The 55,829-nt window shown below is 51.2% G+C and carries 60 protein-coding genes (2 of these 60 cut by a window edge); 40 read left to right on the top strand and 20 right to left on the bottom strand.

Annotated elements, in window-relative coordinates; all coding sequences use genetic code 11:
- Both OMQ46_RS14410 and OMQ46_RS14405 read right to left on the bottom strand, forming a co-directional pair.
- A protein-coding gene (locus tag OMQ46_RS14410) for a substrate-binding domain-containing protein (RefSeq protein WP_266238001.1) crosses the window boundary here: on the bottom strand, positions 1-326 show its 5' end (the start). 484 nt of this gene lie to the left of the window's left edge; only the first 326 of its 810 coding nucleotides appear in the window; it begins with the start codon at positions 324-326; its stop codon lies beyond the left edge, outside the window.
- 68 nt (positions 327-394) lie between these two features.
- A complete protein-coding gene (locus tag OMQ46_RS14405) occupies positions 395-1,729 on the bottom strand; it encodes an OprO/OprP family phosphate-selective porin (RefSeq protein WP_266237999.1) in 1,335 nt (444 codons plus the stop codon).
- A gap of 124 nt (positions 1,730-1,853) precedes the next feature.
- Here OMQ46_RS14405 and OMQ46_RS14400 point away from each other — a divergent pair, with 124 nt between their 5' ends.
- Positions 1,854-2,924, top strand: coding sequence for a substrate-binding domain-containing protein (locus OMQ46_RS14400; protein WP_266237997.1), 1,071 nt, complete (start codon positions 1,854-1,856; stop codon positions 2,922-2,924).
- Here OMQ46_RS14400 and moaC read toward each other — a convergent pair.
- The gene (gene moaC / locus OMQ46_RS14395) at positions 2,921-3,397 is read right to left on the bottom strand and encodes a cyclic pyranopterin monophosphate synthase MoaC (RefSeq protein WP_266237994.1); all 477 of its coding nucleotides are present in this window, start codon (positions 3,395-3,397) and stop codon (positions 2,921-2,923) included. The genes OMQ46_RS14400 and moaC overlap by 4 nt on opposite strands.
- A 48-nt stretch (positions 3,398-3,445) precedes the next feature.
- Between moaC and moaD the strand changes: the two genes are divergently transcribed.
- From moaD to OMQ46_RS14380, 3 genes are read left to right on the top strand one after another with little or no spacing between them, the layout of a single operon-like run.
- Positions 3,446-3,673 (top strand): molybdopterin converting factor subunit 1, encoded by a 228-nt coding sequence (moaD, locus tag OMQ46_RS14390; protein ID WP_266237992.1) that lies wholly within the window; start codon positions 3,446-3,448, stop codon positions 3,671-3,673.
- 1 nt (position 3,674) lies between these two features.
- A complete protein-coding gene (locus OMQ46_RS14385) occupies positions 3,675-4,130 on the top strand; it encodes a molybdenum cofactor biosynthesis protein MoaE (protein WP_266237990.1) in 456 nt (151 codons plus the stop codon).
- Positions 4,127-4,519: an MAPEG family protein gene (locus OMQ46_RS14380; protein ID WP_266237989.1), complete on the top strand. Its 393-nt coding sequence runs from the start codon at positions 4,127-4,129 to the stop codon at positions 4,517-4,519. Before OMQ46_RS14385 ends, OMQ46_RS14380 begins: the two co-directional genes overlap by 4 nt.
- Here the strand turns inward: OMQ46_RS14380 and OMQ46_RS14375 are convergent, their stop codons facing one another.
- Both OMQ46_RS14375 and ubiD read right to left on the bottom strand, forming a co-directional pair.
- The gene (locus OMQ46_RS14375) at positions 4,520-5,098 is read right to left on the bottom strand and encodes a MarC family protein (protein WP_266237988.1); all 579 of its coding nucleotides are present in this window, start codon (positions 5,096-5,098) and stop codon (positions 4,520-4,522) included.
- Between the two features lie 185 nt (positions 5,099-5,283).
- Positions 5,284-6,750, bottom strand: a complete 1,467-nt coding sequence (gene ubiD / locus OMQ46_RS14370) for a 4-hydroxy-3-polyprenylbenzoate decarboxylase (RefSeq protein WP_266237987.1) — start codon at positions 6,748-6,750, stop codon at positions 5,284-5,286.
- 159 nt (positions 6,751-6,909) lie between these two features.
- Between ubiD and OMQ46_RS14365 the strand changes: the two genes are divergently transcribed.
- From OMQ46_RS14365 to OMQ46_RS14350, 4 genes are all read left to right on the top strand, one after another.
- A complete protein-coding gene (locus tag OMQ46_RS14365) occupies positions 6,910-7,551 on the top strand; it encodes a hypothetical protein (protein ID WP_266237985.1) in 642 nt (213 codons plus the stop codon).
- A 42-nt stretch (positions 7,552-7,593) separates the two neighbouring features.
- A complete protein-coding gene (locus tag OMQ46_RS14360; RefSeq protein ID WP_266237983.1) occupies positions 7,594-8,145 on the top strand; it encodes a DUF4145 domain-containing protein in 552 nt (183 codons plus the stop codon).
- Between the two features lie 778 nt (positions 8,146-8,923).
- Positions 8,924-9,190: a DksA/TraR family C4-type zinc finger protein gene (locus OMQ46_RS14355; protein WP_266237982.1), complete on the top strand. Its 267-nt coding sequence runs from the start codon at positions 8,924-8,926 to the stop codon at positions 9,188-9,190.
- 201 nt (positions 9,191-9,391) lie between these two features.
- Complete coding sequence (locus tag OMQ46_RS14350; RefSeq protein WP_266237980.1) at positions 9,392-9,808, top strand: hypothetical protein; 417 nt, start codon at positions 9,392-9,394, stop codon at positions 9,806-9,808.
- 50 nt (positions 9,809-9,858) lie between these two features.
- Here the strand turns inward: OMQ46_RS14350 and prlC are convergent, their stop codons facing one another.
- On the bottom strand, positions 9,859-11,898 hold the full coding sequence (prlC, locus tag OMQ46_RS14345) for an oligopeptidase A (protein WP_266237978.1): 2,040 nt from the start codon (positions 11,896-11,898) through the stop codon (positions 9,859-9,861).
- A gap of 141 nt (positions 11,899-12,039) precedes the next feature.
- On the opposite strand from prlC, the gene OMQ46_RS14340 reads away from it, so the two are divergent.
- The 10 genes from OMQ46_RS14340 to OMQ46_RS14295 all read left to right on the top strand — a co-directional run bounded on the left by OMQ46_RS14340 (position 12,040) and on the right by OMQ46_RS14295 (position 22,196).
- Positions 12,040-12,834, top strand: a complete 795-nt coding sequence (locus OMQ46_RS14340; protein WP_266237976.1) for a UDP-2,3-diacylglucosamine diphosphatase — start codon at positions 12,040-12,042, stop codon at positions 12,832-12,834.
- 14 nt (positions 12,835-12,848) lie between these two features.
- Positions 12,849-13,892 carry a glycosyltransferase family 4 protein gene (locus tag OMQ46_RS14335; protein WP_266237973.1) on the top strand — a complete coding sequence of 348 codons (1,044 nt, stop codon included), beginning with the start codon at positions 12,849-12,851 and terminating at the stop codon, positions 13,890-13,892.
- Between the two features lie 129 nt (positions 13,893-14,021).
- Complete coding sequence (locus OMQ46_RS14330) at positions 14,022-14,753, top strand: VacJ family lipoprotein (protein WP_266237971.1); 732 nt, start codon at positions 14,022-14,024, stop codon at positions 14,751-14,753.
- 99 nt (positions 14,754-14,852) lie between these two features.
- Positions 14,853-15,839: a calcium/sodium antiporter gene (locus OMQ46_RS14325; RefSeq protein WP_266237970.1), complete on the top strand. Its 987-nt coding sequence runs from the start codon at positions 14,853-14,855 to the stop codon at positions 15,837-15,839.
- On the top strand, positions 15,839-16,816 hold the full coding sequence (locus tag OMQ46_RS14320) for a KpsF/GutQ family sugar-phosphate isomerase (RefSeq protein WP_266237968.1): 978 nt from the start codon (positions 15,839-15,841) through the stop codon (positions 16,814-16,816). The genes OMQ46_RS14325 and OMQ46_RS14320 overlap by 1 nt, the downstream gene beginning before the upstream one ends.
- A gap of 11 nt (positions 16,817-16,827) precedes the next feature.
- Complete coding sequence (gene kdsC, locus OMQ46_RS14315) at positions 16,828-17,349, top strand: 3-deoxy-manno-octulosonate-8-phosphatase KdsC (protein ID WP_266237967.1); 522 nt, start codon at positions 16,828-16,830, stop codon at positions 17,347-17,349.
- Entirely contained in the window at positions 17,333-17,902 is a 570-nt protein-coding gene (lptC, locus tag OMQ46_RS14310; RefSeq protein WP_266237965.1) for an LPS export ABC transporter periplasmic protein LptC, read from the top strand. Before kdsC ends, lptC begins: the two co-directional genes overlap by 17 nt.
- Entirely contained in the window at positions 17,883-18,710 is an 828-nt protein-coding gene (gene lptA / locus OMQ46_RS14305; protein WP_266237963.1) for a lipopolysaccharide transport periplasmic protein LptA, read from the top strand. The genes lptC and lptA overlap by 20 nt, the downstream gene beginning before the upstream one ends.
- 6 nt (positions 18,711-18,716) lie before the next feature.
- A complete protein-coding gene (gene lptB, locus OMQ46_RS14300) occupies positions 18,717-19,448 on the top strand; it encodes an LPS export ABC transporter ATP-binding protein (RefSeq protein ID WP_416234848.1) in 732 nt (243 codons plus the stop codon).
- A 63-nt stretch (positions 19,449-19,511) separates the two neighbouring features.
- Complete coding sequence (locus OMQ46_RS14295; protein ID WP_266237958.1) at positions 19,512-22,196, top strand: ABC transporter substrate-binding protein; 2,685 nt, start codon at positions 19,512-19,514, stop codon at positions 22,194-22,196.
- Here the strand turns inward: OMQ46_RS14295 and OMQ46_RS14290 are convergent.
- Both OMQ46_RS14290 and xseA read right to left on the bottom strand, forming a co-directional pair.
- Positions 22,193-23,020 (bottom strand): peptidoglycan DD-metalloendopeptidase family protein, encoded by an 828-nt coding sequence (locus OMQ46_RS14290; protein WP_266237956.1) that lies wholly within the window; start codon positions 23,018-23,020, stop codon positions 22,193-22,195. The two genes, OMQ46_RS14295 and OMQ46_RS14290, sit on opposite strands and share 4 nt — an antisense overlap.
- Positions 23,004-24,512 carry an exodeoxyribonuclease VII large subunit gene (gene xseA / locus OMQ46_RS14285; protein WP_266237954.1) on the bottom strand — a complete coding sequence of 503 codons (1,509 nt, stop codon included), beginning with the start codon at positions 24,510-24,512 and terminating at the stop codon, positions 23,004-23,006. Before xseA ends, OMQ46_RS14290 begins: the two co-directional genes overlap by 17 nt.
- A 63-nt stretch (positions 24,513-24,575) precedes the next feature.
- Here xseA and guaB point away from each other — a divergent pair, with 63 nt between their 5' ends.
- The 17 genes from guaB to OMQ46_RS14200 all read left to right on the top strand — a co-directional run bounded on the left by guaB (position 24,576) and on the right by OMQ46_RS14200 (position 36,941).
- Positions 24,576-26,039 carry an IMP dehydrogenase gene (guaB, locus tag OMQ46_RS14280; RefSeq protein WP_266237952.1) on the top strand — a complete coding sequence of 488 codons (1,464 nt, stop codon included), beginning with the start codon at positions 24,576-24,578 and terminating at the stop codon, positions 26,037-26,039.
- A 64-nt stretch (positions 26,040-26,103) separates the two neighbouring features.
- The gene (gene guaA, locus OMQ46_RS14275) at positions 26,104-27,681 is read left to right on the top strand and encodes a glutamine-hydrolyzing GMP synthase (RefSeq protein ID WP_266237949.1); all 1,578 of its coding nucleotides are present in this window, start codon (positions 26,104-26,106) and stop codon (positions 27,679-27,681) included.
- Positions 27,672-27,947: an acylphosphatase gene (locus tag OMQ46_RS14270; RefSeq protein ID WP_266237947.1), complete on the top strand. Its 276-nt coding sequence runs from the start codon at positions 27,672-27,674 to the stop codon at positions 27,945-27,947. The genes guaA and OMQ46_RS14270 overlap by 10 nt, the downstream gene beginning before the upstream one ends.
- Positions 27,948-28,192: 245 nt before the next feature.
- Entirely contained in the window at positions 28,193-28,624 is a 432-nt protein-coding gene (locus OMQ46_RS14265) for a DUF6524 family protein (RefSeq protein WP_266237945.1), read from the top strand.
- Between the two features lie 15 nt (positions 28,625-28,639).
- The gene (locus OMQ46_RS14260; protein ID WP_266237944.1) at positions 28,640-29,962 is read left to right on the top strand and encodes an MFS transporter; all 1,323 of its coding nucleotides are present in this window, start codon (positions 28,640-28,642) and stop codon (positions 29,960-29,962) included.
- A gap of 46 nt (positions 29,963-30,008) precedes the next feature.
- Entirely contained in the window at positions 30,009-30,416 is a 408-nt protein-coding gene (locus tag OMQ46_RS14255) for a DoxX family protein (protein WP_266237941.1), read from the top strand.
- A gap of 69 nt (positions 30,417-30,485) precedes the next feature.
- Positions 30,486-30,818, top strand: coding sequence for a YnfA family protein (locus tag OMQ46_RS14250; RefSeq protein WP_266237939.1), 333 nt, complete (start codon positions 30,486-30,488; stop codon positions 30,816-30,818).
- Between the two features lie 177 nt (positions 30,819-30,995).
- Complete coding sequence (locus tag OMQ46_RS14245; RefSeq protein ID WP_266237937.1) at positions 30,996-31,304, top strand: DUF3144 domain-containing protein; 309 nt, start codon at positions 30,996-30,998, stop codon at positions 31,302-31,304.
- Between the two features lie 59 nt (positions 31,305-31,363).
- Complete coding sequence (locus OMQ46_RS14240; protein WP_266237935.1) at positions 31,364-31,579, top strand: hypothetical protein; 216 nt, start codon at positions 31,364-31,366, stop codon at positions 31,577-31,579.
- A 60-nt stretch (positions 31,580-31,639) separates the two neighbouring features.
- Positions 31,640-31,858, top strand: coding sequence for a hypothetical protein (locus tag OMQ46_RS14235; RefSeq protein WP_266237933.1), 219 nt, complete (start codon positions 31,640-31,642; stop codon positions 31,856-31,858).
- Positions 31,859-31,870: 12 nt separating this feature from the next.
- The gene (locus tag OMQ46_RS14230) at positions 31,871-32,110 is read left to right on the top strand and encodes a DUF6868 family protein (RefSeq protein WP_266237930.1); all 240 of its coding nucleotides are present in this window, start codon (positions 31,871-31,873) and stop codon (positions 32,108-32,110) included.
- 493 nt (positions 32,111-32,603) lie between these two features.
- On the top strand, positions 32,604-32,999 hold the full coding sequence (locus OMQ46_RS14225; protein WP_266237927.1) for a phosphate-starvation-inducible PsiE family protein: 396 nt from the start codon (positions 32,604-32,606) through the stop codon (positions 32,997-32,999).
- A gap of 114 nt (positions 33,000-33,113) precedes the next feature.
- The gene (locus OMQ46_RS14220; protein WP_266237925.1) at positions 33,114-33,455 is read left to right on the top strand and encodes a winged helix-turn-helix domain-containing protein; all 342 of its coding nucleotides are present in this window, start codon (positions 33,114-33,116) and stop codon (positions 33,453-33,455) included.
- Positions 33,456-33,459: 4 nt separating this feature from the next.
- Complete coding sequence (modA, locus tag OMQ46_RS14215; protein ID WP_266237923.1) at positions 33,460-34,203, top strand: molybdate ABC transporter substrate-binding protein; 744 nt, start codon at positions 33,460-33,462, stop codon at positions 34,201-34,203.
- A gap of 2 nt (positions 34,204-34,205) precedes the next feature.
- Positions 34,206-34,880: a molybdate ABC transporter permease subunit gene (modB, locus tag OMQ46_RS14210; RefSeq protein WP_266237921.1), complete on the top strand. Its 675-nt coding sequence runs from the start codon at positions 34,206-34,208 to the stop codon at positions 34,878-34,880.
- A complete protein-coding gene (gene modC / locus OMQ46_RS14205) occupies positions 34,877-35,944 on the top strand; it encodes a molybdenum ABC transporter ATP-binding protein (protein WP_266237919.1) in 1,068 nt (355 codons plus the stop codon). Before modB ends, modC begins: the two co-directional genes overlap by 4 nt.
- Positions 35,945-36,053: 109 nt before the next feature.
- On the top strand, positions 36,054-36,941 hold the full coding sequence (locus OMQ46_RS14200; RefSeq protein WP_266237916.1) for an SdiA-regulated domain-containing protein: 888 nt from the start codon (positions 36,054-36,056) through the stop codon (positions 36,939-36,941).
- A gap of 45 nt (positions 36,942-36,986) precedes the next feature.
- Here OMQ46_RS14200 and gnd read toward each other — a convergent pair whose 3' ends face one another.
- The 10 genes from gnd to OMQ46_RS14150 all read right to left on the bottom strand — a co-directional run bounded on the left by gnd (position 36,987) and on the right by OMQ46_RS14150 (position 48,121).
- Positions 36,987-38,453, bottom strand: coding sequence for a decarboxylating NADP(+)-dependent phosphogluconate dehydrogenase (gnd, locus tag OMQ46_RS14195; protein ID WP_266237913.1), 1,467 nt, complete (start codon positions 38,451-38,453; stop codon positions 36,987-36,989).
- A complete protein-coding gene (locus OMQ46_RS14190) occupies positions 38,450-39,412 on the bottom strand; it encodes a nucleotidyltransferase domain-containing protein (protein ID WP_266237912.1) in 963 nt (320 codons plus the stop codon). Before OMQ46_RS14190 ends, gnd begins: the two co-directional genes overlap by 4 nt.
- Positions 39,413-39,444: 32 nt before the next feature.
- A complete protein-coding gene (locus OMQ46_RS14185) occupies positions 39,445-40,164 on the bottom strand; it encodes a peptidase (RefSeq protein ID WP_266237910.1) in 720 nt (239 codons plus the stop codon).
- A gap of 120 nt (positions 40,165-40,284) precedes the next feature.
- Entirely contained in the window at positions 40,285-42,459 is a 2,175-nt protein-coding gene (locus tag OMQ46_RS14180) for a TonB-dependent receptor family protein (protein ID WP_266237908.1), read from the bottom strand.
- A gap of 114 nt (positions 42,460-42,573) precedes the next feature.
- Positions 42,574-42,789 carry a hypothetical protein gene (locus tag OMQ46_RS14175; RefSeq protein WP_266237906.1) on the bottom strand — a complete coding sequence of 72 codons (216 nt, stop codon included), beginning with the start codon at positions 42,787-42,789 and terminating at the stop codon, positions 42,574-42,576.
- 9 nt (positions 42,790-42,798) lie between these two features.
- Positions 42,799-43,068, bottom strand: a complete 270-nt coding sequence (locus OMQ46_RS14170; RefSeq protein ID WP_266237904.1) for a hypothetical protein — start codon at positions 43,066-43,068, stop codon at positions 42,799-42,801.
- Positions 43,065-43,250 carry a hypothetical protein gene (locus OMQ46_RS14165; RefSeq protein ID WP_266237903.1) on the bottom strand — a complete coding sequence of 62 codons (186 nt, stop codon included), beginning with the start codon at positions 43,248-43,250 and terminating at the stop codon, positions 43,065-43,067. Before OMQ46_RS14165 ends, OMQ46_RS14170 begins: the two co-directional genes overlap by 4 nt.
- A gap of 105 nt (positions 43,251-43,355) precedes the next feature.
- Positions 43,356-43,871: a Slp family lipoprotein gene (locus OMQ46_RS14160; RefSeq protein WP_266237900.1), complete on the bottom strand. Its 516-nt coding sequence runs from the start codon at positions 43,869-43,871 to the stop codon at positions 43,356-43,358.
- Positions 43,872-43,962: 91 nt separating this feature from the next.
- Entirely contained in the window at positions 43,963-44,880 is a 918-nt protein-coding gene (gene ylqF, locus OMQ46_RS14155; RefSeq protein ID WP_266237897.1) for a ribosome biogenesis GTPase YlqF, read from the bottom strand.
- 82 nt (positions 44,881-44,962) lie between these two features.
- The gene (locus OMQ46_RS14150; protein WP_266237894.1) at positions 44,963-48,121 is read right to left on the bottom strand and encodes an HD domain-containing phosphohydrolase; all 3,159 of its coding nucleotides are present in this window, start codon (positions 48,119-48,121) and stop codon (positions 44,963-44,965) included.
- Positions 48,122-48,254: 133 nt separating this feature from the next.
- Between OMQ46_RS14150 and yeiP the strand changes: the two genes are divergently transcribed.
- A complete protein-coding gene (gene yeiP, locus OMQ46_RS14145; RefSeq protein ID WP_266237893.1) occupies positions 48,255-48,821 on the top strand; it encodes an elongation factor P-like protein YeiP in 567 nt (188 codons plus the stop codon).
- Here yeiP and OMQ46_RS14140 read toward each other — a convergent pair.
- Complete coding sequence (locus OMQ46_RS14140) at positions 48,805-51,972, bottom strand: HD domain-containing phosphohydrolase (protein WP_266237892.1); 3,168 nt, start codon at positions 51,970-51,972, stop codon at positions 48,805-48,807. The genes yeiP and OMQ46_RS14140 overlap by 17 nt on opposite strands.
- A 153-nt stretch (positions 51,973-52,125) precedes the next feature.
- Between OMQ46_RS14140 and OMQ46_RS14135 the strand changes: the two genes are divergently transcribed.
- The 4 genes from OMQ46_RS14135 to serA all read left to right on the top strand — a co-directional run bounded on the left by OMQ46_RS14135 (position 52,126) and on the right by serA (position 54,906).
- The gene (locus OMQ46_RS14135; protein WP_266237890.1) at positions 52,126-52,509 is read left to right on the top strand and encodes a YbaN family protein; all 384 of its coding nucleotides are present in this window, start codon (positions 52,126-52,128) and stop codon (positions 52,507-52,509) included.
- Positions 52,509-53,174 carry a nitroreductase gene (locus OMQ46_RS14130; RefSeq protein ID WP_266237889.1) on the top strand — a complete coding sequence of 222 codons (666 nt, stop codon included), beginning with the start codon at positions 52,509-52,511 and terminating at the stop codon, positions 53,172-53,174. The genes OMQ46_RS14135 and OMQ46_RS14130 overlap by 1 nt, the downstream gene beginning before the upstream one ends.
- 16 nt (positions 53,175-53,190) lie before the next feature.
- Positions 53,191-53,535 (top strand): HopJ type III effector protein, encoded by a 345-nt coding sequence (locus OMQ46_RS14125; protein ID WP_266237888.1) that lies wholly within the window; start codon positions 53,191-53,193, stop codon positions 53,533-53,535.
- Positions 53,536-53,676: 141 nt separating this feature from the next.
- On the top strand, positions 53,677-54,906 hold the full coding sequence (gene serA, locus OMQ46_RS14120; RefSeq protein ID WP_266237886.1) for a phosphoglycerate dehydrogenase: 1,230 nt from the start codon (positions 53,677-53,679) through the stop codon (positions 54,904-54,906).
- Between the two features lie 54 nt (positions 54,907-54,960).
- Here serA and dld read toward each other — a convergent pair whose 3' ends face one another.
- On the bottom strand, positions 54,961-55,829 hold the 3' portion of the coding sequence (gene dld / locus OMQ46_RS14115) for a D-lactate dehydrogenase (protein ID WP_266237884.1). Its footprint extends 853 nt past the window's final position; the window shows 869 of its 1,722 coding nt (coding positions 854-1,722); the start codon falls outside the window, past its right edge; its stop codon occupies positions 54,961-54,963.

Genomic DNA, 55,829 nt, shown 5'->3' with positions numbered 1-55,829 from the left:
CCCACGATCACAAAGTCATTATGCATCACCGCCGTGCGATCGATAAAATCACCCGCCTGTACATAGCTGAGCTCGGCCTGTGGCGCATGCACAAAGACGATATCGACATCGCCATTGCTGCCGATTTTAAGGGCTTTACCGGTACCCACGGCAATGACATCCACCTGGGCGTTGTGTTGCTTTTCAAACGCCGGGTTCAACACGGCAAGTAAGCCCGAGTTATCAGTACTGGTCGTGGTCGACATCTTCAGGTGATCTACGGCCATCGCTGAAGTGCTAAGTATTGCCAGTAGTGTGAAGCCTAACCATTGTCTGAGTATCATCATCAACCTCCGTTATGATTTGTCTGTCATTTACTTCTCTTAATTAACTGAAAATCATGACGTAAAAATGACTAAAAGGCCCACTGACTGCGTAACTGGAATACGCTTGGCTCGTCACCATCATTGGCGCCTCCATTCACATCCAGCACATTGACATAGTTGGCGGTAAAGCGCAGGGTCGGCGTTGGATACCAGTTCATACCCAGCGTCATCGAATCCGCTTCACCACCGTCAATATCCGCATCACTCAGATCCACTGTACTGAAGCGCAGCGCGACTTCCCAGGCACCGATACCTCCCTCTCCTACGTTAGCTTTGGGAGTAATGCCACCGAATTTGCCGTTCTTGTAATTACGTGACTCACCGGTCAGGAAGTAACCTGCCTGGGCATACCAGCCGTCAAAATCCAAATCACTGCCACTGCCACGGTTGACAGAAGTGGTGATATATTCGGCCTGCGCTGAGAAAGGCCCCTGCACAGTGGCAATCTCAGCGCCCACTTTGAGGAAATCATCAATCATCGCAATGGTTCCGGTATCAACAATATTGATGCCGGCAACATGTGTTTCAGGCTGCTGACGGAAACGCGCTGAGTTCACACCACCCGTTTCACGATAATTCAGCCCCAGCCCCAGGTGTACCACCTCGGTTTTATTATTAACGGGTGCCCATGTGAACCGGGTTCCAGCACCCCAACCTTCATCATCGGCACCACCCTCGCTATTGACTTTATCCCCGAACAAGCCCCCTGCCAGCGTCCAGTTCTGATGATTCGTTGTTGCCATAACGCCCATGTGACGGCCGGGAGCAAAGGCTGATGGCAACCCCCGCTCGCTAAAAGTGGTGTACTTGGAACTGGTCTGTTCCTGCAAACTGAAAGGGTCTTTGAAATTACCGGCTTTGATTTCCAGATTATCAAAACCGTTATAACTCAGATAAGCATCCTTAATGCCGCTGGCGCCATCGTCAACGAAGTCATACTGCAATTTATAGCCCCAGTCGTAATACATGGTGCCCTGTAAATAAAGTCGAGCACGACGGATCTCGGTGCCATCGCCCAAGTCGGGTTCGCCGCCATAGGCAGCGGCATCAGCCTGAAGACGGCCACCGAGCCTGGTTTCAAATTTGCCGTCGCGGCTTTTGACCTTGAGACCGCCGTTGGTGGTGACTTCCACATCGGATGGCTTGGTCGCCTCGGCCAGTTTTTCTTCGACTTCGGCTTTTTCTTCGGCTGCCTGAACCTGGTTCTGTTTCAGCTCTGCCATCAGTCGCTTATATTGCGCATCACTGACCGTACCATTCTGATGCAGCATCGTGATCAGTGTTTCGATTTCAGAACCGGCATAAGCGGGCATCGCAGTGGTCAGGGTGAGTCCCGCAAGCAGCATTGTGGTTTTCAATTTCATCTTTTTCTCCCTAAGCGTAATAAAACTGTCGTATTAATATGCCTTAATATACATATATAAAGACTGAATACTTGAGTACAATCAAAGTTATCAAGCATTTAAATATGAACTATACAACATAAATATGGATATCAAAATTAACTTTCACTGGCAAATGAGCCGACATGGTGAAAACCATGACCTTGATACGATTCTGTTTCAGTTACTGGAAGCGGTGCAGTCTGAAGGCTCGCTTAAAAAAGCGACCGACCGCCTGGGTGTGTCCTATCGGTTTGCATGGGGACTGGTGAATAAATGGGAATCCCTGCTTGGTCATCCCCTGGTCATTCTGGAGCGGGGTCGCGGCGCCAAACTGGCACCGGCCGGTGAAAAACTGATGCATGGTAACCGTCATCTCTCCGCTTCTTTTTCTCCGGAGCTGGATAACTTCTCCACTCAGTTCAAACGCGAGTTTGAAGCCATTTTGAATCGCAACCATGCTGAAGGGTTTAATATTTTTGCCAGCCATGGTCTTGCAGTCGGGGCCTTGCGGGACCTGATCAATCAACAGTCCGATTTCCAGTTGGATCTGCACTTTCATGGCAGTCTGGAAAGTTTGCGCGCGCTGCGTAACGGTGACTGCCACATCGCCGGCTTTCATATCCCGGTAGGTGAACTGGGGCATCAGGTCAAACAGGATTATCTGGAGATTTTGAACGAAGACGCGCATCAGTTGATTTACGTGGTGAAACGCAATCAGGGCCTGATGGTCGCGGGCGGCAACCCGAAACAGGTCAAGGATATCCATTCCCTGGCTGATGGCAAATTGACTTTCATCAATCGCCAGGCTGACTCCGGAACCCGTCTGTTATTTGATCAACTACTACAGGTCCATGACGTCCCGGCCAGCCGGATTAGAGGTTACCTGCATGAAGAGTTCACCCATATGGCGGTCGCGGCGATGGTGGCCAGTGGCGCCGCCGATGTCGGTTTCGGCATTGCGCCGATGGCCGACAAATTCAACCTCGAATTCATTCCCCTTGTGTGGGAGCACTATTGTCTGGCGGTGCCGAATCATCTGATCGAGGATGAGCGGGTGACTGAAATTATTTCCCTGCTCAAGAGCGAAGCTTTTCATCACAATCTCGCTGGCTATTCCGGCTATGACACATCGCGCTCGGGAGAGCCGGTGAGCTTTAAAGAAATTTTCGTTTAATCACGCTGCCAGTGGCCGCTTTTGCCGCCCGCCTTTTCCAGTAGCCGGATATCGGTCATCACCATACCGCGATCAACGGCTTTACACATATCGTAAATGGTCAACAGGCAGACCTGGACCGCGGTCAGCGCTTCCATTTCCACCCCGGTCTGACCGCTGGTACCCACCATGGTCTGGCAATGTACGGCTGAGTTATCCGGGTCCAGCTCAAACTCGATAGAAACCTTGCTCAGCGCCAGCGGGTGGCATAAAGGCACTAAATCCGAGGTTTTCTTGGCTGCCATAATGCCGGCAATCCTGGCAATGCCCAGTACATCGCCTTTTTTATGGCCGCCCGCTTCAATCAGCCTGAAGGTCTCAGGCAACATCGAAATCGTGCCGGCTGCCACCGCAATGCGGTCAGTGACCTGCTTGCCGCCAACATCAACCATATGGGCTTCACCGGCCTGATTAAAATGGGTTAACTCCGCCATTGCAAGTGTTATCCTACTATTTTGAAATTTGCTGAAACAATCAACCAGATGAGTATCCAAGTCAAATTTTTTGCCAGTTTGCGTGACAAAATCGGCAAGTCCGAAGTTGAGCTGAGTGCCGCCAAAACCACCGGTGAGGCCTGGGACCAGGCCACCGAAAATGCGCCACGTCCTGATAATGTGCTGGTCGCGATTAATCTTGAATATGCCCGCTTCGATGACCCGGTGGAAGACGGCGACGAAGTGGCTTTCTTCCCGCCGGTAACCGGGGGCTGAGATGAGCAGCTGGGTCAGTGAACATGACATCGACCCCTGGCAGCTTATTGCCACACAGGAGACCAACCTGAAGCAGGCGGGTCGCTTCGGCGCTATCGGCAGTTTTGTCGGCACCATGCGTGACTTCAGTGACCGCGAAGGTCTCAGCAAAATGCGGCTGGAGCATTATCCGGCGATGACAGAACAATACCTGCAGAAACTGGAACAACAGGCGCGGGAACAATGGCCTTTGCTGGATTGCCTTATCGTCCATCGCGTCGGCGATATCTACCCCGGCGATGCGATTGTGGTTATCGCCTGCTGGTCGGCGCACCGGCGTGCGGCGCTCGATAGTTGCAATTGGCTGATCGAAGAACTCAAATACCGCGCCCCATTCTGGAAACAGGAATTCAGCCCGGAAGGCGCGCACTGGGTAGAAGAAAATACTGACGGTCACAGCCAAGGGAAAAAAACATGATTACTGCCTTATATGCCAGTCTTTGTGCTTTGTGGATAGTGAGACTCTCACTTCAGGTTATCAAGCTGCGCCGCCAGCACCGCGTACTGCTGGGAGATGACGGCCATCCCGACCTGCAGACCGCCATCCGGGTTCAGGGTAATGCCACTGAATATATCCCCATCACCCTGATTCTGATGATTATCCTGGAGTGGTCCGGTGCGCCCTGGTGGCTGATTCATATCGCTGGTATCGCCCTGCTGACAGGACGCTTTATTCACGCCACTGCCCTGCAGCGTAATGATGGCGAACGCCGGGTCCTGGGTATGAAAATCACCTTTTACCTGATCATGGCGCTGTCGGCGCTCAATATTTTCTATCTGATTGCCGGTTACTTTTTTGCCGACTAACTAGCCAAGAAAGTCACGGACACCAATCAGCATCATATTGACGGCGACCAGATTCAGTAACAGCCCCATCAGCTTTTCCACTGCCCGGATGCCGCGCTCACCCAGCCAGTCACTGAGCCGTCGTCCGAGCAGAAAGATCAGAAACGCCGTCACCAGTACCAGTAACAAAGCCAGTAATAATTCAAACAGACTGGCTTGTTGCTGAGAGCGCAGAATCATTACCGTGGTAATCGCCGACGGCCCCGCCAGACAGGGCACGGCGATCGGAAACAGGAAGGAATCGTGACTGTAATCGCCGGCAAACACATCTTTGGCCGACTGGAAGATCATCTTCAGCGAGATCAGAAACAGAATCACGCCACCGGCCACCATCAATGAAGCCCGCTCAATACTGAGATACCCCAGCAAAGCCTCGCCGACCAGCGCGAATACCACCAGCACCAGTAAAGCCAGCAAGGTCTCACGCAGTATAGTTTTGCGGTAGTGAGACTTTTCAGTACCGCTCAGCACCGCCAGCACAAAAGGCAGATTGCCAAAGGGGTCGATGACCAGAAACAACAGTAAAGCGCTTTCAATCATAAAGACTCCCTTTGATGTTTCCCTCTCACCCCGACCCTCTCCCGCCATGGGGAGAAGGAATAAGACGGTGCCAATCTGGGTTGAGTACGCCGCTCCTTCCCCCTCGACGGGGGAAGGCCGGGATGGGGGTGTGCACTTAACCCAATTCTGGAATCGGTCTTGAAGACTATACGATCAACTTAATTCTACTCCAGCCCCAGCTCATCCCAAATCGCATCAATCTTGGCCACCACTGCCGGATCGCGTTCAATCGGCCGCCCCCATTCACGGTCGGTTTCACCCGGCATTTTATTAGTCGCATCCATGCCCATCTTGGAGCCCAGTCCCGATACCGGCGAGGCAAAATCCAGATAATCAATCGGCGTGTTTTCCACCATGGTGGTATCACGCACCGGGTCCATGCGGGTGGTAATCGCCCATATCACATCCTGCCAGTCACGCACGTTGACATCATCATCGACGACGATCACGAATTTTGTATACATAAACTGCCGTAAAAACGACCACACCCCCATCATCACCCGTTTGGCATGACCGGGATACTGCTTCTTCATACTCACCACCGCCATCCGGTAGGAACAGCCTTCAGGGGGCAGATAGAAATCGACAATCTCCGGAAACTGCTTCTGCAGAATCGGCACAAACACCTCGTTCAGCGCCACGCCGAGAATCGCCGGTTCATCCGGTGGCCGGCCGGTATAGGTGCTGTGATAAATCGGGTTCTGGCGCTGGGTTATCCGTTCAATGGTCAACACCGGGAAGCTGTCGACTTCATTGTAATAACCGGTGTGGTCGCCATAAGGCCCTTCCGGTGCCATATCATCCGGGTAGATAAAACCTTCCAGCACAATCTCGGCATTGGCCGGCACCTGCAAGTCATTGCCGATGCATTTCACCAGCTCCGTCTTGCTGCCACGCAAAAGCCCGGCAAAGGCATATTCCGACAAAGTATCGGGCACCGGTGTCACTGCCCCGAGGATGGTGGCCGGATCACAGCCCAGCACCACACTGACCGGAAACGGTTCGCCCGGATAAGTCTGCTGCCATTCCTTGAAATCCAACGCGCCGCCACGATGCGATAACCAGCGCATAATCACGCGGTTCTTACCAATCACCTGTTGCCGGTAAATGCCCAGATTCTGTCTTTCTTTATGCGGCCCTCTGGTGACCACCAGCCCCCAGGTAATCAGTGGCGCCGCATCTTCCGGCCAGCACAACTGAATCGGGTAATTCGCCAGGTCAATCTCATCGCCTTCAAGCACCTGCTCCTGACAAGCGGCTTTCTTGACGATCTTGGGACCCATATTCATCACCTGCCGGAAGATCGGCAACTTGCTCCAGGCATCCTTCATGCCCTTGGGCGGCTCCGGTTCTTTCAAAAAAGCGAGCAGTTTGCCGACCTCACGCAAAGCTTCGACTGACTCCTCGCCCATCCCCATCGCCACCCGTTTCGGTGTACCAAACAGGTTCAGCAAAGCCGGGACGTTTGAGCCTTTAGGGTTTTCAAACAGCAGTGCCGGACCGCCTGCCCGTAACACCCGGTCGGCGATTTCGGTCATTTCCAGGGATGGATCAACTTCAGTGGTGATGCGTTTGAGTTCGCCTTGTTTTTCCAGGCCGGAGATGAAGTCTCGGAGATCGGTGTATTTCATGGGTGCTGGTTATTTTTATTTGGGTGGGAGTAGCTTAGCAGGTTTGACCTAGATCAATTAATGTTCATAACCCGATGTTTCTCTAAGATAGACTTGAAAAGCATTAAGCCATGAAACATCTACCGCTGTAACCAGTTTGAATTGTCAATGGAGGACTTCATGCCAATCAAATGGAAGAAACGAAGTGGACTCAACCCTCAAGCCATATTAGATAAAATTGAGAGTATTAAATCAGTTAACAAAGAGGGGCGAGTTTCTTACTCTGGATTTGAATACCATGAGGCGTTTGCCTCATTATTCTCAATGCTTGAGATTCCCCAAGCTATATCCAATGAACTCAATATAGACTCTCTCGTGTCAAGAGGTTTGGGGAAAGCGGCATCAGAAGGGATTTTGACTCTTGATAGTGTTGCGAAATCATTGAATGCAGTGGCAAACGCTGAACTATCAACTAAACAGATTGAATACCGTCTACTCACATCCTTGTCATTATCTGCCCCACTACCTTTCAAAAAAATTGATCTTGATGGATCAAAAATCAGGTTTATCGGGGAGCAATACCCTAAGAAATACTCATCAAGGGATATTATTATTCAAAAAAACAGAACTAAAACATACTCTGAACATCCCGGTTACAGAAAGGTTATCGTGTCTGCCAAAGCAAAATCTTTTCAAGCAGCAGCATCAAAAGCTCTGAACGCTCTCGATATCTCAAGGGCTATTCTGTCTATGTTCTCAAACTCAGGGATGGAATTAATGGGCGATCCATACTCGCCAATTAATAAAATAAGGTTAGGTTAAGCCCACACTCTTCATCTTAAATCAGGGAATCACGCTACTGAAATGTTCTGGTACGAACCAAATTTTCAGGAGACGATGCCTTTTCACCATAACAAACCAGATCAACTAGAAAAGAATTTTAAATTTTGTTTAGAAAAGCTATCTAGCTCTCCATACCATCTTGTGATTAAGGATGCACTCCTGAGATATGTTAGAGCTCTAGATGAAAATGACCCAAATACAGCTGCCATTAGAATATGGGGTGCTATGGAAACTTTGGCATCCCCCAATGAAGCGCGGTATGACAGAATTATTAAACGCTGTTCGTTCCTTTTTGATGAAGAAGAGTATCACCGCCAGTTGCTTGAACATTTAAGAGAATTTCGTAATAGAACTGTCCATTCAGGAGACCAAAGTGAAAAAGCCAAAACATTTTGCTTTCAACTACAATTTTATTTCCGACAGTTAATACTCTTTCACCTAGGCAATGCATCCCACTTCGACTCACTTGATGAAGCAAACGACTTCCTAGACTTACCTGCGGACAGCAAGTCTCTCTTATCAAAACAGAAACAAATATTGAAAGCCCTGGAATTCCGAGGCATAAAGCTCTAAAAGCCCATGAACCAGTGGGTAATTCACTTTTCATTGGTTGTGAATTATTCAATTCACAAGTTCATTTTTTGCGTGGCCAAAAAACGAACCAAAAAAGGCCAGACCCATGCTTGCCCTGCGGGTTCCCCCTGCGCTTCTCGATGTGACTGGGTGCTCGCGAACTCGCTGCGCTCAAACATGCGCTCGCACTGATCCAGTCACCTCAGCGATGCTCGGCGGCGCAAAAGGGCGGAATCACCCTCACCCCACCCCTCTCCCTTCGAGGGAGAGGGGGCAACTACTATCCCTGCCTACAGGGTTAGCCCCTTATCCCCCGTTTGTGCTGGCGAGGAATAACATTGATTCAGGTCTGAGGGCGGCTAGTGTCTGAGCGTAGCGAGTTTTAGCCGACCGCCTGAATCAATGTTGTGACGAGTGGAGCCGCAGGCCAGCACATTGGGGCGCCCTTGGGTTGTTAGGGATTTGGGCGCGCAAATCCCTGACTCGCCAACAAGGCGAAACTTTGGCTTGGGGAAAGCCACGGTTTCTTTTAATTCCTAATGAATTTTTGGACAAACAAAATAAATGCCCCCCCCCGCGGCAGCGTACCAGCTTTGACCAAAAACTAAGCTCAGAGAGATTGCCACGGCCTACCGGCCTCGCAATGACAGAAAGTCAGTTGGGCTTCGTACCTCAGCCCAACCTACGAACAATAATTAACCACCTTGAGAAGTTTGATCCCAATCCCCACTATTACAATATAATGAAACTATTATGAATCAGTCATTTGGAGGTTGTTATGGCTGGAGGATGGTCCCGAGACGGGGCAGTACAGGATCAAATTGATGCCAGTGTGGAAGACGCGGTCAGCGCCGTGCGTGGGCGACTGCCCAAGGGCGAAAGCCTGAAGTACTGTGAAGAATGTGAAGAAGCGATTCCGGAAGCGCGCCGTGAGGCGATTCCCGGGGTGCGTCTGTGCGTGCAGTGTCAGGAAGAAGTCGATAAGGAAAACAAAGCCGCGGGCCTGTTTAACCGCCGTGGCAGTAAAGACAGCCAGCTTCGCTGAATCAGTCTGAATTTTGAAAAAGGGCACAACTTGCCCTTTTTTATTATCTGCGTTTTCTGTCAGACTCTGGTTTGAATCTCGGTGTTGGCATCATTCTAATTGATGCATCAATCGTTCACAGTAAATTGATTCCCAACGCCTTATGTTTCAGTAGCAATACCCCGGTGATGTTATCGGGGCTCCAACACGAAAGGATATGCAATGAAAAAACTATTATTACTCCTGCCTTTTGTTTTCACCGCTCAGCAAGCCCTGGCTATGGATGCCCAGGTAGAAGAAAACTACAAAAAGCACTACAGCGAGCAGATGAAACCTTTGGTCGTGAAAAAACTCAGCAGTGACAGACCGGACATGACTGCTAAGGCCATTCGTAGTGAAGCTGATGCCTATGTCACCAAAATGGCTGAATGTCAGATCAAAGGTCTGAGTAACCTGCCTAATGAATATCGTGATCAGGCGATTGTGCCGGTGGCTGAAGGCGGTGATGTCGCCAATACTACCCGTGCTTTGAATCAGAAACTGAAAGAAGATATTGATGCCGGTCTGGTGACTAAAGACGATGTGATGGTGATGATTCAGACCGCACAGGAAAGCGTACAAATCTGCATGAATTCATAATCCCGCTTTCTGCATGCACATAAAAAAAGGGCCTTTCGGCCCTTTTTTGTTTAAGCGGCAATCCCGGAATGCCTGAGTAAGGCATCAATCTCGGGCTCACGGCCACGGAACTCGATGAACAGTTCCATCGGTTCCTTGGAACCGCCCTGTTCCAGAATGGAGGACAGGAATTCCAGACCGGTCTTGCGATCGAAAATGCCGTTTTCCTCAAACTTGGAGAAGGCATCGGCAGACAAGACTTCCGCCCATTTATAGCTGTAGTAACCAGCCGCATAGCCACCGGCAAAAATATGCGCGAAGCTGTGAGCGAAACGGTTGAATTTAGGTGGTTTTACGACCGTAATCTGATCCCGCACTTCAGCCAGGATCTTTTCGACCTGATTAGACTCGTTGGGATCGAATTCCAGGTGCAGACGGAAATCAAACAGCGAGAATTCCAGTTGTCTCAGCATCATCATTGCTGACTGGAAGTTACGCGCCGCGATCATTTTCTGATACAGCGCTTCTGGCAGCGGTTCGTCTGTTTCGTAGTGGCCGGCAATCAGATCCAGTGCCTCACGCTCCCAGCACCAGTTTTCCATAAACTGGCTGGGCAGTTCGACTGCATCCCAGGCGACGCCGTTAATACCGGAGACACCCGAATAATCAATCTTGGTTAGCATATGATGCAGACCATGACCGAACTCATGGAACAGGGTGGTCACTTCATCGTGGGTGAACAGCGCCGGTTTGCCACCGACCGGTTCCGAGAAATTACAGGTCAGGAAAGCGACCGGGGTCTGGATGCCACCGGCGGTTTTACGGCGCACCAGGCATTCATCCATCCAGGCGCCACCACGTTTGTGCTGGCGTGCATAGAGATCCAGATAGAACTGACCCCGCAGTTCACCGCTGGCCTCACGAATTTCAAAGAAACGGACATCGTTATGCCAGATGTCGACGTCTTTACGTTCGGTAATGTCCAGCCCGTAAAGCTTGTTCACCACCGCGAACAGGCCATTAACGACTTTGTCTTCCGGGAAATACGGTTTGAGTTCTTCCTGGGAAATGGCGTAACGCTGCTGACGCAGTTGCTCAGCAAAATACGTGACATCCCAGGCTTCCAGATCGTCCATGCCCGCGGTTTCTTTGGCGTAGGCCTTGAGCGCTTCAAACTCTTTTTCAGCAATCGGCTTGCTGCGGCCAGCCAGATCATTCAGAAACTCCAGCACCTGCTCCGGGCTCTGAGCCATCTTTGTGGCCAGAGAACGTTCAGCATGATTATTAAAGCCCAGTAGTTGGGCCAGTTCATGACGCAGTTTCAGAATCTCAGCCATGACGTCAGTGTTGTCCCACTTACCGGCATTGGGGCCCTGGTCAGAGGCTTTGGTCGCAAACGCGGTATACATTTCTTCGCGCAGTTCCCGGTTGTCTGCATAGGACATCACCGGCATGTAAGAGGGAAAGTCGAGGGTAAAGACCCAGCCTTCGAGACCGTCACGCTTGGCAAACTGCTCTGCCATCGCCACGGTAGAAGGTGGCAGGCCTGAAAGCATGGCTTCATCAGTTATATGCTTTTTCCAGGCGTGGGTCGCATCAAGCAGGTTTTCTTCAAATTTGGCGCTAAGCTCAGTCAGCTTCTGCGTGATCTTTTTATATTGATCGCGTTGTGCCGGTGGCAGTTCGACGCCGGACAGGCGGAAGTCACGAATCGCATTATCAATCACTTTTTTCTGCGCGGTATCAAGCTGTTTGTAGGCGTCGCTTTCTGCCAGTGTCTTATAGGCGCGGTAGAGGTCTTCATTCTGCCCCAGTTCGGTACCGAACTCGCTCAGCATTGGCAGACAGGCATTGTAGGCCTTGCGCAGTTCATCGGAATTGACCACCGAGTTCATATGGCTGACCGGTGACCAGACATGGTCAATGCTGGCTTCGATTTCTTCCATCGGTTCCACCAGCGTTTCCCAGGTCGGCTCGGAAATCTGCGTCAGCAGCGTGTTGACTGCCTCTCTGGCTTTGTCGATAGCCTGCGTCACAGCCGGTTCAACGTGTTCCGGTTTGATTTTGGAAAACGGCGGTAAGGTGTAATCGTCTAGTAATGGATTGCTCATAATTCTCTCTGATCCGGTGTAAGCCCTGAGTATACGACAGCCGCCCTGACGGTCTTACGTCACGATACTGCAATAAAAGGTTAATCAGGCTGAAATATTAATTAGTTAGTGTGCGCTCAAGATAAAAGGTAGGGGCACATTATGCAAAAACAAGTCAGTCAGAAAGAAAAGATAAAAGTTCGCAGCGTCTGGATATCCGATATTCACCTGGGATTCCGTGGTTGCAGCGCCGATTTCCTGCTCGATTTTCTGCATAAAGTGGAATGTGACTATCTTTACCTCGTCGGCGACATTATCGACGTCTGGGAAATGAAAAAGAAAATGTTCTGGCCCCAGGCCCATAACAACGTGATTCGTACCCTGCTGGGTAAAGCCAAGCACAACACCAAGGTCATCTATGTGCCGGGCAATCATGACGAAATGCTGCGTGATTATGACGGGGCCGTGTTTGGCAACGTCGAGATTCAAAATGAAGTCATTCACACCACTGCCGATAACCGTAAATTACTGATCCTGCATGGTGACCAGTTCGATAGCGTGGTGAAAATCTCGCCACTACTTGCCAAAGTTGGAAGCAGACTTTATGAATGGCTGCTACGTGCTAACCGTTATGTGAATCTGGTGCGCCGAAAACTGGGCTTTTCTTACTGGTCACTGGCGGCGTTTCTCAAGCACAAAGTCAAAAATGCCGTGCAATACATCAGCAACTTTGAAGAAGCGGTGGCGCATGAAGCCGCACGCCAGGGCGTTGACGGCGTAGTATGTGGTCACATTCACCGTGCCGAAATTGCCCGTCATCACAATGTTGATTACTACAATTGCGGTGACTGGGTCGAGAGCTGCACCGCACTGGTCGAACACCCTAACGGTGAAATGGAAATTCTTTACTGGACCGATCTGGTGGAACAACCACAAGCGCTGGTGCAGGCAGCATAGGTCAGACAATCTCAATGAAAATAGTGATAGTAACCGACGCCTGGACACCCCAGGTCAACGGGGTAGTGCGGACTTTAAAACAGACCCGCAAATGTCTGGAGCAACTGGGTCATGAAGTCCACTTTATTACTCCTGAATTGTTTAAAACCATTCCCTGCCCGAGCTATCCGAGTATACCGCTTGCTCTGTTTCCCGGTCGTAAAGTGGCTCAGTTACTTAACGAGCATCACGCCAATGCTGTGCATATCGCGACAGAAGGCCCACTGGGCATGGCTGCCAGACGCTGGTGTCTGCGTAACAAATTTCAGTTCACCACCTCTTACCACACCCAGTTTCCTGAATATGTCAGGTTGCGCGCACCGATTCCGCTGAGCTGGACCTATGCCTGGCTACGTCGTTTTCATGGTAAAGCCGTGCACACACTGGTTCCGACCGAGTCACAACGCCAGCGGTTGCTGGAGCGTGGCTTTGACAATGTTGAAGTCTGGGGCCGCGGCGTTGATACCGACATTTTCACACCGAACACCCCACAGCCACTGGACCTACCCAGACCCATCATGCTGAATATGGGCCGTGTCGCGGTGGAAAAGAATATTCAGGCCTTTCTGGATCTGGATTTGCCCGGCAGTAAGGTGGTGGTCGGTGATGGCCCGGATCTGGAACAGCTACGCCAGGATTATCCCGAGGTCATGTTCACCGGCGCCAAATTCGGTAGAGAACTGGCCAGCTATGTGGCAGCGGCCGATGTCTTTGTTTTCCCCAGTCGTACGGACACATTCGGCCTGGTGTTACTGGAAGCCATGGCCTGCGGCGTACCGGTCGCGGCCTATCCGGTGACGGGGCCCGCTGATGTGGTGAAAGACAGTGTCACCGGTAGTCTGAGTGAGAATCTTGAAGAAGCCGTTAAAAAAGCCCTGGTGCTGGATTCGCAGGCTTGTATCGACTTTGCCAGACAAAACAGCTGGCTTGCCTGCAGCGAAGTCTTTGCCGGATATATGTACGACAATACTGAGAACCCCGAGTGGCATGGTCACAGGCATTCAGCCAAGGGAAGCTGATGGCTGTTGCGTTTATACAACATATTTATCCTGCTGTTTGCCGAAATTACAACACAATCTCTTGATCGGCCCTGAGTGGCATGAGATTATTTGCCAGTCAAATAAGAAAAAACAGGGATAAAGATTTCAATGACACATCTCCGTACCGTTTTCAGATTGGGTATCGCCGTCATGGTTCTGTTCATGACCGGTTGTGCCACCACTAACCAAAGCGCAAGCGCCGGCGACCCACTGGAAGGCTACAACCGCGCCATGTATAAATTTAACGACGCCGTCGATACCGCCGTGCTCAAACCGGTTGCCCGGGGCTACGACGCAGTCGTGCCAGACCCCATCAGCCAGGGCGTCAGCAACTTCTTCAGCAACCTGAATGACATCACGGTCATCATCAACGATCTGTTCCAGGGCAAGTTTTACCAGGCCTACCGTGACACGCATCGTTTCGTGCTGAACACCACGGTAGGCGTAGCAGGTATTTTTGACGTCGCCAGCCTGAGTGGCTTCACCAAGAATAATGAAGACTTCGGTCAAACCCTGGGTGTCTGGGGTGCAGAGCCCGGTGCTTATGTGGTTCTCCCCTTCTTCGGCCCCCGCAATGTACGCGATACCTTCGGTTTGATTGGCGATATGTTTACCGATCCTGTGATGTATGTGGAAGGTGATGATGCGCGTATTGCGCTGGTCGGCACCCGCGTCGTCGACACCCGTGCCAATCTGCTGAAAGCGGAAAAAGTGCTGGATCAGGCCGCTACCGATGAATACAGCTATGTTCGTGATGCTTATATGTCTCGCCGGCAATATCTGGTGTTTGACGGTAATCCACCAATGAATGACGAGTTCGATGTCTTCGAAGACGACTGACACGACAATCACGGATTGAGACTCTATAATAAAGAGCCGGGTTTTGACCCGGCTTTTTTATGTTTCAAATAAACCGGATTCAGACAGTCACGGAGCATTATGACCAGCATTCTATTTATTCTCGCCATCGTCGCCGGTTTCGCAGTGCTGATTTGGGGCGCAGATCGCTTTATCGACGGCGCCGCCAATCTGGCCAGTAACCTGGGCGTTTCTCCTCTGATTGTCGGTGTCACTATTGTCGGCTTTGGTACCTCCGCCCCGGAAATGCTGGTCTCAGCACTGGCTGCATTCGACGGCGTACCATCCATGGGTATTGGTAACGCGGTCGGATCCAATATCACCAATGTTGGTCTGGTGCTGGCAGTCACCACCCTGATCACGCCTCTGGTGGTCAACTCTTCGACTTTACGCAGAGAATTTCCAGTACTGGCCATTGTTATGCTGGTGACATTGGTGATGATTACGGACGGCGTGCTCAGCCGCGTTGATGGCAGTATTCTGTTTGCCGGCTTTGTTTTGACTATCGCAGCGATGGGCTGGATGGCCTATAAAGGCCTCGGTACGGGTGACCCACTGGAAGCCGAATTTGCCGAGGAATATGCCGAACCTAACATGTCGACCGGCAAAGCCAGCGGGTATTTTGTGATTGGCCTCGCTTCACTGCTAATCGGCTCCAAGTCCCTGGTCTGGGGTGCCAGTGGTATCGCCACGATGCTCGGTGTCAGTGATTTGATTATCGGCCTGACTATTGTGGCTATCGGCACCAGCCTGCCGGAACTGGCCGCCTGTGTCGTTTCCGCGCTGAAAAATGAACATGACATCGCAGTCGGTAATATCCTGGGCTCCAATATTTTCAACCTGCTGGCGGTCCTTGCGATGCCAGGCCTGATTGCACCGACGGCAGTCGACCCGATGCTGCTCTACCGTGACTTCCCATTCATGATCGGTCTCGCGCTTGGCCTTTTCCTGTTTGCCTGTTACTGTTCTGAGGGTCGTATAGGCCGGGTCGCCGGGGTATTGATGTTGATGGTCTATATTGGCTATAACAGCCTTCTTGCTTACCAGAATATGCCTGGACTCAGTTAATGCAAATCAATCACGATAAGCTCAGAGAACTTGCCTGTGCGGTCATCGACACCGAGCTGGCTGCCGTGGCGGCTTTGCGCGATCGTATCAACGACGATTTCATCAAAGCCTGTGATTTTATGCTGGACTGTAGCGGCCGGATTGTCGTCATTGGGATGGGAAAATCAGGTCACATCGGTAGCAAGATTGCCGCCACACTGGCCAGTACCGGCACACCAGCATTTTTTGTTCATCCCGGCGAGGCCAGCCACGGCGATCTCGGCATGATCACCGATAAAGACGTGGTACTGGCCCTGTCCAACTCCGGTGAAACCGGTGAAATTCTGACGATCCTGCCGTTGATTAAACGACGCCATGTGCCGTTGATTGCGATGACCGGCAGGCCCGACTCAACACTGGCGCAATGTGCCAGCGCCCATTTGGATGTAAGTGTTGAACGTGAAGCCTGTCCGCTCGGCCTGGCGCCAACTTCCAGCACCACCGCCGCCCTGGTAATGGGCGATGCACTTGCCATCGCTCTACTGGAAGCCCGGGGGTTCACGGCTGAAGATTTTGCCATGTCACATCCGGGCGGTTTGCTGGGTCGACGACTCCTGTTGCATGTCAGTGATATCATGCATACCGGCTCGGCAATCCCCACCATCAGCGAATCGGCATTAATCAGTGAAGCTTTGATTGAAATGTCGGCCAAAGGCCTGGGTATGACTGCAGTGACCAACGACAGCAAGCAAGTCGTGGGGATATTTACAGATGGTGATCTACGGCGTGTTCTGGCACAGGAAGTGAACATACATACTGAACCGCTGTCTGCTTTCATGACTCGTGGCTGCAAAACCGGTAAGCCGGATATGCTCGCCGCAGAGGCACTGGAACTGATGCAACGTTTCAAAATAAACGCCCTAATCATTCTGAATGAACAACAACAACTGGCCGGCGCTATCAATATGCATGATTTGCTGCGTGCCGGTGTGGTCTAACAGGAAAAGTAATGCAGGATATTCTGGAAAAAGCGAAGAAAATCAAATTGGTCGTTTTTGATGTCGATGGTGTTTTAACCGACGGCCGAATTATCATCGGCGATGATGGCCAGGAATATAAAGCCTTTAACACCCGGGATGGGCATGGTATGAAGCTGCTTCAGCTGACCGGCGTGGAAATCGCCATTATCAGCGGCCGTACTTCAAAAACCGTTGAGCACCGGATGAATGGTCTCGGTATCAATCATGTATTTCAGGGCAAACGCGTCAAGCTCCCCGTATTCGAACAATTGATTGAAGAACTGGGCCTGCAACCCGAAGAATGCGCCTATGTGGGTGATGACTGGGTGGACTTGTCAATCATGAGTCGGGTCGGGCTTGCTGTCGCGGTGCAGGATGCTGACAACCTCGTCAAAAAACATGCACACTGGATCACCCCCTCCAATGGCGGCCATGGTGCTGCCCGCGAAGTGTGTGAACTGATTATGGAAGGACAGGGTAACCTGCAGGATCAAATTGAACGCCATTTTTAACCTGCCCCTATACGCTCGACTGGGCCTGTTATTGATCACAGGCTTCAGTCTGTGGCTGATTTTTCACGACAACAGTCAGCCATCGCAACAAAGCACTGAGATCCGTCGAACCAGTGACTACGCCATGACTGACTTCACTATGACGATTATGGACATTAATGGTGAGCCGGCTCGAATAGTCAAAGGCGATGAAATGGCGCATTTTCCGCATGATGATTCCACCGAGATCATCCAGCCGATCACTGAGTTTCTGGAACCGGGTCAGGACACATGGGTGGTCAGCTCCAGACATGGCCATACGCAGGGCGATGCGGAAACGATACTGCTGACCGGAAATGTTATTATCAGCAACAAGGATGATCCCGCTTTTGAAATGCGTACTGAGAGACTGACACTGAATACGCAAGACAACACGGCTTATACTGAGGAGCCAGTGACCATTCATTCACCGCAGGGGGTGACCGATGCTGTTGGTCTGCATGCTGCACTGGATGATGAAACAATCAACCTGCATTCGAGGGTAAAAGGACAATATGATGCGCCCGCTAATTAATCTGCTTGCGATTGCCATGCTAATGCCTGCAATGGCTTTGGCTCTGCCCAGTGACCGTGAGAAACCTATCAGTATTGAGGCTGACCACGCCCAGCTGGATGATCGTGAAGGCGTCACACAATACAAGGGCGATGCCATTCTGACCCAGGGCACGCTGCGCATTACCGGCGATATCATTACCTTCTTTTACGATGAAAACAAACAGCTCACCAAGGCCGTCGCTGAAGGCAAGCGCGCCACCTACCAGCAGGTGCACAAGCCCGGCGAAAACCCGGTCAAGGCTAAAGCACTGAAAATGGAATATTATGCCGACCGTCAGAAAATCTATCTGATCGGCGACGGTTATGTTTGGCAGAACGGTGATGAATTTACCGGCAATTACATCGAGTACGATATTGAGCGTAATGTGGTCAGTGCTAACTCCCGCCCCGTGACCGTAGACGGCGAAACTCAGAAAAAAGGCCGGGTCCATATCATCATCCAGCCACAAAATACCCGTAAACCGGCTCAATCAGACGACAAAACTGCACCCACACCCCAACAGTCTGCGCCGGCAGCAGAATCTGAAGGCGGCAATGACACGCAGAGCAAAAATCAAGCTGTCGAGCCCAAGGCCTATCCGACGGCGATGACAACAAGCCGTCTGAATGTCCGCACCGGTCCCGGCACCCAGTATCAGAAACTGGGCACGCTGACAGAGTCGATGGAAGTCATCGTGCTGACCCGTCAGACCAACTGGGCTCAGGTTCGCGGTACCATCAATGGTGAAGTCGTGATCGGTTGGGTCAACAGCCGCTATCTGCAATAATCCCGGCTGAATATGAGTATTTTATCCGCGCAGCAGTTGGCGAAGCGTTACGGTGATCGTCAGGTCGTTAAAGACATCTCTCTGGATGTAAAAAGTGGTGAGATTGTTGGTTTGCTGGGCCCCAACGGGGCCGGTAAAACCACCAGCTTCTATATGATCGTGGGTCTGGTCCCGGTTGATCACGGCTTTATTTTTCTGGATCAATACGATCTCACTGATTATCCGATTCATGACCGGGCACGCCTGGGCATCGGTTATCTGCCACAGGAAGCGTCCGTATTCCGTAAGCTCAGTGTTGAGGATAACCTTTACGCCATCCTCGAAACCCGCAATGAACTGAGCGCAGCACAACGAAACGATCTGCTGGAAAGACTGCTGCAGGACTTTCATATCGACCACATCCGCAAATCCAGGGGCATGTCTCTGTCAGGCGGTGAGCGCCGGCGGGTGGAAATCGCCCGGGCGCTGGCCATGGACCCGCAATTCATCCTGCTCGATGAACCCTTTGCCGGTGTTGATCCGATTTCGGTGCTGGATATTCAGGGCATTATCAAAGCACTGGCTGAGCGGGGCATTGGCATTTTAATCACTGACCACAATGTCCGTGAAACGCTCAATGTCTGTCAGCGCGCCTACATCTTCAATGAAGGCGAAGTCATTGCCCGCGGCACACCTGAGGAAATTCTTAAGAACAAGAAGGTACTGAGCGTTTATCTCGGCCGCGACTTCAGGATGTAAATAAGCTGGCGTTATCAACGGCTGTTCAGCTAAGATGCAATTTGACCTGATGCGCCGCTATATATGAGTCTACGATACTTATTCAATTTTTTGATTCTGCTCATTTTGAGCCAGGTTCATGGTGCATCAGCGAATGAACAGGCACAACATGACGTTACCATCCAACTCCACTGGCAGCATCAGTTTCAGTTTGCCGGACTCTATGCAGCAAAAGAGAAAGGTTATTTTCAGCAGGCCGGTCTCAATGTCGATATTAAGACGGGGTTTTCCCACCCTTATGATAAGGTTGAGTCCGGTGAGGCTGAATTCGGTCTGTCCGGGACCGGCATTGTCGTAGAGTATTTGAAAGGGCGTCCTCTGGTAGCGTTGGGCGCCACTTTTCAGAATAGTCCTTATGTCTGGCTGGTCAAAGGCGATTCGGGCATATATTCAGCCCAGGACTTTATCGGCAAAACGCTGACCCGCCAATCCTATGCCGATGATCTGGCAGCCATTTTCCTGAAAGAAGACATCGACATCAACCAGATTAACTTTGTGCCGCCCAAGTCGACGGATATTGAGGATTTGATTGCTGGCCGGGTCGATGGTTTGACTGCTTATATCTCAAACGAACCCTTCAGGCTGGCGCAGGAGCAGGTACCGTATCGAACCATCGCACCCAAAGACTACGGAATCAGTTTTTACAGCGATATTCTGTTCACCTCCCAGGACTATCTGAAAAATCATCCCCAGCAGGTCGCAGCTTTTCACGAGGCGATGTATCAGGGCTGGCGCTATGCCGCAGAGCATCCTCAGGAAATTATTGACCTGATTCTGGAGAAATATAACCCCCAGCATAAAAGCCGGACGCATCTTCAGTTTGAAGCTGACCAGCTAATCAAGCTCAGTCTCTATCCCACCGTCGAGTTCGGGCATATGACCCAGAGCCGTTGGCAGAAAATCGCTGAAATCTATCAGGAACTGGGCCTTTATGACACCGTCGGTGATCTGGATGACTTTCTCTACCAGGAAGCGAATGGCAGAGACTGGCCTTTTCTGCTCAGCCTGGGTTTTATTGGTTTGGTCTTACTTGGACTGATCAGTCTGCTGCTGAAAAGGCATCATGATAAACGCCTGGACAGGACTATTCACGACTACACGCAGGAACTGAAACAGGAACTGAGAAAACGGGAAGAACTGGAAGCCGAAGCACGTCATGAGAGTCTCCGCCTCCAAACCTTGCTGGATAACACTATCGACAGTGTGATCACCATCAATCACCTCGGTATTATCGAAAACTACAACAAGGCCTCCATCGCACTCTACGGTTATCAGCCGGAAGAAGTCATCGGACAGAATATCACCATGCTGATGCCCGCCCATTACCGGGATATGCACAAGTTGGGGATGTCACGTTTTCTCTCAACTGAACAAAGCCGAATCCTGGGTAAACCCGTTGAAGTCGAGGCGCAGCACAAAAGTGGTAAAGCTTTCCCGATTGAACTCACCATCAGCGACTTTCAATGGCAGGGAGAATATCTTTTTACCGGCATTGCCCGCGATATCAGCAAACAGAAAGCGGAACAACAGGCATTAATTGAAGCCAAACAAACCGCTGAGCGTGCTAATAATGCCAAGTCTGAATTTCTCTCGGCGATGAGCCACGAACTGCGGACACCATTGAATGGCATACTCGGTTTTGCCCAGTTACTGTTAAGTGACAAAGAGCAGGCGCTGAGCAAACAACAAATCAGAAATGTGCGGCAGATCATCTACAGCGGTGAGCATTTGCTGACCCTGATTAACGACGTTCTCGAATTATCCAAGATTGAGGCCGGAAACATAAAAACATCCAGTGATCATGTCCTCATCTCCAATGTCTTTGAAGAATGTTTGCCGATGCTACAGACACTGGCAAAACAATATGATGTCGATGTCGACCTGCTCGACAATAACGATTGTGTCGTCGTTGCTGATTTCACCAAGCTCAAGCAAGTCTTTATTAACCTGGTTACCAATGCCATTAAATACAATAAAGCAGGCGGAAAAGTCCTGATCAGTTCCAGTGTTCAAACTAACAGCAGCACGCTGAAAATGACGGTCACGGATACCGGCCAGGGTATTGCACAGGACAGACAACCCTATGTATTCACGGCCTTTGAGCGCTTGGGTCAGGAGTATGCCAACATTGAGGGCAGCGGCGTCGGTCTCAGTGTCAGCAAACGACTGATAGAAGCGATGGGCGGTAGTATTGATTTTGCCAGCACCGAAGGCCAGGGAAGCAGCTTTTGGATTGAATTGCCTCTCTCATCGCGGCAGGGGGATACTGCCGTCGCCTCGAGGATGCTGGGGGCTGCAGAAGACAGCTCGATACAGGATCGTCGCGGTGACAACGAGCACAAGAAACAGCGCCGACATGTCATTTACATCGAAGACAATCCGGCCAATATCCGTCTTATTGAGGTCTTTTTCTCACGTTACGACCATATCTCTCTACATACCTGTGAAAGTGCCGAAGCGGGTCTGGTATTACTCGAAACACTGATACCTGATCTCATGCTGCTGGATATCAACCTGCCCGGAATGAGTGGGATTGAACTGCGTCAGGTGATGTTGGAAACCCCGGGGTTGGCCGATATTCCCGTGATTGCGCTGACCGCTGCCGCGATGCAGGAGAATATCGACGCGGCCGAGGGGCTGTTCAAAGCCTACATTACCAAACCCGTCGATTTCGGATTACTGACCCGGACTTTACAGGCTTATCTTTAGGGCCCTGTCTGCGGGAAAAACAGTCGAGGCTCTACCCGCTCGTCATTGAGGCTGACGCCAAAATGGAGATGTGGCCCGGTAACCCGGCCGGTCGCCCCCACCAGACCAATCACCTCGCCCTGCTGGACTGTTTGCCCGTCTTTCACATCGATCCGGCTTAAATGGCAGAACATCGTGACCAGCCCCTGACCGTGATCGATAAACACGCTATTGCCGTTAAAGAAATAATCACCGGTACCCCGGATAATGCCGCCGGCTGGCGCCTGAATCGGCGTGCCGGTGGCAGCGGCGATATCCATGCCGCTATGCGGTTTTCTGGGCTCACCGTTAAATACGCGGCGACGTCCGAACAAACCACTGACTTCCCCTTTCAGCGGCCAGATAAAATTAAACGGCACCTCATTGTTGTCGGTCCAGTGCTGCAGGGCCGCATCTATGCGGGCACTCTCGCGGTTTATTCTTTCCATATCGTATTGATTTGGATTGACCTTGCGCTTGTCCTTAATCGTAATATGCTGGGTCGGGTACTGCTTGTCCTCAATCGTGAAAAGCAAGGTTTTGTCTTTGCCGTTCTGACTGACTGAAATTTGATGTGTGCCCGCTTTGGCTTCCAGCGGCACACCGATCACCGCCTGCCAGAGACCGTTTTCAGCCGCGACCAGTACCGGTTTATTCTCAAATCGGACCTCAGGCCGGGTGGTGGTTGCCGGTGCCAGTGGTAAAATCACTACCCCGCCCGGCACGGCTGATTCCTGTGGCAAGGCAACGGCCAGCAGCGGCAGGCAAAGGCTCAATAACAGCAGAATTTTACTGTTTCCCGGCACTTTTTACCTCGCAGTCAATCTCGCCCTGATGCAGCTTGATCCTTAGCGCGTCGCCCGGTTTGACCTGCTCACTGCGGGTAATGACTTCCTCACTGTCGGCAAAGCGGGTAATACTGTAACCCCGTTCCAGTGTGTTAAGCGGACTCACCGCCGCCAGGGTCCGCATATGTTGTGTCAGCATGGCTTCAGCTGAAGTCAGCTGCCCCTGGATCAATTTATCGAGCTGGCGCTTGAGCCCGGAGACATGCTGCTGCTGTGCCGCCACCTGCTGTAATGGCAGCTGCCGCCTGAGCCTGGACTGCAAGGTGCTAACCCACTGTTCAGCCTGTTTTTGCTGTGCTCTAAATGCTGTCTGCAGTCGATGCAACAGATTATTAAGCCGGGCATGCTGACTATCAATCTGGGCCTGCGGATGTTTCAGTCTGGCCGCGAGATAATCAACTCGTTGTGCCCGATTCTGCTGCTGCCGCAACCAGGCCACATCCAGCATACGTTTGAATTGATTCAAACTCTGAGTTTGCTGGCGAATCTGCAAATCCGGCCTCGGCAGACGCCGCTGCAAATGCAGCAGATGTCGCTGCTCCCCGGCCAACCATTGCTGGATACGGGCAGTGAGTCGCTGCATCAGGTTGTTCACGGTCGCCAGTAATTGCTTGGCGTCAGGTACGGCCATTTCTGCCGCGGCTGATGGCGTGGGCGCACGTACATCGGCCACAAAATCAGCGATGGTAAAGTCGACCTCATGTCCCACTGCGGAAATAACCGGCAATTCACAATCATAAATCGCCCGTGCCAACTGTTCGTCGTTGAAACTCCACAGATCTTCCAGTGAACCACCACCGCGACTGATGATCAGCAGATCACAGTCTCTGCGGCTATCAGCCAGTTTGACCGCCTCCACCAGTTGCCTTGCCGACATCTCGCCCTGCACAGCGACCGGATAAAGAATTACATCCACCGCCGGGAAGCGGCGTTTGAGCACGCTGAGAATATCGTGAACAGCAGCGCCATCCGGCGAGGAAATAATACCGATGGTGGCGGGCATGGCAGGAATCGGTTTTTTATGTGCTTCATCGAACAGCCCTTCCTGTCCCAGCCGTTGCTTCAGCGCTTCATAGGCCCGTTGCAAAGCGCCACTGCCGGCCTCTTCCATATGCTCGACCACCAGCTGAAATTCGCCGCGGCCCTCGTAGAGCGTGACCCGAACCCGCAACAGCACCTGCATGCCGTTCTCAGGCGTAAAACGCAGTTGCCGGTTTCGATTGCGGAACATCGCGCAGCGAACCTGCGCAACTTCATCTTTCAGTGTGAAATAGATATGCCCCGAGCCGGGCATGGCCAGATTGGATATCTCACCCTCGACCCAGATAAGTGGAAAAGAGCCTTCCAGCAGCATGCGGGCTTCGCGAACGATCCGCGAGACCGGATAAACCTCTTTGACGGCCCGGTTAGCCAGTGTGCCTTGTTGATCGGATGTATTTTGTGATGCCATTGGCACTGATTTTCCTGATATAATTGCAGGATCATATTACAGCTAATTTCAGGAACAAGCCCGATGAGAATTGCTCAAGAAGCTCTGACGTTTGATGACGTTTTGCTGGTCCCGGCCTATTCAAACGTTCTGCCGCGTGATGTCAATCTGGCGACAAAATTGACCCGGGATATCACCATCAACATCCCGTTGCTGTCTGCAGCGATGGATACTGTCACCGAAGGCCGTCTGGCCATTGCCATGGCGCAGGAAGGCGGCTTGGGTATTCTGCACAAAAACATGACCATCGAGCAACAGGCCGAAGAAGTTCGCAAGGTTAAAAAATTCGAAAGCGGTGTGGTTCGCGACCCGATTACCGTCAGCCCCAACACGACTGTTGGTGAAGTGGTTGACCTGACCCGTACTCACAACATCTCCGGTGTCCCGGTCGTTGATGGCGGCGATCTGGTTGGTATCGTCACCAGCCGCGACCTGCGGTTTGAAACCCACTACGACAACCCGGTGTCTTCCATCATGACCAAGAAAGACAAACTGGTCACCGTCAAGGAAGATGCTTCCCGCGAAGAAGTGCTGAACCTGCTGCACACCAACCGCATCGAGAAAGTGCTGGTGGTGGATGATAACTTCCACCTGACCGGCATGATCACGGTCAAGGATATCCAGAAACAGACCGACAACCCCCTCGCCTCCAAAGACGATCAGGAACGCCTGCGTGTCGGTGCCGCAGTCGGTATCGGCAGTGAGAGCCAGGCCCGTGTTGAAGCACTGGCGGCAGCCGGCGTCGATGTGATTGTGGTTGATACTGCTCACGGTCACTCCCAGGGCGTACTGGATCAGGTCAAATGGGTGAAGCAGAACTTCCCGCAGGTTCAGGTTATCGGCGGTAATATCGCCACCGCAGAAGCGGCGCTGGCACTGGTTGAAGCCGGCGCGGATGCGGTCAAAGTCGGTATCGGCCCCGGTTCCATCTGTACCACCCGTATCGTCGCCGGTGTCGGTGTCCCGCAAATCAGCGCCATCAGTAATGTGGCTGCTGCACTGGAAGGTACTGGTGTGCCACTGATTGCCGATGGCGGTATCCGCTTTTCAGGTGACATCGCCAAAGCACTGGTTGCCGGTGCTCACAGCATCATGATTGGCGGCATGTTCGCCGGTACCGAAGAAGCGCCGGGTGAGGTCGAGTTGTATCAGGGCCGTGCTTACAAATCCTACCGCGGTATGGGCTCGCTGGGTGCCATGTCACAGAAACAGGGCTCCAGTGACCGTTACTTCCAGGAATCCAACGAGGCTGACAAGCTGGTGCCGGAAGGCATCGAAGGCCGCGTGCCATTTAAAGGCAGCCTCGGCGCCGTCGTGCACCAACTGGTTGGTGGTATCCGTGCCAGCATGGGTTACACCGGTTCGGCAACCATCGAGGAAATGCGCACCAAACCGCAATTCGTCAAAGTTACCGCAGCCGGAATGAGCGAAAGCCACGTGCATGACGTGACGATTATCAAAGAAGCCCCGAACTACCGTCTTAACTAAGCCTGAAAACCACTGCGCCGCTTCCCTGGCGCAGTGTTTTTTTATTTGATTTGAAGAGATCTCAATGACCAGCAATATTCACGATCACCGCATTCTGATTCTGGACTTCGGCTCCCAGTACACCCAGCTCATCGCCCGCCGTATTCGTGAAGCCGGCGTTTACTGTGAGCTGCGTAACCCGGAAATCACCGAAGCTGAGATTCGTGAATTCAATCCCAAAGGCATCATTCTCTCCGGTGGTCCCGATTCCACCATCGGTGAAGCGGCACCCAGTGCCCCGCACTGTGTCTTCGAAATGGGCCTGCCGGTGCTTGGCATCTGCTACGGCATGCAGACCATGGCGGCACAGTTAGGCGGCAAAGTTGAGTCTTCCGCACACCGTGAATTCGGTTATGCCCAGATCCGTGCCCGGGATCACTCCCTGTTCCTGCGTGATATTGAAGATCACACCACCGAAGAAGGCTGGGGCATGCTGGATGTCTGGATGAGTCACGGTGACCGTGTAGCGGAACTGCCTGAAGGTTTCAAAGTCATCGCCAGCACCGACAGTGCCCCGATTGCCGGTATGGCCGATGAAAGCCGTCACTTCTATGGTGTGCAGTTCCACCCGGAAGTCACCCATACCACCCAGGGACAGCGCATGATCGAGCGTTTCCTGGTGGAAATATGTGACTGCGAAACGCTGTGGACCGCAGCCAATATCATCGATGATCACATCAGCGCCATTCGTGAACAGGTCGGTGAGGATGAAGTGTTGCTGGGTCTGTCCGGTGGTGTCGATTCCTCGGTTGTCGCGGCCCTGCTGCACAAGGCGATTGGCGATCAACTGACCTGCGTGTTTGTGGATAACGGTCTGCTGCGTGAGCATGAAGGCGACCAGGTCATGGCGATGTTCGCCAAGCATATGGGGATTCGTGTCATTCGTGCCGATGCCGAAGATCGCTTCCTCAGCAAACTGGCCAGTGTTGATGATCCGGAACAGAAACGCAAAATTATCGGTAATACCTTCGTCGAAGTCTTTGATGAAGAAGCGGCCAAGTTACCTAAAGTGAAATGGCTGGCCCAGGGCACCATCTACCCTGATGTCATCGAGTCGGCTGCGTCCAAAACAGGCAAAGCCCACGTCATCAAAACCCACCACAACGTCGGTGGCCTACCTGAGGAAATGAACCTCAAGCTGATTGAACCGCTGCGCGAACTGTTCAAGGACGAAGTCCGTAAACTCGGTGTCGAGTTGGGACTGCCCAGCGATATGGTTTACCGTCACCCCTTCCCGGGGCCGGGTCTGGGCGTGCGTATTCTGGGTGAAGTTAAAAAAGAGTATGCCGATCTGCTGCGTAAAGCCGATCATATCTTTATTGAAGAACTGCGCCGGCATGATCTTTACGACAAAACCAGCCAGGCCTTTGCCGTTTTCCTGCCGGTTAAATCGGTGGGCGTCATGGGCGATGGCCGTCGTTATGACTATGTGGTCTCGTTGCGCGCCGTCGAAACCATCGATTTCATGACCGCCCGCTGGGCCAACCTGCCATATGATTTTCTGGATCTGGTGTCACGTCGTATCATCAACGAAACAGCGGGAATCTCCCGGGTTGTCTACGATATCTCCGGTAAACCACCTGCCACGATTGAATGGGAATAAAACGTTACCATTTGCTTATCAGCGGCCGTGTGCAAGGTGTCAGTTACCGTATGTCGGCCTGGGAAAAGGCGCAACAACTGAACCTGACAGGCTGGGTACGCAACCTCAGTGATGGCCGAGTCGAGATGATGATTGAGGGTAACACTGCAAGCCTTGATCAAATGATCGACTGGGCGGGTCATGGTCCCCGTTTTGCCGATGTCACCCACATTGATATTACGGAACAAAACCACACCGGCGAGTTCGCCGATTTCGACATTCAATAGACTCTGACCCTACGGCCCGCCGTCAGCCAGAGGTCAACCTCGTCAGACACCGCTCTGCGCCGATCTTCACCACTGACTCATCCACCAGATCAGTGCAGCCACACTCGGTGAATTCAAAAGTTGCAGCGCAGTTGTCTTTACTGTTGTCTTTACTGGATAACAAAACACATCCCCCTGTCTACAGTTTGCTAAAACAGACACAAAAGCTATGATGTCTCCACAATAGAAAAATAAAGGGACAGATCATGGCTCGGCAGTTTAATTCCCAGGGTTTTATGTGGCGTTTTATCTTTGCGCTGGTACTGGTTTACCTGACTTATAACCCCACCGGCTTGAGTTACTACCACTGGGCCAAAGATGCCTTTTTCGGTGATGGCACCTTCATGACCCCACCTTTTGCCATGGTCTCGGTGGTGCTGCTGATCGGCTGGACAATTTATCTGCGTGCCACCTTCCGCTCACTGGGCGGTTTCGGCCTGCTACTGGCGATTGCTTTTTTCGCCATTATTATCTGGTGGCTGGTGGATCTCGGGCTGCTGGGTATTCAGAATGTCTCCGTGTTCAGTTATATCGTCCTGTTCCTGCTGGCTGCAGTGCTGGCGGTAGGCATGAGCTGGTCGCATATCCGCCGTCGTCTCTCCGGTCAGGCGGATATGGATGATGTCGATGAGAACTAGCCTGTTCAACGGCACATGAGCACAGCACCCAAGGCTGAATCACTCAGCGACAGCGCTGCCAGAACGGCTTACGATCTGCTTACGGCTGAGGATGATGGTCGTGTCTGTCGAGATATTCCAGAGCAGCTCTGTGACGAACAGCCACGTAATTTCAGCACGCATGTTGTCTCGCTGGCACTGACTAAGACGGCCGATGCGCTACTCAATCCCAAGTTGATTCTGAGTTGGATCCTCACCACGCTTGGCGCCTCACAATTTGTCGGATTGCTGGTACCGATAAGAGAAGCCGGCGCACTGCTGCCGCAACTGTTTATTGCCGACCGGATTCGAAATATGCCACTGCGAAAGTATGCCTGGGCCGTCGGCAGCGCTCTGCAGGGTCTGTGTGCAGGCGGTATCGCAATGGCGGCCATGTTACTGGAAGGCGACGCACTGGGCTGGACTATCATCAGCCTGCTGACGCTGCTCGCCTTATCCAGAAGCATCTGCTCGGTGTCCTATAAAGATGTATTGGGCAAAACGGTGGGTAAATCCCGGCGTGGCACAGCGACCGGTTCCGCGGCCACCGTCGCCGCGGCGATGACTATCGCTTATGCCGTGCTCATCGCCTCGGGCCTGTTCGACAAAATCAATATTGTGATTATTGGCCTGATTTTCGCCACCTTCTTCTGGCTGACAGCAGGCTTTCTGTTCTCGACGCTGAAAGAAACTGCCGGTGCCACCGAAGGCGGTGCCAACCCGGTCAGCATGGCCAGAGAAAACCTGCGCTATCTTATCGATGACCGGGAATTGAGACTGTTTATCATCACCCGTTCCCTGCTGCTTTCAACGGCACTGGCACCGCCTTTTATGCTGGCACTGAAAGCAGAATCGATGCAGGAAAGTCTCCATGGACTGGGCTGGCTGTTGTTAGCTTCATCCTTGGCGAGCCTGCTGAGTAGCTACGTTTGGGGGCGCCTGTCAGATCGCTCCAGCCGCAAAGTGTTATTACTCGCCGGGTTGGGCGGCGGTGTTTCACTGACCTTGACTGTGATTGCCTCACAGCAGAATTGGTTGAGTCTGCCCTGGCTTTTGCCTTTTTTATTATTTAGTCTGATGATTGCCTATGGTGGTGTGCGGCTGGGACGCTCTGTCCATCTGGTCGATATTGCCGATCAGGATAAAAGAGCGATTTACACGGCCCTGTCCAATACCATCATCGGCATTATTCTTTTGCTGACTAGCCTGTTCAGCATTATTGCCAGCCTTTATGGTGAAGCTTTTGTGTTGGCGATGTTCGCGTTGATGAGCTTTGCGTCGATGACGTCGGCTTATCTTATGCGTGAAGCACAGGCATAAAATCAATACCAATAATAAAACCCAACCCACGTACAAGGAGACAACAATGGATAACTTCCTTACCGCCTGGAGACCTCGTGTTCTGAGTCTTGTCCGCATTATTTCGGCGTTTCTGTTTATGGCCCATGGCACCCAGAAAATGTTCGGCTTTCCGGCCGAGCAGCGCTACCCGTTTGAGCTGTTTTCACTCTCCGGCGCAGCCGGCGTGCTGGAAGTCGTCGGTGGCTTTTTGCTGTTGATTGGCCTGTTTACGCGTCCGGTGGCCTTTATTCTATCGGGCCAGATGGCTGTCGCTTATTTTCTGGTACACGCACCACAGGGTTTCTGGCCGCTGAACAATGGCGGTGAGTTGGCCACGATGTTCAGCTTTGTATTCCTGTATTTTGTATTTGCCGGCCCCGGCTGCTGGAGCGTCGATTCTCTGTGCAAAAATAAACGCCATCAATCTCTGTAAATTTTAAAAGCTGCGGCCAGTTCCTGATCCCACTGGCCGCAGCCAATCACACAGTCAAATAAGCTCTGAATGGAAATTTTCCGCGTTTTTGTCCTGTTTATTCTGACCGCACTGGCAGAAATCATTGGTTGTTATTTGCCCTACCTCTGGCTGAAACAGGGCTATTCCGCCTGGCTATTAATCCCGGCAGCGATCAGCCTTGCTCTGTTTGCCTGGCTGTTGACCCTGCACCCGCATGCCGCTGGTCGGGTTTATGCCGCTTATGGCGGTGTTTATGTCAGCGTAGCCTTGATCTGGTTATGGGCTGTCGACGGGATTCGTCCCAGCCTGACAGACTGGTTGGGCGTGACGGTGGTGCTGACGGGCATGCTGATCATCATGCTCGGCCCCAAACAAATATGAGCCTCTACAGCCTTCGTTCTCCTTCCTGAGCGAATCAAGTCGACTTAGTTAATGCGATATATTCCCGGCAATAATCATGCGGGATTCATTAACGCCGCTCAAGGCCACTGTTATAAGCTGGAAAGTTCGTATTGAGTTCACCTCAATAATCTTTAAATGACTCGAGAAACAATGATTATGGCTGATAGAGATCCCCGTTTTTTTGACCGTGCAGATGCCTTTATCCGAACCGCCAATGACCAGATTGAGGACGGCGCTGAAGCAGGACAGGTCAGTGCCTCGTTTATGTATGGTCTTGCCCGATACAGTGCCTGGTTCAGTGCTTCAGGGTGGAAATCAGGCGCAGACATGGCCAGCGCGAAAGCAGAAACGCTGGAATTTTTCGTTAATGAATATCGAAAAATGCTGGCGCTGAACCTGGATGACTACATCAATAATTTCGACAACTACATTGACGCTTCTCAAGAAATGAAGAATCACTCATAAAACTTAGCCAGATCAGGAAAAGTACGCTAGCATCAGCTTGTCAACTTCCGGAGCGGCTCATGAAAAGTAGTAACCCACCCTCTCTTTCTGTGCTGGTGCCCGCACTGTTTTTCCTCTTTGTCTTGAATGGCTGCGCCACGAAGGTATTAATGTCGTCAGAATCACCTAAAAAGAAAACTGAACAGCAGCAAAAACAGCTTCTCCAGGATAGGTCAGTTGTACCGGGCGGGGACAAGTCATTCGCTGTGAGTCAGTACGCCAACAGGCGTAATTGATAAATGACGCTGGGGAAGTTGCGTCTCCGGTGTCTCAACTTTGGTCAGGAGTAACACATTATGCTCACGCGCATTCTTGGTGTGGTATTAATTATAGCCGGTACTGCCGGACTCATTTACGGTGACTTCAGCTTTACCAGAGAAACACATCAGGCAGAGTTGGGGCCGCTGGAACTGGAACGACAGGAAAAAGAAACTGTTCAGCTCCCGACCTGGGCCGGTGCCGGCGCGATTGGGGTCGGTGTCATTCTGTTACTGGTTGGTGGCCGGCGCCGTTAAAGGAGAATGAACATGGAAATCGCAAGCTTGATCGCCCTGTTTGGCTGGATGACCGTGATCAATTTCGCACTGTTAATTTTCAGCACACTGATACTGACCATGTTCAGAACAGCTGTCATCAGAGTTCATACCCGGGTTACCGGGCTTGAAGAAAATGCGCTTAAGCCAGTGTATCTGTATTTTCTGGGCTTTTATAAAGTGCTGATTATTCTATTTAACCTGGTTCCCTATCTCGCGCTCAAGCTAATCTGAATGCTGACCTCATAGCACCTCAAGGTCTCCGATAGCCACTGTTTAATAAGCTAAATGAATCAGCAAGCCTCTCGGCTGGCGTGTCTGCCAATCCACAAAGTCCCAGGGACTTGTCTTTTTCCTCACCGCTATCAACCCGCTTACATCCCACTCATGCCTGGGTAGCTTGAAAGCGCCTCACGGAATGCCTTCATTTCCCGCCAATCAGGGCTGACTGTGTCATCAACAGCCCCTATAACGATCAGCGATTTTTTCAGCTGAATTCAATTTTGATTCTTTTCTCAAGCTCAATACCACATGGGTTTATAAACGATCGGGGATTTGTTTCTGAGTCCAGCAAGAGTCGTTTTTAGGAATTCAAGACAACCCATCGGGAAATTTTGCTGATAGTATCGCCAATCCACAAAAGGAGCACTGCTTCTTAAACAACTCTATGAGCATGTTTAAAAAACAGTTATTCCCTGTGGGTGTATTAAAGTTATAAGGAGCACCTATGGAGCACCAAGTAAAAAAATCGGTGAGCAGAACGCTCGCCCTGGCTCAGGACTTCGGTCTGATGGTAGTGGCACTGGCGACCATTGTTGCCATTGGCATTGAAATAAAAATCATGATTGATAACAGCTTTGTTTCATTAACTGATTTGCTGTTGCTGTTTATTTATCTTGAAGTGATCACCATGGTCGCGGTGTATTACGAATCCGGTGAAATGCCAATCAAGATCCCGCTCTATATCGCTATCGTGGCTTTGGCACGGTACCTGATCCTGGATATGAAAAATATTGATACCTGGCGTATTTTGGGGATTGCTTCGGCCATTTTGCTGATTGGCGGTGCCATCATCGTCATTCATTACTGCAAGACATTGATGCCGGATAAAGTTAAAGGCTGATCATGACGCGATGAGAGGCTTTTTGGGCGGCGGTAGTGATACCGCCGCTTTTTTTGTTTTGCGTTATGCATGGCGGTGCATTACGATTGAGCTCATGCTGAATCGGATCAAACTATGACATCACAATTTACCGTCCATGGACGCTTATGGATTGAGGGTCCTGATGGCACTGTGCTGGGCCATGGCCGGGTTGAATTACTGGAAAAAATTGACGCACTGGGATCGCTGAGTGCCGCAGCGGCTGCACTGGGTATGTCCTATCGCTATGCCTGGAAACTGGTGAAATCAATGAACGAACATGGTGACAATCCACTGATAACCCTCAATGCGGGCGGTCGCGGTGGTGGTCACGCCAGTCTGACCGCGGCTGGCAGCGAGGCCGTCGCCAGATACCGCCAGACCGATCGAGAATTTGAACAATTCCTGTCACAACAGTCTGAAAAGCTACCGGGCTAAAGGGATGCGTCTTATCAGAGTATTAGCTATTGCTAGCCTGTTGTTATCACCACTCCAACTTATTGCCGATCCCATACGCATTGCCGTAGCGAGTAATTTCACGCATGCCATGCAGGACATCAAACAAGCTTATGAGCAACAAAGCGAGCACAAGGTAGAACTGATTTTCGGCTCAACTGGCAAGATTTACGCTCAAATCATTAATGGTGCCCCATTTGACGCTTTTTTTGCCGCCGATACCGCGCGGCCCGCACGGCTGGAGCAGGAAGGCTGGATTCAGCCGGAATCACGCTTCAGTTATGCCGTAGGTCGTATCGTGCTGTGGAGCCCGGATCCGGATCTCAAGATTAATGACGGCCAGGTTCTGAAAACGGCAGCGTTTCATCATCTGGCGATGGCGAATCCCCGACTCGCCCCCTACGGTAAAGCGGCACAGCAGGTACTGCAGGCAAACGGCGTCTGGGAAAGCCTGCAGAATAAAATTGTTCGTGGCGAGAATATTGGTCAGACCTTTCAGTTTGTCATCAGTGGCAATGCGGAACTTGGGTTTGTCGCATTGTCTCAGCTTAAGTCCCGGGCCGGGCGGCACAATGCCAATCAGTGGCTCGTTCCTGAGGCACTGTATGATCCGATTGAACAGCAGGCAGTCCAGCTAAGCGAGAAACCGGCCGTCACTTCGTTTATGGCATTTGTGAAAGGGGATGTTGCCCGGCAGATCATTCACCGTTACGGATACGATACCCCCTGAGCATGCACCCCGATCTGACCGCCCTGCTGATTACTCTGAAACTCGCTGCGATTACTACGGTTATCTTGCTGCTTATCGGCACGCCGCTGGCCTGGTGGCTGGCGCGAAGTCAATGGCGATTCAAGTTTGTGATTGAAACCGTGATTGCCTTGCCGCTGGTATTGCCTCCCACGGTGCTGGGTTTCTATCTATTACTCATGTTGGGGCCGAATGGCCCCATCGGCGGCATTGCAGAAAGCATTGGCGGCCGGCCGCTGGCCTTTACATTTACCGGGCTGGTTATCGGATCGGTATTTTATTCGCTGCCTTTTGTGGTTCAGCCTCTGCAAAATGTATTTACTGCCATTGGTGATAATGTGATGGAGCAGGCAGCGACACTGAGAGCCAGTCCACTGGATCGATTTTTTAATGTGATGATGCCGATTGCCCGCCCCGGCTTCCTCACCGCCGCTGTGCTGGGCTTTGCCCATACCATCGGCGAATTCGGCGTAGTACTGATGATTGGCGGTAATATTCCCGGTGAGACAAAAGTGGTCTCTATCGCCATTTACGATCATGTGGAATCGCTTGAGTATGGTCAGGCTCACATCCTTTCAGGCGGACTGCTGTTGCTGTCATTCCTGATGTTGATGTCAGTGTACGGCCTTAACCGTCGTTTTAGTCTGTTGCGCTCATGAGCCTGCGTATTCAGCTCAATATCCCCCGCAAGGATTTCGCGATTAATGTGTCGCTATCCGTGACGTCCGGTCAGATCACGTCCATTTTTGGCCCCTCGGGATGTGGTAAGACCAGTGTGATGCGGGCAATAGCGGGCCTTGAAAACAAGGCCACCGGGCATATCCAGATGGCAGATGAAGTGTGGCAAAAAGCTGACTATTTTCGCCCACCCCACCAGCGTGACATCGGCTATGTGTTTCAGGATGCCAGTCTGTTTCCACACCTCAACGTCTACGATAATCTCCAGTTCGGACTGCGCCGCCAGGCAAAGGAAAAACGTCGAGTGTCACTGGAACAGGCTATAGAACTGCTGGCACTGTCACCACTATTAAAACGCAGCATCGATAAACTCTCAGGCGGCGAAAAGCAGCGCGTCGCCATTGCTAGAGCAGTAGCTACCTCGCCAAGTGTGCTGCTGTTCGATGAGCCCCTGGCCGCCGTCGACATTGCTCACAAACAGGAAATTCTGCGTTATATCCAGTCGTTACATCGCGAACTCGATATTCCGATGCTTTATGTCAGCCATGCTATTGAGGAAGTTGCCCGTCTTAGTGACAACCTTGTTCTGTTGGAAAAAGGTCAGCAACTGGCAAGCGGTAAAACCGTGGATTTATTGTCCCAACTCAGCTTGCCTCTGGCGCATTACGAAGAGGCTGCGGCCATGCTGGATACTTATGTGACTGGTCGTGACGAACAATATGGACTCAACCTGCTGGCATTTGCTGACAGCCATTTACAAGTGAGTCATGGCAGTTTGAAACAGGGTGACAAGGTCAGGCTAAGGATCATGGCACGGGATGTCAGCCTCACGCTCCAGCGTCATGAAAGCAGTAGCATTCTGAATATTTTTCCTGCCGTTATTGAGTCAATGGCTAATGAAGGTCCTGCTCAGAAACTGGTGCGGCTTAATGCTGGCGGTCAGATTATCCTCAGCAGAATCACTGCTAAATCTGCTGACCAACTGGCCCTGGTCCCGGGTATGACGGTGTTTGCTCAGGTTAAAGCGGTGTCACTGATGGTTTGAGTTGTCATCAACGCGTCGTTTTACTCTGTTGAAATCAAGCTGCCTGATTCAGCTTGATTTAATCAGACGTCGCTAATCTGGCTTGAGATGTTCAACCAGAGTCTTTGATATGACGACAGCCTTACGAATGAAACGCGGCTATTACCTTGCAATCGCTGCGATGACAGTTGCTCTGCTCTATCTCTGGCAGTGTCACCATGCCAGTGCAGTCAACCACCCTGACTGGGCGCTGAACCAGCATTATGACATCGGTAAGACTTTCAGCATTGCGGGAATCGAAGATAATCTTTCGGGACTGACTTTCCACCCCGGTAATGACACACTTTTTGCGACGCTGAACACGCCTGAGACGATGATTGAACTCAGCAAAGAGGGTGAGATCATAAGACGGATAAAGCTGGATGGTTTTCATGATACAGAGAGCATAGACTACTTGGGCAATGGTCTGTTTGTGGTCAGCGAAGAGCGACGCCGACGACTCGTTTTTTTCTCTATCGACAGCCAGACCAGTCAGGTCAATTATAGTGATACCCAGTCTATTTCATTGCCCGGACCCGGCGAAGAAAACCGTGGGTTTGAGGGCGTTGCCTGGTCAGCCCGACACGGTTTGTTTGTGTTACAGGAAGAACCGGCACGGATGATTCATCACCAGATGCATGACGCCGAGTCGCTGATCGACAACGATTTGCTCAATCATGCATTACCACGGAAAGTAAAAGACTATGCCGGCATCAGCCTGCTGGAAGGTGACGAAGAAAAGTTACTGGTATTAAGTGAAGCCTCGCATGAATTGCATCTGATGAACCTCAAAGGACAACCTCTGTCGCAGTTGTCTCTGCGTCATGGTTTCATGCATCTCTGGCCATTGATGCAACAGCCTGAAGGCATCGCTGTTGACAGTCAGGGTGATATTTATATCGTGGGTGAGCCTAATCAAATGCTGGTGTTACAGAGGAAAGTCTCAGCTCCCACTATGTCTAAACACGCTGACACCTGAAAAAGGCGGTCCGGAGACCGCCTTTGTGATCACCTCAGGTCTTATTCACACATCATAGGTCGAAGCCGACACATTACCGCCGCGACCGGTCCAGTTGGTATGGAAGAACTCACCGCGTGGCTTGTCCAACCGTTCATAGGTATGCGCACCAAAGTAATCACGCTGTGCCTGTAACAGATTAGCTGGCAGGCGTTCACTCCGATACCCATCATAGAAAGACAGGGCGCTGCTGAAAGTCGGCACTGGCACTCCCAGCGCCACAGCGGTCCCGACTGCTTTGCGCCAGCCCGGCAATGCTTCGGCAATGGCTTCGATAAAGAAGTCGTCCAGCAACAGGTTTTCCAGTTTGGGGTTCAAGTCAAAGGCATCGCGGATCTTGCTCAGGAACTGACTGCGGATAATACAACCGCCACGCCACATCAGTGCTATACCACCGTAGTTGAGTTCCCAGCCATAGATTTCTGCGGCTTCACGCATCAGCATATAGCCCTGGGCATAGGAAATAATCTTGGAGGCATAGAGGGCATCGCGAATAGCATTGACCATCTCCGCCTTATTGCCTTCGAACTGCCCGGTGACCGCCGGCAATACTTTCGAAGCACGCACCCGCTCATCTTTGCGCGCGGACAGGCAACGTGCAAACACGGCTTCACCAATCAGAGTCAATGGAATACCCAAATCAAGGGCATTCATCCCGGTCCATTTACCAGTGCCTTTTTGACCGGCAGTATCGAGAATCCTATCAATCAGCAGTTCGCCGTCATCATCTTTGACCGCCAGAATATCGCGGGTGATTTCGATGAGATAGGAGTCGAGCACGCCTTCATCCCACTCGGCAAACACCTGCTGAATCTCATCACCGGACATGCCCAGACCTTCACGCATCATCTGATACGCCTCGCAAATCAGTTGCATATCGCCGTATTCAATGCCGTTATGGACCATTTTCACATAGTGGCCGGCACCATCATTACCCACCCAGTCACAACAGGGTTCACCATCCACCTGGGCGGCGATGGCCTGGAAGATCGGTTTGATATGCGGCCAGGCAGCGTTGTTGCCGCCGGGCATCAGAGAAGGACCATGCCGAGCCCCTTCTTCACCACCGGAGACACCGCTGCCGATAAACAGGATGCCTTTTTTGTGTAATTCATGTGTACGTCGGTCACTGTCGTTAAAGAGTGAGTTACCGCCATCAATAATGATGTCGCCCTTGTCGAGATAAGTCACCAGTTGCTCGATGAAAGCATCAACAACCGGGCCGGCTTTGACCATTAACATAACCCGGCGTGGTGCCTTCAGGCTCTCAATAAATGATTTGAGTTCATGGAAGCCCATGATCTCAGTCCCCTTGGCAGGACCTTCCAAAAATTCATCGACTTTACTGGTGGTCCGGTTATAAACCGAGACTTTGAAACCTTTGTCATTCATATTGAGGACCAGGTTTTGACCCATGACAGCCAGACCAACCAGACCGATATCCGCTTTAGCAGAATTTTCTACTTCACTCATAATTCTCTACACACCTTTATGTATTCACCAATTGCTTCTCGCGTCGACCCCACCACCAGTCGCCTTTGACCGGAGGCAGAATCACATTCAACAGCACCGGTCACCTCAATGGTCTCCCCCACCCGGGCCTGACCGACATAGGTATGAGTAAACGACACGACTTCGGGCGTCATTTCGTTATCAATCAGATAATGGGCAGGAAAATCGAAAGCGCGGTGATCATCGATCACAGTCGCTTTGACCGTTGAGATGCCCTGTTTGATGTAGTGATGATGCTCTGGTTCCAGTTCATCAGGGAGCGATACCATACCGATATCAAACTTGGTACCATCAATTGCTGCTTTATTAAATTTGCGAGATTCGTGCCAGGCAAATTCTTCAAAATTCAACTCACCACCCCGACGCTGGAAATTGTCCCGCATCAGCGACAGATCCAAGTCCTCGATCAGTCCGGAAGCTATGGCCTGCTTGACTGCATCACGAGTTTGATGAAATGCATCACGGCCATAAACCACCAGATCGATATCCGAACCGGCTTTCTGATTGCCAATCAGCATTGAGCCGGTTAGCCCCAAAAAGTCACAATTCACACCGAACTGCACTAAAATAGTGAGTAAGCGAGACAGCTTCTCTTCAATAACATCCTTCGGCTGGGACTGATTTTTAAGTGCTTTCAATCGTGCTTCAGGCCGGTGATGAACAACGATATCCGCCACATCAACCGCATGAAACTCCGCATCAAACTGTTTGGATTTGTACAGGTAATCAGGGTGATGGCGGGAAAGCAGGCGATTGGCCTGCAGAGTATCGACTTTCTGCCAACTGTCACCGTCATTAACGTAACGCAGAAAACAGCCGACCTTGCCCTGATGAGGATGATAGCTAACCACAGCAAAGATGAGACCATCCCCGGTCTGGACAAAGTCCTTGGGTAAATAAGGGAACTCTGTCTGTCTCATCCTCTGTCGTTTCCTCCTCTTAGAAACAGGTATTACTTCAGTTTAGCGTTCCAAAAGCGCACACCACTGAAAATCAGCAGCAACATAAACAGCATCAGCACATCGTTGAGCCAGATGCCCACTGGAGCCAGCCAATGACCGTTGCGAAAATCCGTCAACACTTGTTTGACAGTAATGCCCTTACCGTGGAAATACGTTTTCAGCTCAGAGGCAACCGAATCCGGTATCGGATAGGGCCTACTCCATGAGACGCCCTGTAAAGACAGCGGTTCCCAGACATCCAGCAGAAAATTACTACGCCACATGCCATTACGGGCCTGAATGACGGGCTCCCCATGGTAGGTGCCGATATTCTGAATCGGCGCAGGAATACCAGCTTGTGCATGTAGGGTGTCGAGGTATTCGCCTTCGCGGCTAAGCAGAATCAGAGCCTGATCCGTCGCCAGCACAATCACATCCTCTAATGTAATCGCCCCTAACAAAGACCTTTCCAGGTGGGTGACCGGTGAGGCATCGACAAATAGCTGTGTATCGAACTGGGAAAGAATTTTATCGTCAACCAGGAATGCGGCATCGGCCTCCTTCAAGCCCATACCGTAGTGAGTCATTAACCACTCCCAGGTCAGGTACCGCTGACCCAGTTCCAGTTGCTTGCTGTGATTGAGTAACAGCCACGCCACTAATTGAAGCAATATTAAACAAGCCAGCAGCCATAACAATAACCGGGCTAATTGCTTCAAATGTGGGGTCATATCCTTTCCGTCTGTCACGCTTAAAATCTAAGTCTGCCAGTGTTGCGGACGAATGTGTAGCTTTAACGCCCAGACAAACAAAAAAGGCAGCCGAAGCTGCCTTTTTCTGAGTGAGATGGTTTAGAAATCTACCAGCACACCGGCCCATACCGTTCTTTCGATATTGGGGCGAGCACCAAAAGGCTGGCGCGCAATGATTTCCTGTCTGTCGAACAGGTTTTCGACTTTCACGAACAACTCCGGCCCCACATCCAGGCGGTAGCGGCTGATGAGATCAACCGTTGTCAAAGCATCCGTTTTATCCAGTCGACTGTCTGAATCATTACAACCAATGGAGACGCAGGTCTCGTCGATATACTTGAGCACAGCGTAATTATTCCAACCACTGTTGTGCTCCAGCCCCACCCGCAAACTGAAAATATTCTCAGGAATGTTTTGCAATTCCTGACCACTGGCAAATTCATCACCGGAAGTCGTCTCAGCATCGGTGTAGGTGTAGGCCAGGTCAATCGGTATCATGAAATCGCCTGCAGTGAACAGAGTCCCGGCCTGAACCTCAAGACCTTTGACTTCAGCGCCACCGACGCTGAATGAACCCGACTCAGCATCATTGCTACATGGGGCAGCTACAGAACATTGCTCCACCAAGTTACTGAAGTCTGAATAGAAAGCAATCGCCTCACCATAGAAAACGCCCTGCTTGAATCGCAGACCGAGTTCATAGTTATCACTCTTGCCAGGTTCGGTGCCATCTTCCGCACCTGCCCCCAGCGGAATCATGCCCTCGTGGAAGCCGGCCAGCACTTGCCAGTTATCGGTCAAATCAAAGGTACCCGAGATACCGGCAAGATATTCACGATAATCATTATCCACTCGGTCGGTGACTGAGGAACGAGCGGCCCCACCGCCATAGCGTCGTGCCTTGGTCTCAACATCTTCCATCCGCAAAGACAGGTTCAGTAGCAGACGATCAGTGACCTGGTAATCATCGGTAATCCAGAGACTCAGCGCTTGAGCTTCTTCAAGACGATTGTCACTGGATCCGACTGCATTTGTACCCTGATATACCAACTGACCATTAACCTGGTCATACACTTCTACTGGTTGGAAGCGATCCGTTTCATCATAATGCTGGCGGGCACCAAAGTTAATATCGTGGTCACCGAGTAGCCAATTGAAATTAGCCTGCACACCATATGAGTCATAGGCACGGTCATTGTTTTTATATAAAAGGTTCTCTTCGTCGATAGTGCCTCTGAGAACACCAATAGCATTTGCATTACCAGCATTCGCATCTTCAATAATATCGCTACCATCGCTGGTTGGGGTTGCTCTATCGTAATCACCATCAAACTTAAACCAGTTACGCTTAAACTCATTACGATAAGCAGTAACGGTTGATGTCAGGTTGTCACTCCAGTCGAACACATGAGTCAGATTGATACCGGTGTGCTGGTTATCCATCTCGTCAATGTGGGTCAGACCATAGCGACGGTTTTCATCGCGTTTGAAATCTGCGTCGGTAAGACCCGCGTAGGTTTCATCAGAATTTTCCAGCGAACGCTGCATTTTAAGCAGGAATTGATTGCGCTCCCCTTCCCAGGATAATTTGGCAACGTAGTCTTCAATCTGAAAACCACTGTTGTCATCATAACGATCAATATCCTTGTAACCTTGGTAATGACGCTGCGCTGTCTCGATGGAATAACCCCAGGGACCGGTTTTCCCCCCATAATTCAGGTGCAGGTCAGCAGAGCCGCGATCATTCATCATGAACATCGCGCTGCCCTGGTTGGTTTCAGGAATCGGGGTTGAGACCAGATTCACCACACCACCCACAGTTTGGGGCCCGTAACGTAACAGCGGCGCACCTTTCAGTACCTCAATGGAATGCAGTCTTGATGTAGTAGGGAAGTAATAGGCCGCCGGATTGGAATACGGCGCTGGCGCAATCAAAACACCGTCTTCCATTAAAGTAATGTTCTGACTCCGCTCGGGAGAGGCTGCACGGATACCGATATTAGGACGAAGGCCAAAACCATCTTCTTCTTGAATGTAAACACCAGGCACGGTTTTCAGAACCTGGTGGATGTCTGTTGCAGCTTCAGTGGTCAGTTGCTCGTTACTGACAACGGCTGCAGACCCCGGTAGTTCTCGCGCTGCTTCACTGTCGCCAATGACGGTGACAGTATCCAGTTGTGCGGCTCTATCTTCAGCCACTGATATCGATGAATACAGGCCAGCAGAAGTCGCCAGGGCGATACCACTTGCCAGCACAGTCAGTTTCGATCTCACATTTACTCTCCTAACGTCTCATAAATAATGACGCAGAAGATACACTAAATGCGAATCCCTATCATTAGTTTTCGTTACTTTTGTGACAAATATTAATCTTTTGTTGCAAAAACACTACATCATCAATCGCAATCCCGGCTGACTGGTCGTGTCCGTATTGAACTCAAACAGGCCACGACTGATGTCTTTGGCAAATTGAGAAAAATGATGTTCAGTCATGCGCATGGTGATCGACCCCATGGTCAGGTGAATCATCTGGCAATCCGGACAATGTTGAATATCGACTGTGGAAGACTCATAAATTGTCTGGGGTCTGCAGGTTGAAGCCATGTTATCTCCTTAAATGAATGCTGATGAATAGTCGTGCAGGCCGTGTTCCGGTAATTGCTTTTGAAGGCAGTATCGAGACCACCAGCGTTTAGATAGTTGTTGCCAGAGTTGCTTGATATCAGGCTGATCAGAGTGCGTCAGCAGCAGCCGGTAATTGCGACTGATTTGCAGGGCGACACAGGCGCTGGGATTGGACTGATAGGATTTTTCCAACTGCCGGTTGGCAGCGAGAAGACACTCTCTGTGCCATTCAGGTTGACGAGGCAGACCGACCTTCATGACATCCTCCTCGCAGCAGCGGCCAGCAACATACTCCAGACAGTGCGTTTGGAGGGTTTATCCAGGCAATTGAAATCCGCCGCATGCAGTTTGCCCTCGGCAATCAGTGTTTGCAGGCGGTCCTCGCGGAACGCGAGATGAATGGTATGACTGCTGTGCTGATTAAATTGTGCTGCTTTCATATCTCACCCCCTACTGAAAAACAGTAAGTGCGAGTATAGACAGCCTTTAATCTAAATGCAAATCATTATCATTAAATATTTCGATTATTGAAGGACTGGCTGTGATCACGGCGAATAGGAGCCGGTAGCGTAATAACCAAAGCCGACGAAGGGCCAGTCATGTTTGGGGTTATAAGGCCTGCCAGAAGCACTGTTGGCTGGCCAGCGTTGACTGTCAATGATAGTGACGACAGGCAGCGTCAGGGTTCTTTGATCGACTTTGATCAGCTTTTTATCGATGATGCGGCCGTAAACGGTCAACATGCTGCCCGTGGTGAAAATAGCCGGATCCAGAAACGCATCTGACTTAACCAGAAAGCGTCCCTGACTGTCATCAGACTCAACCGGACGGCCATAACGGTTTAGAGGAAACTGTATTAACTGGATCTGGGTGTAATTTTGCTCGTTGTTAACTTCAATGATTTTACCGCCCCAGCGAACGGCTTCATCAATGTGCGACGCCACATCGACACTAACCTGCTTGAGCTGTAGATCCGTTTTAGGGGCATGCTGGATGGTAGTGGGTGCTGTACTGCAAGCGGTGAGCAACAGAGCCAGACTCGCCATGAAAAACGCTTTCATAAGGTCTCCCGTCCGGCGTTAAAAGCCGGTGATTTACTGTGTATGCAGATTGACAGGCACACACGCATTTAGTTTCCGCATCAGAATAAGCTCAACGCCGCGTTTTCTTTTGCTTACGGGCCGCTTTTTTGGCTGCTTTCTGTTCACGCACTGTAAGTACATCAGCCCATTCTTTTTCGGTCATTTCCGGCGTTTCCCAGCTGATGGGCCCCAGCATGCCGGCGCGAATCTCAGTGAGGATGATTTTCGCCACACGTTCCAGATCGACCCGGCCACCACCACGCAAACAACCACGCCGGTGACCGATGGCTTCCATGGTTTCCAGTCCGGTTTCCGGCAATTCATTGAGTTCAAAACGCTGTTGCAAAGCCATGGGGTAAGTTCGCATCAGGTATTCTATGCCGTAAAGCGCAATATCATCATTGTCGATGGCTGTTTCTTTGATGGCACCGGTGATCGCCAGCCGGTAGCCACTATGCGGGTTTTCCAGATTAGGCCACAACACACCCGGGGTGTCATGCAGCACAATTCCCTGTTCCAGCTTGATTCGCTGCTGCATTTTGGTGATGGCGGGTTCATTACCGGTTTTAGCAATCTGGCGACCAGCCAGCGTGTTGATCAGCGTCGATTTACCGACATTGGGGATACCCATGATCATCGTCTGGATCTGTTTCACACTGCTGGCTTTGGCCGGCACCATTTTCTGGCAGAGCGTCAGCAAGTCTTTCACCCGATCCTGCTGCTGCGCCACCATGGTCAGCGTTTTCACCGACTGTTCCTGTTCCAGATAAGCCTGCCAGCGCTCGGTGATGGCGGGATCGGCCAGATCCATCTTATTGAGCACCTTGATACAGGGCTTACTGCCACGTAGCTCAGCCAGCATTGGGTTTTGACTGCTAAAGGGAATGCGGGCATCAAGCACTTCGATAATCAGGTCGACCTGAGGCAGCACCTGTTTCATCTCTTTGCTTGCTTTATGCATATGGCCGGGATACCACTGTATGGCCATTAGTAAGTCCCTTGCAGCCACCGGGGCTGAATCGTTGATTGCTGTGTCATGGCGGCTATTTTAGCCGAAAGCGCTGACGATATCAGTGCTGACGCAGGTACTGATTGATATCTATTTCATCAATCTGTCTGGCAGGCAGGAATCGCTGGGCATACTGGAGATAAACACCACTTCGCAGGAACAGCTCAAACACCTCGACATCGATATGGTCGTTTTGAACCATCTTATGCAGAATATCCAGTGCCTGACTGACGGGTTTGGCTTTCTTATAAGGCCGGTCAGCCGCAGTCAGGGCTTCGTAGATATCCGCCAGCACCATAATGCGTTCAGGCATCGACAGCTGTTCACCGGTCAGTTTTCTCGGGTAGCCGGTGCCCTTCATGGTTTCATGATGCGTTGAAGCATAGCGTGGGACCCGCTTGAGTTCGTCCGGGAATGGCAGGCTCTCCAGCATTTTAATGGTGCTGATGATGTGCTCGTTGATTTTAAATCTATCCTCAGCACTGAGTGTGCCTCGAGATATCGCAAGGTTATGAAGCTCGCCCAGATTATAGAGGTACTTGGGCACGGCCATTTTAATACCAAACTTCGGATCGTAATCTGTACTGTGATGACGCTCAATCAGATGCTCAGGACGATCCACCAGCAATTTCTCTGTCGCCGGAAGTGGCCTTGAGTCTGTCTGCAAGCGTGATATTTCACCCGAGGACAAGCCCAGTTGATCATCAAAGTAACGTAACCAGGTGATCTCAGCCAGTTCATGCAGCTTGGCAACATCTTCTTCGCTGATGAATTCACCGCCGACATTGGCATTGGCGATAAAGGCAAAATCATCTCGCAATTGTTGCTGTTTGTCGTTTTTCTGTTGCGCCAGTTCAGCCTGATCGGCACCGGGCTGTGCCAGTTGAATCAGGTAATCAATTTCGGCATCACGCCACAGTACTTCAAACCGCATCCGAACTTCATGAATACGGTTGTAAATCGTTTCCAGCTTCGTGCCTTTATCGATAATGTGCTCTGGCGTTGTGATCTTGCCACAGTCATGCAGCCAGGCGGCAACCTGGAACTCGCGCCATTCTTCCTCGTTTTTGAATGCAAACGCCTTAAACGGACCCTGGTCTGACTGCTCAGCGGCTCTGGCCAGCATAAACGCCAGTTCCGGTACCCGCTCACAGTGCCCGGCAGTATGGGGTGACTTATCATCGATCGCCTGTGCGATCACTTTGATAAAGGCATCAAGCAGTTCTTCCTGGGCTTTTTCATGGCGCTGAATCGCATCCGACATATTGCTCATTGAGCCGGCCAGATCGCCAACCTCTACGATATTACTGGAGACATCCTGCACTTCGTTGTAACGGCGCTGAGTGATTTTTTCGCTGTCGGCTGCCAGTTGCCGGATGGGTTTGACTATGGGACTAGCCAACAGCCATGACACCGGCACCAGCAGTAATACCGCCAGGGTAGTCAGCGCGATTGAGGTTTTTACTTTATCCAGACCGGGTGCCAGCACCGTATCAACCGGCGTTGTAATGGCAAAATAATCCTGCTTGCTCTCGGCTTCTCCAAAGGGCGTGACATAGACGAAATAATCTTCACCGTTCAAGGAGACGGTCTGCAGTTCATCGGACATTGCCTGCTGCGTCATCTGCATCAGTTCTGCATAGGGCACAGCACCCAGCTGACGAGACACGCTGCTGCGGCTATCCAGCCACTTTTCTCTGAGGGCCTGCAGATGATCCGGGCCCAGTGATGCCAAAGCCGTATTAAATAATTCGGTCAACCCAGCACGCGACTTATTAATCATAAAATGCAGTTGGGTGGGCATGGTGGCCTCGCCAAAATCCAACGGCTGATGAATGACCACGTCGTCAATAAAAAACTGGGCGGCGGTGTAATTCAGGATGGGTGCAGTATCGATAGCAGCATCGGCTTCACCCTCACGCACGGCATCGAACATCGCACGAACATTCTCAACCCGGATAATCTCAATCTCCGGGAAGTTTTCTTCCAGATTATTGGCCAGAGACCAGCCAGTGGGAATGGCGACTGTTTTACCGAACAGTTGCTCAATATCAGTGATCGGGTCCCCCCCTGTTGCCGTAATCACGCCATAGGGGACCTGCAGAAAGGGATCTGACATATCTCCCAGCAATTCGCGGTTTTCCTGGAAAAAGACCGGTTGCAGAACATCCAGTTCATTACTGAGAAACATCTGGCCCATTTCATTCCAGCTCAGGCCATTGACGTAACGAATGGGAATGCCCGTCATCTCGGCGATGTAATCGAGCACATCTATCGCATAGCCATAGGGCTGCCCCGACGCGGCGAAATTAATCGGTGGCCAGTCGATTTCATTAGAGACGGTCAGAAAATCAATCGATTCTGCCAGTTGCTGCTGCTCTGCAGTGAGTTCCAGCTCAGGCGCCGGCGGTAACCAATCCTCCTGCTGGACTTCTTGATTGGTGGCAATCAACTCACCGGTTTGCTGAAACAGATAGACTTCACTATCTTCACTCAAATCCTGCGCATTAAGAAAGCCGGACAGTGACGACAGGGTGATGTCCAGGGCCAGAACGGCCTGATTTTCCGGCACAATGGTGGAGTATGTTTCCCCGGGTGCCTGCAGGTGCTGGAACAGATAAGGATCGGTTTTATTGACCCCTCCCGGTTTGGCATCAGTAAACCAGGGCCGCTTGCGCGGATCATAGTCGGTTCTGTGTTCACGCTTCGCGCGCAGCTTGAAATCCCCATCCAGGTAGCTGAACTGACGTAAGCGATTATTGCCCTCTCCCGAAACCCGGATGGTGAGCCAGCGATCTTCCGGTTCAGCGCGGAACTGTCTGCGCGCGATGGGATCGGCATCAAGATTAATCAATTCGTAGAAATCACCGTTGCTGAAGCCGATATAGATGGCGAAAAACAGCGGGTTACGCTGCATCGCTTCGGCAAACAACTGGCGCGAATCATCGGAAATACCGTTCTTGCCCTCAAAGCGGGTAAATTGCGACAGGATACGGGTTGCAGCTGTCGCTCTGCTGTCAACGGCTGACAGGTAATCGCGCGTGCTGGCTGCGGTTTTCTGATACACCGACAGCGTCGACTCGGTGGCCATATCCGTACTGAAGAAATACTGCAGGCTGATCGCCACAGACGCAGTGATCACCGTCGCCACCAGAAAGAAACCGATGACGGTTGCCCTGATAGAGATTCGAATGGGTTTGCCCCCGGGCCATGAAATCATGGGTGGTTCCTCGTTGCTGCGTCCGCTGAGTTTATTTTTGTGTTGTGCTCAAGCCAGTTTATATCACCATCGCCCTGATGACACCATCATCGGCTTGGGTATAATGCGATTTTTATTTTGTCCGGAAGCTGTTATGCCCAAAGCCAGTGAACTGAAACGCGGAATGGTAGTGGAACTGGCCGCTGAGCCCTACGTAGTCAGCCAGATAGAAGTTCGCAATCCGTCATCACGGGGGGCTTCGACGCTCTATAAAATTCGTTTCAATCACCTTAAAACCCGTCAAAAACGCGATGAATCCCTGAAAGGTGAGGACTTCCTGAAAGAAGTCGACTGTGAAAGGCGGCTGGTTCAGTATTCTTACCAGGACGGTAACAGCTATGTGTTCATGGATAATGAAAGCTTCGAGCAGTTTATGATCGATAGCAGCGATATTGAGGAAGATCTGGGCTACATCAGCGAGGGACTGGACAACATCGTGGCGGTACTACTGGAAGGTCAACTGGTGGCCATCGAACTGCCTGCCGCTGTAAACCTGCAGATAGTCGAAACAGCCCCCGGCATTAAAGGCGCAACCGCCGCAGCCAGAACCAAACCGGCGACCCTGTCCACCGGCCTGGAAGTTCAGGTGCCTGAATACATCGAAAATGGTGAAGTGATACGGGTTAACACTGATAGCGGGAAGTTTATGTCTCGCGCCTGAGATAGTGATCGATATCGACCTCGTCGATCTGAGATTCCGGCAGGTAGCGTCGTGCATAATCAAGATACACCCCGCTGGTGAGAAACAGCTCAAACACTTCCTGATCGATGTGCTTGTCTTGCACCATGAATGACAAAATCCTGATGGCCTCACTGATGGGTTTAGCCTTTTTGTAAGGCCGGTCGGCCGCCGTTAGCGCTTCATATATATCTGCCAGCACCATAATGCGCTCGGGAATCGACAAGTCCTCGGCTGATAACTGTCGTGGATAGCCCGTTCCAATCAGCGTTTCATGATGAGTCGAGGCATACCGTGGTACCTGTTTCAATTCATCGGGGAACGGCAGGTTTTCCAGCATTCTGATGGTGCTGATGATGTGCTCATTAATTTTAAAGCGATCTTCAGCCGTCAGAGTACCTCGCTCTATCAGCAGGTTGTACAGCTCACCCTGGTTGTATAGATAGCGCGGCACATCCATCTTGATACCCAGCTTCGGGTCATAATCAGTGCTGTGCAAGCGCTCGATTAAGTGTACCGGTTTATCCTGCAGCAGTTTTTCCTCCACCGGTAGCTCAGGGGGATGACCTTTCAGTCGCGTTTCTTCCAGTGGAGACAGACCAATACGGTCGTCAAGATAGCGTGTCCAGGTGATCTCGGCAATTTGCTGGATACGGGCTTTTTTATCATCACTGAGATATTCACCGCCGACATTCATACGCGCGACAAAATCAAAGTCGTCACGTATTTGTGCTTGTTTTTGAGTAAGCTCGGCTTTGAACTCCGCCTCTCTGTCCGGCTCATTATCACGCTGACGCCAATAGTCCAGCTCTGCCTCGCGCAGCAACACCTCAAACCGAGTGCGAATTTCATGAATGCGGTTATAGATTGTCTCCAGCTTAGAGCCCTTATCTACCACGTGTTCCGGTGTGGTTATTTTGCCGCAATCATGCAGCCAGGCTGCGACTTTGAACTCACGCCAGGCATCCTCTGAGTCAAACTGAAAATCTGCAAAGATCCCTTTATCTGTCTGTTCGGCTTTTTCGGTCAGCATAAAGGCGAGTTCCGGCACCCGCTCGCAATGACCTGCCGTGTAGGGGGACTTATCATCGATAGCCTCAGCAATCAGGCGGATAAAGGAATCCATCAAAGCTTTTTGGGACTCCTCAAACTGGTGAATCGACTCAGACATATCCAGCATTGACTGCCCCAGTTCATCGATTTCTTTGATAAGACTCCCGGGTTTTTTTACCTGCTCGAATTGAAGACGCTTAATTTTTTCATTTTCCACGGCCAATTCACGAATCGGTCCTATGATGGGTGAGGCAAAAAGCCATGGAATAGGAATTAAAAGAAACAGAAAGGCAATTGTGACACCAACTGACAACCATACTTTCTGCATCGTTGGCCCCAATACATCACTGACCGGTATCACGATGGCCAGGTATTCCTGCGTTTCAACACCACTATCGACCGGTGCCACATAGACAAAATGTGGCTCCTCATCCAATTGCATCTTACGCAGTCGTTGCTGGCGCTGCGGTTGACGAGCCAGTTGAACCAACTCGGGATAAGGCACGGTCGCGGTTTCCTGCAGGCTACGTTCGCGAATAAGCCATTTCTGCTCCAGTGCCTGCTTGTGAGCCGCATCCAGGTTAGCAATAGCCTGATTGAACAATGCCATCAAGGCGGTTTTGTCATCAGACACAACAAGATGCAGCTCGTGAGGAAATGCGACGGGGGCAAATTCAATCTGCGGGTGAAACTGCAGGCCTGAAATAAAATATTGTTCCGCTGTGTAGTCGAGAATCAGACCAATATCCAGCCCGGCATCTACCTCAGCGTTATTGACTGCTTCCAGCACCTCACGGCTTGACGCTACTTCTCTAACCTCAATGTCCGGGAAATGTGCTCTGAGCACTTCGATAATCGACCAGCCTTCGGGAATGGCCATAGCGTCACCGTCAAGCTCACTGATGTGAGTGATACGCTCTCGCCCCGGTAATGTCACGAGTGAATAGGGTAATTCGATAAAGGGATCAGAAAAGAGCCCCAGGTTCCGATTGCTCTGATTTTTAAAAACCGGCTGTAGCAGATCAATATCACCATCCTTAAAACGGTCAATCAGCTCCAGCCAGCTGAAACCATTAACATATTTCAGCTCGATACCAAGCATTGCCGAAAGCATGTTCAGATAATCGATACTATAGCCACGGGGTTGACCGGAAACGGCAAAATCTATCGGCGCCCAGTCCATTTCATTGGAGACAGTCAGCTGCGCGTATTGTGCGACAATCGCCTGTTGCTCTTCGGTCATCGCCATCAACTCCGGCTGCGGCAGAACCATGTCTTCATGTGCTTTGACACTGGATGCCACCAGGTCACCGGAGGGCTCGAAAAGAAATATTTCACTACCCTGGCCAACTTTATTGGCCTTGAAAAAGGCTGACAGTGATGACAGGGCAATATCCACCGCAATCACGGCATCCGAGTTCCGGACTTTGATGGAATAAGTCTGACCGGGTGCCTGCAGGTTATGGAACATATACGGTGCCGTTTTCCTGACTTTATTCTCCACCGCCTGTTTGAACCAGGGTCTCTGTGTCGCGTTGTACTCACTCTCTTCGTCTCTTACCTCACGCAGGTCAAAATCAGTGTTGTAGTACTGATATTCGCGCTTACGCTGTTGTCCTTGACCGGAAATATGAATAATCACCCAGCGATCTTCGGGGGCTGCATCCAGCTGTCTTCGAACAGCACGACTGCTTTCAAGGTTAATAAGCTCGTAAAAATCACCGTTCTCATAGCCGATGTAAATGGCGTAGAACATCGGGTTATTTCGCATGAATTCAGCGAAAACATTACGGACTTCAGTACCTTGGAGGCTGTCTTCCAGCAAACTCGGATAAATGGATAAGACTTTAGCGACCTTTGAGGCCCGGTCATCCACCGACTGCAGGTATTGGCTTGTATGCTGGCTGAGACTACTGAACTGTGACAGCGTTGCGTTCGTCGCAATTTGCTTGGTGAAATAATACTGCAGGCTCACCGCAAGCGCGGCCGTGATAAGCGTGGCGATGAAGAATACCGTTACAACAGTGACTCGAATCGGCAGCTTGTGGCGGAGCAGTCTGCGAAGAAGATTTCTTGCCATTCGCGCGTCCCTGAATGAAGCATGAGTATAATGTCAACTGACAAATACAACTTATACAGGAAAGCCGCTTTTATTGTTTATTTGATAACCGGGGACTCTCAGTGTAACTATTGTCAATAATCCAGACAGGAATACACTCACCCTCGCAGTTCGATGAAAAAAAAACTGAAACAGTATCTCTTTATTAGTCTGGGCTGGGTATTTGTTTTACTAGGCGTTATCGGTGCCGTGCTCCCTCTGCTACCCACCACACCTTTTTTGATTCTGGCACTGGCCTGTTTCGCCGAAAACTCGCCTCGCTTTCACCGTATGTTACTGAATCACCGCTGGTTCGGTCCGCCTTTGCAACAGTGGGAGAAGACCCACACCATGCGCCGAGCGGTAAAGAAAAAAGTGTATCTGCTGATCATTGTGACCTTCACTATTTCCATTACCGTGCTCTGGGGACGCACCGGCCTGCAATTAATGCTGGTTGCTATCTGCCTGATACTGCTATGGTTTATATCAAGAATCAAAGAAGCCGAGAGTCTCGTCTAATGACAGCCAGTGACGCCATCCGACAACGGCACTCCGTGCGCCGTTTTCTGCCCCAGTCCGTGGATAAAAACCAGATCCGTTATCTACTGGATATTGCCAGTCATGCCCCATCGGGTGCTAATACTCAGCCCTGGCAGGTGGCCGTACTCACCGGCAACAGTAAACAGCAGTTGTGCCAGCAAGTGAGCGACGCTTTTGAGGCCGGAGTGAAACCGCAACCGGATTATGAATACTACCCGCTGGAATGGCAGGAACCTTACCTCAGTCGCCGACGCGCCTGTGGCCTGCAGCTCTATCAGAGCCTTGGCATCGACAGAAAAGACAAAGCGGCTCAAAAGGCACAATGGGCAGCTAACTACCGTGCTTTTGATGCGCCGGTAATGCTGTTGTTCTGGATGGACAACGCGATGCAAACCGGTTCGTTTATCGATTTTGGGATGTTCCTGCAATCCTTTATGATTGCGGCCGTGGATGCCGAGCTCGCTACCTGCCCGCAGGCGGCGCTGGCAGAATATGCACCGCTGGTGAAAAGCTTTCTTGAGATTCCCCCCGAGGCAACCCTGCTATGCGGCATGGCGCTGGGTTACGAAGACAAGCAAGCTGCCATTAATCAGTACCGAACTACACGCGAATACCACGATACTTTTACCCGTTTTTACGATTAAATCTGCAGGAGATAAGATGCAATTACAGGCCTTTCTGAATCGACTCAAAACAGAACCGGAAACCATCCAGTTTGAAGACAGCATGGCGGTGATTGAAGCCAACTATGACTTCACCCCGACCCGTTTCCGAAATGGTGAGACACTCAATGAGGCTGGCCAGAATAATGGCTCCTGCAAGATCCTCGCGTTCGGCCAGCTCAACGGCTTAAGTGTCGAGCAGACGCTGGCCTGTTTCGGCAAGTTTTATCGTGAGGATGTACTGGCTACCCCAGATGGCGAGGACCATCAGAACATCCGTAATTTTATGCGCACAGGCTGGGACGAAGTCTCTTTCCACGGCACTGCACTGATGCCGAAATAGTCAATTTTCTGTTATGGCCATCGCTGTCTCAGGCGGCTGTAGAGAACTGTAGCAGGCTGATTTGGCAGTATCTAAAACTGCTTGATTATGTTAGAATTGCGCGGTTATATCGCCCATTCATCGGAACTTAGACACTTCGCTATGGAACTACAACCTAATAAAAAGTCTGACACGCGATTTTTATTGCTGGAAGGCGTGCACAAAAATGCCGTTGAGTCGCTGGAAAAAGCCGGCTTTACCAATATCGAATACGTTTCCCATGCTTTGGATGAAGCCTCGCTGATTGAAAAAATCAAAGGCGCTCGCTTCGTCGGCATTCGCTCCAGAACCCAACTGACCCAGAAAGTACTGGACGCAGCGGATCGTCTGACTGCTATTGGTTGCTTCTGTATTGGCACCAACCAGGTCGACCTGGAAGCCGCGAAGATGAAGGGTATTCCGGTCTTCAATGCGCCTTATTCCAACACCCGCTCTGTCGCCGAAATGGTGATTGGTCAGTTGATCCTGTTGCTGCGTGGTATCCCCGAGAAAAACTGGAGTGTACACAACGGCACCTGGCCCAAATCGGCTGACAAATCCTACGAAGCCCGCGGCAAAACCCTGGGTATCGTCGGTTACGGCAGCATTGGTTCCCAGCTGTCTGTGCTGGCTGAGAGCTTGGGCATGAACGTCATTTATTATGATGTGGTGACCAAACTGCCACTGGGTAATGCGACCCAGGTCGACAGCATGGATGAACTGTTGCGTCTATCAGACGTTGTGACCCTGCATGTGCCTGAGCTGGAATCGACCAAAAACATGATGACCAAGGCCGAGTTCGACAAAATGAAATCGGGTGCGATCTTTATTAATGCAGCCCGCGGTACCTGTGTCGTCATCGACGATATGGTACAGGCGCTGGAAGAAAAGCGTCTGGCCGGTGCGGCGATTGATGTGTTCCCGACCGAACCCAAGTCTAATGACGAACCGCTGGAATCACGCCTGCGTGGCTTTTCCAACGTCATTCTGACACCGCATATTGGTGGTTCCACCGTCGAAGCGCAGGCCAATATCGGTCTTGAAGTCGCGGATAAGTTTATCCAGTTTGCCCAGAACGGTACCACCGTCTCTGCTGTGAACTTCCCGGAAATTGCCCTGGCGCCAAGACCCAATACGCACCGTCTGCTGCATATCCATCACAACCAGCCTGGTGTATTGTCCAGCGTCAACAGACTGTTCGCCGAGCACGATATCAACATCCTGGCACAAAGCATGACCACCAAGGATGAAATCGGTTACCTGCTGATTGATGTCGCGGAATTCGATTCCACGCTGGCGTTCGAGCACCTGCAAAGTGTCGAAGGCACAATTCGCCTGCGGGTGCTTTACTAAGCAAACAAAAAAGCCCGCACCCTCTGGTCGAGGGTGCGGGCTTTTTTTTGCCTGTCAGTTTTGAGACTTGCCGGCTTCACCCCAGTATTTCAATTTACTGGTCTTACCAATACCCGGATTAAATGAATTGGTCGGATCCAGTTTGCGGTAAAAGGTCTTTAACGCGTCCTTGGCAAAATATTCCTGACCCACATTATGCTCAGCCGGATACTCGGCGCCACGCGCATCAAAAAACGCCAGTAACTGCTGTTTCAGCGCTTTGGCATCCACGCCTTTTTTCAGAATATAGTTCTGATGCATCACGTGACAGAACAAGTGGCCAAGGTAAAGTTTGGCCTCAATCTTGTCCTCGATTTCCGGCGGCAGGACTTCCAGCCATTGTTCCTCATTACGCCGCAGTGCCACGTCGATAGTCATCATCGGCCCGAACTGCTTGCGTTTCATAATGTGATAGCGACCGACCGCGCCGCCAGCGACAAAACGATTCAGAATCGCTTTTTCACCTTCGCGCTTGGTGCATTCAAAAAAGTCACCGTTATGATTCTTGAAGAATTCGGTGAGATAAGCGCGCGCTTCGTCCACACCGTCGTTGTTCATCTCCAGGATCCAGTGATGCGCAAAACGATCCCGGTACTCTTCCATGCGTTTGGGCAGGTGATTAGGCCATAGGTAGCTCAGGTACTGCATCATGATGTCCGACAGCTTGCTGGGCAGAAACTTGAACTTGCCTGCGATACGATCGACGCTGCGTTTCATCGCAAACAGCTTGGGAATGTATTTTGAGCCCAGCTTATCGATCACCAGAAAGGTATCTTTGCCGTATTTCTTGCAGACATCGTAATAATCACGCCCCAGGTATTCACCTGAAACCGGCAGATTTTTGAAGCTGGACAGGATATCGCGGCGCATTGTTGCCAGTACGC

The sequence above is a fragment of the Methylophaga sp. OBS1 genome, from assembly GCF_026319365.1.
Note: the sequence above shows the minus strand (reverse complement) of the source record. Positions and strands in the feature narration are given on the sequence as shown.

Excerpts from the sequence above, each read along its gene's own strand:
- OMQ46_RS14355 (WP_266237982.1), top strand. The coding sequence starts at position 8,924 with ATGGCTGGAGGATGGTCCCGAGACGGGGCAGTACAGGATCAAATTGAT.
- ubiD (WP_266237987.1), bottom strand. The coding sequence starts at position 6,750 with ATGAAATACACCGATCTCCGAGACTTCATCTCCGGCCTGGAAAAACAA.
- OMQ46_RS14165 (WP_266237903.1), bottom strand. The coding sequence starts at position 43,250 with ATGAAAGCAGCACAATTTAATCAGCACAGCAGTCATACCATTCATCTC.
- OMQ46_RS14385 (WP_266237990.1), top strand. The coding sequence starts at position 3,675 with ATGAGCAGCTGGGTCAGTGAACATGACATCGACCCCTGGCAGCTTATT.
- moaC (WP_266237994.1), bottom strand. The coding sequence starts at position 3,397 with ATGGCGGAGTTAACCCATTTTAATCAGGCCGGTGAAGCCCATATGGTT.
- OMQ46_RS14125 (WP_266237888.1), top strand. The coding sequence starts at position 53,191 with ATGCAATTACAGGCCTTTCTGAATCGACTCAAAACAGAACCGGAAACC.
- OMQ46_RS14335 (WP_266237973.1), top strand. The coding sequence starts at position 12,849 with ATGAAAATAGTGATAGTAACCGACGCCTGGACACCCCAGGTCAACGGG.
- OMQ46_RS14240 (WP_266237935.1), top strand. The coding sequence starts at position 31,364 with ATGAAAAGTAGTAACCCACCCTCTCTTTCTGTGCTGGTGCCCGCACTG.
- modC (WP_266237919.1), top strand. The coding sequence starts at position 34,877 with ATGAGCCTGCGTATTCAGCTCAATATCCCCCGCAAGGATTTCGCGATT.
- yeiP (WP_266237893.1), top strand. The coding sequence starts at position 48,255 with ATGCCCAAAGCCAGTGAACTGAAACGCGGAATGGTAGTGGAACTGGCC.
- serA (WP_266237886.1), top strand. The coding sequence starts at position 53,677 with ATGGAACTACAACCTAATAAAAAGTCTGACACGCGATTTTTATTGCTG.
- OMQ46_RS14360 (WP_266237983.1), top strand. The coding sequence starts at position 7,594 with ATGTTCTGGTACGAACCAAATTTTCAGGAGACGATGCCTTTTCACCAT.
- gnd (WP_266237913.1), bottom strand. The coding sequence starts at position 38,453 with ATGAGTGAAGTAGAAAATTCTGCTAAAGCGGATATCGGTCTGGTTGGT.
- OMQ46_RS14130 (WP_266237889.1), top strand. The coding sequence starts at position 52,509 with ATGACAGCCAGTGACGCCATCCGACAACGGCACTCCGTGCGCCGTTTT.
- OMQ46_RS14170 (WP_266237904.1), bottom strand. The coding sequence starts at position 43,068 with ATGAAGGTCGGTCTGCCTCGTCAACCTGAATGGCACAGAGAGTGTCTT.
- modA (WP_266237923.1), top strand. The coding sequence starts at position 33,460 with ATGCGTCTTATCAGAGTATTAGCTATTGCTAGCCTGTTGTTATCACCA.
- OMQ46_RS14175 (WP_266237906.1), bottom strand. The coding sequence starts at position 42,789 with ATGGCTTCAACCTGCAGACCCCAGACAATTTATGAGTCTTCCACAGTC.
- OMQ46_RS14185 (WP_266237910.1), bottom strand. The coding sequence starts at position 40,164 with ATGACCCCACATTTGAAGCAATTAGCCCGGTTATTGTTATGGCTGCTG.
- OMQ46_RS14220 (WP_266237925.1), top strand. The coding sequence starts at position 33,114 with ATGACATCACAATTTACCGTCCATGGACGCTTATGGATTGAGGGTCCT.
- OMQ46_RS14160 (WP_266237900.1), bottom strand. The coding sequence starts at position 43,871 with ATGAAAGCGTTTTTCATGGCGAGTCTGGCTCTGTTGCTCACCGCTTGC.
- OMQ46_RS14225 (WP_266237927.1), top strand. The coding sequence starts at position 32,604 with ATGGAGCACCAAGTAAAAAAATCGGTGAGCAGAACGCTCGCCCTGGCT.
- OMQ46_RS14265 (WP_266237945.1), top strand. The coding sequence starts at position 28,193 with ATGGCTCGGCAGTTTAATTCCCAGGGTTTTATGTGGCGTTTTATCTTT.
- guaB (WP_266237952.1), top strand. The coding sequence starts at position 24,576 with ATGAGAATTGCTCAAGAAGCTCTGACGTTTGATGACGTTTTGCTGGTC.
- OMQ46_RS14270 (WP_266237947.1), top strand. The coding sequence starts at position 27,672 with ATGGGAATAAAACGTTACCATTTGCTTATCAGCGGCCGTGTGCAAGGT.
- OMQ46_RS14400 (WP_266237997.1), top strand. The coding sequence starts at position 1,854 with ATGGATATCAAAATTAACTTTCACTGGCAAATGAGCCGACATGGTGAA.
- xseA (WP_266237954.1), bottom strand. The coding sequence starts at position 24,512 with ATGGCATCACAAAATACATCCGATCAACAAGGCACACTGGCTAACCGG.
- kdsC (WP_266237967.1), top strand. The coding sequence starts at position 16,828 with ATGCAGGATATTCTGGAAAAAGCGAAGAAAATCAAATTGGTCGTTTTT.
- OMQ46_RS14260 (WP_266237944.1), top strand. The coding sequence starts at position 28,640 with ATGAGCACAGCACCCAAGGCTGAATCACTCAGCGACAGCGCTGCCAGA.
- OMQ46_RS14340 (WP_266237976.1), top strand. The coding sequence starts at position 12,040 with ATGCAAAAACAAGTCAGTCAGAAAGAAAAGATAAAAGTTCGCAGCGTC.
- OMQ46_RS14135 (WP_266237890.1), top strand. The coding sequence starts at position 52,126 with ATGAAAAAAAAACTGAAACAGTATCTCTTTATTAGTCTGGGCTGGGTA.
- OMQ46_RS14380 (WP_266237989.1), top strand. The coding sequence starts at position 4,127 with ATGATTACTGCCTTATATGCCAGTCTTTGTGCTTTGTGGATAGTGAGA.
- OMQ46_RS14255 (WP_266237941.1), top strand. The coding sequence starts at position 30,009 with ATGGATAACTTCCTTACCGCCTGGAGACCTCGTGTTCTGAGTCTTGTC.
- OMQ46_RS14330 (WP_266237971.1), top strand. The coding sequence starts at position 14,022 with ATGACACATCTCCGTACCGTTTTCAGATTGGGTATCGCCGTCATGGTT.
- OMQ46_RS14365 (WP_266237985.1), top strand. The coding sequence starts at position 6,910 with ATGCCAATCAAATGGAAGAAACGAAGTGGACTCAACCCTCAAGCCATA.
- OMQ46_RS14200 (WP_266237916.1), top strand. The coding sequence starts at position 36,054 with ATGACGACAGCCTTACGAATGAAACGCGGCTATTACCTTGCAATCGCT.
- OMQ46_RS14320 (WP_266237968.1), top strand. The coding sequence starts at position 15,839 with ATGCAAATCAATCACGATAAGCTCAGAGAACTTGCCTGTGCGGTCATC.
- modB (WP_266237921.1), top strand. The coding sequence starts at position 34,206 with ATGCACCCCGATCTGACCGCCCTGCTGATTACTCTGAAACTCGCTGCG.
- OMQ46_RS14140 (WP_266237892.1), bottom strand. The coding sequence starts at position 51,972 with ATGGCAAGAAATCTTCTTCGCAGACTGCTCCGCCACAAGCTGCCGATT.
- OMQ46_RS14350 (WP_266237980.1), top strand. The coding sequence starts at position 9,392 with ATGAAAAAACTATTATTACTCCTGCCTTTTGTTTTCACCGCTCAGCAA.
- guaA (WP_266237949.1), top strand. The coding sequence starts at position 26,104 with ATGACCAGCAATATTCACGATCACCGCATTCTGATTCTGGACTTCGGC.
- OMQ46_RS14375 (WP_266237988.1), bottom strand. The coding sequence starts at position 5,098 with ATGATTGAAAGCGCTTTACTGTTGTTTCTGGTCATCGACCCCTTTGGC.
- OMQ46_RS14190 (WP_266237912.1), bottom strand. The coding sequence starts at position 39,412 with ATGAGACAGACAGAGTTCCCTTATTTACCCAAGGACTTTGTCCAGACC.
- ylqF (WP_266237897.1), bottom strand. The coding sequence starts at position 44,880 with ATGGCCATACAGTGGTATCCCGGCCATATGCATAAAGCAAGCAAAGAG.
- OMQ46_RS14250 (WP_266237939.1), top strand. The coding sequence starts at position 30,486 with ATGGAAATTTTCCGCGTTTTTGTCCTGTTTATTCTGACCGCACTGGCA.
- OMQ46_RS14150 (WP_266237894.1), bottom strand. The coding sequence starts at position 48,121 with ATGATTTCATGGCCCGGGGGCAAACCCATTCGAATCTCTATCAGGGCA.
- OMQ46_RS14230 (WP_266237930.1), top strand. The coding sequence starts at position 31,871 with ATGGAAATCGCAAGCTTGATCGCCCTGTTTGGCTGGATGACCGTGATC.
- OMQ46_RS14235 (WP_266237933.1), top strand. The coding sequence starts at position 31,640 with ATGCTCACGCGCATTCTTGGTGTGGTATTAATTATAGCCGGTACTGCC.
- OMQ46_RS14245 (WP_266237937.1), top strand. The coding sequence starts at position 30,996 with ATGGCTGATAGAGATCCCCGTTTTTTTGACCGTGCAGATGCCTTTATC.
- moaD (WP_266237992.1), top strand. The coding sequence starts at position 3,446 with ATGAGTATCCAAGTCAAATTTTTTGCCAGTTTGCGTGACAAAATCGGC.
- OMQ46_RS14405 (WP_266237999.1), bottom strand. The coding sequence starts at position 1,729 with ATGAAATTGAAAACCACAATGCTGCTTGCGGGACTCACCCTGACCACT.
- OMQ46_RS14295 (WP_266237958.1), top strand. The coding sequence starts at position 19,512 with ATGAGTCTACGATACTTATTCAATTTTTTGATTCTGCTCATTTTGAGC.
- lptA (WP_266237963.1), top strand. The coding sequence starts at position 17,883 with ATGATGCGCCCGCTAATTAATCTGCTTGCGATTGCCATGCTAATGCCT.
- OMQ46_RS14325 (WP_266237970.1), top strand. The coding sequence starts at position 14,853 with ATGACCAGCATTCTATTTATTCTCGCCATCGTCGCCGGTTTCGCAGTG.
- prlC (WP_266237978.1), bottom strand. The coding sequence starts at position 11,898 with ATGAGCAATCCATTACTAGACGATTACACCTTACCGCCGTTTTCCAAA.